The following is a 57,671-nucleotide window of genomic DNA, read 5'->3' on the forward strand; positions in this document are numbered from 1 at the left end:
CCTGAAAGTCGCCGTGATCGCGGGCGAGGATCAGAAATTCCCGGAGCACTGGGGTTTTGACTTTGGTGCGATCCAGAAAGCCCTGGCCCATAACGAGCTCGGTGGTTCGATTCGCGGTGCCAGCACTTTGAGCCAGCAAGTCTCGAAGAATCTGTTTTTGTGGTCCGGCCGCAGTTGGCTGCGTAAAGGCCTGGAGGCGTGGTTCACCGGGTTGATCGAGGTGCTCTGGCCCAAGCAGCGGATTCTTGAGGTGTACCTGAACAGCGTCGAGTGGGATGACGGGGTGTTTGGCGCGGAAGCGGCGGCCCGGCATCACTTTGGTGTGAGCGCTAAAGGTCTTAGTCGCCAACAATCGAGCTTGCTCGCGGCGGTGCTGCCAAACCCGCGGGTGTGGAGTGCAAGCCATCCGACCAACTATGTTGCGCGTCGGGCCGGGTGGATTCGGCAGCAGATGAGCCAGTTGGGTGGCGATAGCTATCTGGTTGGCATCAATGATTCACGCCGGGCACCTTGGTCCCAATAACGAGTCCGAGACGACGCAAATCACCCGTAGGAGCGAGGCTTGCCCGCGAAGGCATACACAAAAACGCCCCGATCATCACTGATCGGGGCGTTTTTTATTGCCGCTTCGCAGGTCAGGCGGCGATCGACAACTTGAGCTTGTTCATCGCGCTCTTTTCAAGCTGACGAATACGCTCGGCCGACACGTTGTACTTCTGCGCCAGGTCATGCAGCGTGGCTTTCTCTTCCGCCAACCAACGTTGGTAGAGGATGTCACGGCTGCGGTCGTCCAGCACTTCGAGCGCTTCGTGCAGGTTGTGATTGGAGTTGTCGCTCCAGTCGGCATCTTCCAGTTGACGCGCCGGGTCGTACCGGTGGTCTTCCAGGTAGTTGGCCGGCGACTGGAAAGCGCTGTCGTCGTCCGCTTCCGCGGCCGGGTCGAAGGCCATGTCATGGCCGGTCAGGCGACTTTCCATCTCGCGCACTTCCCGCGGCTCTACGCCGAGGCTTTCCGCCACACGGTGGACTTCCTCGTTGTTCAGCCACGCCAGACGTTTCTTCTGGCTGCGCAGGTTGAAGAACAGCTTGCGCTGGGCCTTGGTGGTCGCGACTTTCACAATGCGCCAGTTGCGCAGGATGAACTCGTGAATTTCCGCCTTGATCCAGTGCACTGCGAACGAAACCAGACGCACACCCATTTCCGGGTTGAAGCGCTTCACCGCCTTCATCAGACCGACGTTACCTTCCTGGATCAGGTCAGCCTGAGCCAGGCCGTAGCCGGAATAGCTACGGGCGATATGTACAACAAAACGCAGGTGGGCGAGCACCATCTGCCGAGCCGCCCCCAAATCCTGCTCATAATAGAGACTCTCGGCCAGTTCACGCTCCTGCTCCGGAGTCAGCAATGGAATGCTGTTCACGGTGTGCACATAGGCCTCCAGGTTCGCACCCGGGACCAGAGCATATGCAGGTTGCAAAGAATTGGTCATACGAAAAAACCTCCGACTTACATAACTCGTGCAGTTCAGCACTGCGAAAATTGACCGGAAACCGAAAGACAAGTTCCCATAAACGCTGAAAGGTCAATACGAGCAAAATGATACTACTTAGGCGCAAGCTCCCTCAGGTGGCGTGCGACTGCAATCCATGCACCGATATACCCCAACAGCACCGCGCCAAGCAAGAGAGACAGACCGTCGGCAACTGGCACTCCGGCCAGCGCAAAATCACTGCCATACAAACCGGCCAGCCCGACAACTGCGTCGTTCAGCCAATCAAGGCCAAACGCCAATACACCCCAGGAAAGAATCCCCGCACCGAAGCCATAAAGCGCACCCATGTACAGAAAGGGCCTGCGCACATAGCTGTCCGTGCCGCCGACGAGTTTAATCACTTCTATCTCTGTGCGGCGGTTTTCAATATGAAGACGAATGGTATTGCCTATCACCAAAAGTAATGCAGAAACCAGAAGCACGGTCAGACCGAAGACAAAACGGTCACCCAGCTTGAGGATCGCTGCCAGACGCTCGACCCAGACTAGATCAAGTTGAGCCTGTTGTACCTTGGGCAGCTCGGAAAGTTTTTGTCGTAATGCTTCAAGCGCGGGCTTGTCGACTTCGTTCGGGGTCACCAGCACCACGCCTGGCAGCGGGTTTTCCGGCAGTTCCTTAAGCGCCTCGCCCAGTCCGGACTGCTGCTGAAACTCCTCCAGCGCCTGATCTCGGCCGATATATTCAGCATCGGCTACGCCAGGCATGCCTTTGATCTGCTCGCGCAACGACTCGCCTTCAGCCGGGCTGGCCTCGAGTTGCAGGTACAGGGAAATCTGCGCCGCTCGCTGCCAGGAACCGCCGAGACGCTCGACGTTACTCAGCAAAAGTGACAGGCCCATCGGCAAGCTCAGGGCGACCGCCATCACCATGCAGGTGAAAAAGCTGCCGATTGGCTGTTTACCCAACCGACGCAAGCTGTCCAGCAGACTGGCGCGATGGCTTTCAACCCAGGCACGAAACAACGTGGCGAAATCCGGGCCGTCGTCATCGTTGCGCTTTTTCTTCTGCGGTTGCGGATCGGCGGCTTTCGGCGCCACGCGCTCGGAAACCTTGGGGCTGCGTGTCGCACTCATACGCCCGCCTCCCCGTCGCCGATCAATCGGCCGCGTTGCAGGGTCAGCATCCGATGACGCATGCGGGCGATCAAGGCCAGGTCGTGACTGGCGATCAGCACGCTGGTGCCCAGGCGGTTGATGTCTTCGAACACGCCCATGATCTCGGCCGCCAGACGCGGATCGAGGTTACCGGTGGGTTCGTCCGCCAGCAGCAAGGCCGGACGGTGGACGATGGCGCGAGCGATGCCGACGCGCTGTTGCTGCCCGGTGGACAGGTCGCCGGGGTACAGATCGGTTTTATCCGACAGCGCGACACGCTCAAGCGCCGAATCCACACGTTTGACGATCTCGGCTTTGGACAGCCCAAGAATCTGTAACGGCAGAGCGACGTTGTTGAACACCGTGCGATCAAATAGCAGTTGGTGGTTCTGGAACACCACGCCAATCTGCCGGCGCAAGTACGGAATCTGCGCATTGCTGATGGTGGCGAGGTCCTGGCCGGCCAGCAGCAATTTGCCGGTGGTCGGACGCTCCATCGCCAGCAGCAGCCGCAACAAGGTGCTTTTACCGGCGCCGGAATGGCCGGTTACAAACAAGAATTCGCCCCGACGGACTCGAAAGCTCAGCTCATGCAAGCCGACGTGACCGTTCGGGTAGCGTTTACCGACCTGTTCGAAACGAATCATGAACGCTCCCGCTCGGCAAACAGTGCCTGGACAAAGGGTTCTGCTTCAAAAGTACGCAAGTCATCGATGCCTTCACCGACGCCGATGTAGCGAATCGGCAAACCAAATTGCTTGGCCAGGGCGAAAATCACCCCGCCCTTGGCGGTGCCGTCGAGCTTGGTCAGCGCCAGGCCGGTCAGTTCGACGGTCTGGTTGAATTGCTTGGCTTGGCTGATTGCGTTCTGGCCAGTACCGGCGTCGAGCACCAGGAGCACTTCGTGCGGCGCGTCGGCGTCGAGTTTGCTGATAACCCGGCGAACCTTTTTCAGCTCTTCCATCAAATTGTCTTTGGTGTGCAGGCGACCGGCGGTGTCGGCGATCAGCACATCAATGCCACGGGCCTTGGCGGCCTGTACGGCGTCGAAGATAACCGAAGCGGAGTCGGCACCGGTGTGCTGGGCGATGACCGGGATCTTGTTGCGCTCGCCCCAGACCTGCAATTGCTCAACGGCGGCGGCGCGGAAGGTATCACCGGCCGCGAGCATGACTTTCTTGCCTTCGAGTTGCAGCTTCTTCGCCAGTTTGCCAATGGTGGTGGTTTTGCCGGCACCGTTGACGCCGACCACCAGAATCACGAAAGGCTTGTTCTGCGAGGTGATTTTCAGCGGCTGCTCGACAGGCTTGAGCATCGCGGCGAGTTCAGCCTGCAGGGATTTGTACAGCGCGTAGGCATCGGCCAGCTCCTTGCGCGCAACCTTTTGGGTCAGGCGCTGGATGATGACCGAGGTCGCCTCGACCCCGACGTCGGCGGTCAGCAGACGGGTTTCGATGTCTTCGAGCAGTTCGTCATCGATGATTTTCTTGCCCAGGAACAGGCTGGCCATGCCTTCGCCAATGCTGGCGCTGGTCTTGGACAGGCCTTGCTTGAGGCGGGCGAAGAAACCGGCTTTGGTTTCTTCGCTACGCGGCGGCTCGGCCGGGACTTCAGCGGGAACTGCGGGCGCGGCGACTACCGGAGCAATGACAGGAGCAGGCGCAGGTGCTTCAACCACAGGAGCGACGAACGCAGGAATCACAGACTCTGGAACAACCGGCTCCGGCTCAGTCACGATAACCGGCGCGACAACCGGCTCAACCACCGGCACCTGAACGGGCTCGGAGGCAAACGCGGTCGGTGCAGGAATCGTCGGCGTCACATGCGGCGCCAGCTCATCCTCGACCAAGGCCACCGGCTCTTCCGCCACTGGCAACGTCAGCCACGGCTCTGGAGCGGGTGCCAGAGGATGCTCGGCAATGACTTCGGGTTCAGCCTCGGCGACCGGCTGCAGCAGCGGCTCGGCCATCGGCAAGACAACCGGCGCCGGTGCTTCTTCTATTACCGGCGCGGGTGTTGGCTCAGGAATTGGCTGTGGCTGTTCGACGACGGGTTCCTGCGGCTTTTTGCGCAGCCATCCGAACAGGCTTTTCTTCTCGCCAGCCGCAGCTGGGGTCTTCTTGTCGTCGTTGGAACCAAACATGGAGGACGGCTATCTCACGGTAGCGACGCGCCAAAGGGCGCCCCGGCAAATAAATATTCGATGCAGAACAGACTGCGATTGACCCAGCTTGTTCACGCGCAACATTTTGTCGAGGTGCAAACAGCACCTCAAAGGTTGACTAACACGAAGGACTGGTACGGCATCGTCTGCGAAAACGCAGAGTTTAGCTGACAAAACCAAGGTTCCGCAGGTAACCCATGCAACCGTCCGGCCGATCAAAGGCCTGATAGACGTGGCCGCCAGTAAAACGGACCAGTATCCTAGCACCCTCTCGCCCGCCGACGCTAAGCCAAGCGGGCAGCTCAACAGGTTTAAAAACGAATGAATGCTTTAGCCCGCCGCGCTGCAGGCCTGCTGCTCAGCACAGTTTGTCTGCCCCTCTCGGCCCTGGCTGCCGATCCACAACCCACCCACGAATTCACTCTGGATAACGGCCTGAAGGTCGTTGTGCGCGAAGACCATCGTGCGCCAGTGGTGGTTTCCCAAGTCTGGTACAAGGTCGGCTCGAGTTACGAGACGCCGGGCCAGACCGGTTTGTCCCACGCCCTCGAGCACATGATGTTCAAGGGCAGCGAGAAAGTCGGCCCCGGCGAAGCGTCGCTGATCCTGCGCGACCTCGGTGCCGAAGAGAACGCGTTCACCAGCGATGACTTCACCGCGTATTACCAAGTGCTGGCCCGCGACCGCCTGGGCGTGGCCTTCGAGCTGGAAGCCGACCGCATGGCCACCCTGCGCCTGCCGGCCGACGAGTTCGCCCGCGAGATCGAAGTCATCAAGGAAGAACGTCGCCTGCGCACCGACGATAAACCGATGTCCAAGGCCTACGAACGCTTCAAGGCCATGGCTTTCCCGGCCAGCGGTTACCACACGCCGACCATCGGCTGGATGGCTGACCTGGACCGCATGAAAGTCGAAGAGCTGCGCCACTGGTACCAATCCTGGTACGTGCCGAACAACGCCACGCTGGTGGTGGTCGGCGACGTGACCCCGGACGAAGTCAAAACCCTGGCCCAGCGCTATTTCGGCCCGATCGCCAAACGCGATGTGCCAGCGGCGAAAATCCCGCTGGAACTGGCCGAGCCTGGCGAACGCCAGATCACCCTTCACGTACAGACCCAGTTGCCGAGCCTGATGCTGGGCTTCAACGTGCCGAGCATCGCCACCGCCGAAGACAAGCGCTCGGTGAATGCCTTGCGCCTGATCTCGGCCCTGCTCGACGGCGGCTACAGCGGACGCATCCCGACGCAACTGGAGCGCGGCGAAGAACTGGTGTCCGGTGGTTCGTCGAGTTACGACGCTTACACTCGCGGCGACAGTCTGTTTACCCTGTCGGCCACGCCGAACACCCAGAAAAAGAAAACCATGGACCAGGTCGAAGCGGGCCTGTGGAAGCTGCTCGATCAGCTGAAAACCACTGCGCCGTCCGCCGAAGAACTGGAACGCGTCCGCGCCCAGGTCATCGCCGGCCTGGTCTACGAGCGTGATTCGATCACCAGTCAGGCCACCTCCATCGGCCAATTGGAAACCGTCGGCCTGTCCTGGAAACTCATGGACACCGAACTCGCCGACCTGGAAAGCGTGACACCGCAAGACATCCAGAAAGCCGCCAAGCTGTATTTCACCCGCGAACGTCTCAGCGTCGCCCATGTACTGCCACTGGAGACGACTCATGAGTGAGCGTAAAAAATCCCGTCTGGTCCTGATCGGACTGATCGCTGTCGCCCTGATCGGCTCTGCTGCGTTCTATTTGTCGAAAAGCGAAGACTCCACGGCCAGCGAAGCCCTCGACAAGGCCAAGTCCAGCCAGAAGCTGCAATCGCTGAGTGAACTCGACGGCAAGGCGCCGAGCCACCGTTCGCTCGACGTACAGACCTGGAACACCGCCGAGGGCGCCAAGGTGATGTTCGTCGAAGCCCGCGAGCTGCCGATGTTCGACCTGCGCCTGATTTTCGCCGCCGGCAGCAGCCAGGACGGCAACGCGCCCGGTCTGGCACTGCTGACCAACGCGATGCTCAACGAAGGTGTGGCCGGAAAAGATGTCGGCGCCATCGCTCAAGGCTTCGAGGGCCTGGGCGCAGACTTTGGAAACGGCGCCTTTAAAGACATGGCACTGGCTTCCCTGCGCAGCCTCAGTGCCGCAGACAAGCGCGAACCCGCGCTGAAACTGTTCTCCGACGTCGTCGGCAAACCAACCTTCCCTGCCGACTCCTTTGCGCGCATCAAGAACCAGATGCTTGCCGGTTTCGAATACCAGAAGCAGAACCCGGGCAAACTGGCGAGCCTGGAGCTGATGAACCGCTTGTACGGCGATCACCCCTACGCGCATTCCAGCGACGGCACGGCGACAACCGTCCCGGCGATTACCGTGGCGCAAGTCAAGGCGTTCCACGAGAAAGCCTACGCAGCCGGCAACGTGGTGATTGCGCTGGTGGGTGATTTGTCCCGCGCCGAAGCCGAGGCGATTGCCGCGCAAGTCTCCAGCGCGTTGCCGAAAGGCCCGGCACTGGCGAAAATTGCGCAGCCTGAAGAACCGAAAGCCAGCATCGGCCACATCGAGTTCCCGTCCAAGCAGACCAACCTGATGCTTGCGCAACTGGGCATCGACCGTGACGATCCGGACTACGCAGCACTGTCCCTGGGCAACCAGATCCTCGGCGGCGGTGGTTTCGGCACCCGATTGATGAGTGAAGTGCGCGAGAAACGTGGCCTGGCCTACGGCGTCTATTCGGGCTTCACCCCGATGCAGGCACGCGGCCCGTTCATGATCAACTTGCAAACCCGCGCCGAGATGAGTGAAGGCACGTTGAAACTGGTGCAGGACGTGCTCGCCGACTACCTTAAAACCGGCCCGACCCAGAAAGAACTCGACGACGCCAAGCGTGAACTGGCCGGCAGCTTCCCGCTGTCCACGGCCAGCAACGCCGACATCGTCGGCCAGCTCGGCGCCATGGGTTTCTACAACCTGCCGCTGAGTTATCTGAATGACTTCATGCGTGAGTCGCAGAGCCTGACTGTCGAACAGGTCAAAGCCGCACTGAACAAACACTTGAGCACGGACAAAATGGTCATCGTCAGCGCTGGCCCGACCGTGCCGCAAAAGCCGTTACCGGCCCCAACTGATAAACCTGCCGAGCAGCCGCTCGGGGTTCCGGAGCATTGATGGCCACTCGTCCTAAGAAACCTGTTCACAACGTCCACAACGGCGTGAACCAATTGCGCATCATCGGCGGCGAATGGGGCAGCCGGAAGCTGAGCTTCCCCGACGCCCCGGGCCTGCGCCCAACCCCGGACCGGGTGCGTGAAACCCTGTTCAACTGGCTCGCGCCTTACATCGCGGGCGCCAAGGTACTTGATCCATTCGCCGGCAGCGGCGCGTTGTTCCTTGAGGCGCTGTCCCGTGGCGCGGCGATGGGCCAGGCACTGGACGCCAGCAACATCGCGGTCTCAAGCATCAAGGAACATCTGGGCACCCTGCGCTGCACCACCGGCCAGATTCAGACGGCCGATGCCTTGCGCTATCTGGAGACCCAGACCGCGACCGCCTACGACGTGGTGTTCCTCGACCCACCGTTCAATCAGAACCTGTTGCCGGCCGTTTGCACGCTGCTGGAAGAGCGCCAATGGCTGGCGGACGATGCGTGGGTGTACACCGAAAGCGAAACAGCACCCTCGACGCTCGGCCTGCCGGCCAACTGGCGCCTGCACCGTGAGCAGAAATCCGGGCGCGTCTACTATTCGTTGTGGCAGCGAAGCACTGAAATATCTTCTTAAAAGAGTAACCTGGACAGGTGAACCGCCTGTCCAGGGTGCCCTCCCGTTTTTTCAAACAGCAACATAACCAGTTTGCTTAGCTCTTTTCCTTTCGTTCACTGTGAACCTGCGAAACAACTCGCATGGACGCAAAGGACTGTTAACGGAATGAAAGCATCAGCTAACGAGACAACTTCCAGTTCAACTACCGAGTTCACACTCGACAATGGCCTCAAGGTCATCGTGCGCGAGGATCATCGGGCACCGGTGGTAGCTTCCCAGGTCTGGTACAGGGTCGGCGCCAGCTACGAGCCTCCGGGTCAGACCGGCTTGTCCCACGCTCTGGAACACATGATGTTCATGGGCAGCAAAAAAGTCGGCCCAGGCAAAATCTTGCCGCTCCTGCGCGAGCTCGGTATCCAATTCAACGCCTTCACCAGCAGCGACTCCACCGCGTACTACCAGACGCTGGCTCGAGATCGTCTGAGCGTGGCCTTCGAACTGGAAGCGGACCGCATGGCCAATCTGCTCCTGCCGGTCGACGAGTTCGTCCGGGAGATTGAAGTCATTAAAGAAGAACGTCGCCTGACCACTGATGACAAACCAATGGACAATGCCTACGAACGCTTCAAAGCGATGGCCTACCCGTCCAGCGGTTATCACACGCCGACCATCGGCTGGATGGCGGACCTCGACCGGATGAAGATCGAAGAGCTGCGCCACTGGTATCAATCCTGGTATGCGCCGAACAACGCCACGCTGGTGGTTGTCGGCGACGTGACCCCGCACGAAGTCAAAGCCAAGGCCCAGCGCTACTTCGGCGCGATCGCCAGACGCGATGTGCCGGCCGCGAAAAGACCGCTGGAACTGGCCAAGCCCGGCCAACGCCAAATCACTCTGCACGTGAAGACCCCACTGCCCAGCTTGATGCTGGCCTTCAACGTGCCAAGCATCGCCACCGCCGAAGACAAACGCTCAGTGAATGCCTTGCGTATGATTTCGGCCCTGCTCGGCAACGGCCACAGCTCACGCATCCCAATGCAACTGCAACGCGTTGAAGAGCTGGTGTCCGACGGTTCGTCGAGTTATAGCGCTTACACCCGGGGTGACAGCCTGTTCCTCCTGTCGGCAACACCCAACAGCCGTAAAAACAAAACCATCGCCCAGGCCGAAGCCGGTTTGTGGAGGCTGCTCGAACAGCTGAAAATCACTGCGCCGTCCACTGAAGAACTGGGACGCGTGCGCGCGCAGGTCATCGCCGGGCTGGTTTACGAGCGCGACTCAATCACCCGCCAGGCCACCGCTATCGGTCGACTGGAAACCTTCGGCCTGTCGTGGAAACTGATGGACACCGAACTGGCCGAACTGGAAAGCGTAACGCCAGAAGACATCCAGAAAGCCGCCAAGCTGTATTTCACCCGCGAGCGGCTCAGCGTCGCCCATGTACTGCCAATGGAGGTGAATAAAGAGGATGGGGATAAGTCCGGCGCCGGCAAAGTACCAGACAAGGAAAACTCCGACCAAGGGCTGCAATCGCTGGCTGAGCTCGACGGTCAGGCGCCAAGTCCCCGCACGCTTGATATTCAGGCTTGGAATACTGCCGAAGGCGCCAAAGTGTTGTTCGCCGAAGCCCGAGGGTTACCGATGTTCGACATGCGCCTGACCTTCGCAGCCGGCAGCAGCCAGGATGGAGGCACTCCGGGTCTGGCCATGCTGACAAACTTGATGCTCAACGAAGGTGTTGCCGGCAGGGATGCCAACGCTATTGCCCAAGATTTCGAAAGCCTGGGCGCACAGTATTCCCCCAGCACTGGTCTGGATACGGCGCAGGTCTCCCTGCGCTGCCTCAGCGCCAAGGATAAACGCGATCCGGCATTGACACTCTTCGCCGAAGTCGCAGGCAAGCCGACCTTCCCTGGCGATTCGTATGCCCGCCTTCGCAATCAGACCCTCGCCGCTTTCGTAGATAAGCAGCATGACCCGAGCAAACTGGCGAGCCTTGAGTTGATGAACCGTCTGTATGGCGATCATCCTTACGCGCACGCCAGCGATGGCATGGCGCAAGCCATTCAGTCCGTCACCCCGACACAGCTGCGCGCGTTCCACGAAAAAGCCTACGCGGCCGGCAACGTGGTGATCGCGTTGGTGGGCGACTTGTCCCGTGCCGAAGCTGAAGCCATTGCCGCGCAGGTATCCGCTACCCTGCCCCAAGGCCCGGCCCTGGCGAAAATCCCGCAACCGATCGAACCCAACGCCAGCATCAGCCACATCGAATTCCCATCGAAACAGACCATTCTGATGCTCGCGCAACTGGGCATCGACCGTGACAATCCAGACTACGCGGCACTGTCCATGGGCAATCAGATCCTTGGCGGCGGCTTTGGCACTCGACTGATGAGCGAAGTGCGCGAGAAACGTGGCCTGACTTACGGCGTGGTTTCGACCTTCACCCCGATGCAGGCGCGCGGTCCGTTCATGATCAAGTTGCAGACCCGCTCCGAAATGAGCGAAGGCACTCTGAAACTGGTACAGGACGTGCTCGCCGACTACCTTAAAACCGGCCCGACCGAAAAAGAACTTGATGATGCCAAGCGCGAGTTGGCTGGCAGCTTCCCGCAGTCCACTGCCAGCAACGCACAAATCGTCTCGAAACTGGCGTCCATCGGCTTTTATAACCTGCCATTGAATCACCTGGACGACTTCATGCAGCAGTCCCAGCGTCTAACCGTAGAGCACGTCAAAAGCGCATTGAACAAACACCTGAGCATGGACAAATTAGTCATCATCAGCACAGGACCGACCGTCCCGCAAAAGCCATTGCCGGAGCCTACTGGCAAACCTTCCAGGTAATCGCTCAAACTGTCAGGAAACCTGCACCGCATCGGAAAGCAGAAATCCGGGCAGGTGTATTACGCGTTGTGGCAACGTATGGCAGAGATCGCCGGTTAACCGACCGGCCTGAAAAAGGTGCGCACCGGTTGCGCACCGATGCATCGAGAGCAATCGTGTCCTTTCCGTCAGAACGCTTCACCCCCGCCTTCGGCCTCGGCAACCCGCACCTGCAAACCTTGTGGGGACCGCTGTGGCGCAAAACCACGCACATCGAACGCGAGCGCGAACGCTTGTGGCTTGAGGATGGCGACTTTCTCGATATGGACTGGCACGGCCCGCACACTGCCGATGCGCCGCTGGTGCTGGTGCTGCACGGACTGACCGGCTCTTCGAATTCGCCCTACGTGGCCGGTGTGCAAAAGGCGTTCGCTGCCCAGGGCTGGGCCAGCGTCGCGCTGAACTGGCGCGGTTGCTCCGGCGAGCCGAATCTGTTGCCACGCAGCTACCATTCCGGCGCCAGTGAAGACCTGGCCGAAGCCATCAGGCACCTGCGGGCCAAGCGCCCTCTCGCACCGCTGTATGCGGTCGGCTATTCCCTGGGCGGCAATGTCTTGCTCAAGCATTTGGGCGAGACCGGCAGTGACAGCGACGTGTCAGGCGCGGTGGCGGTGTCGGTGCCGTTTCGTCTCGATCAATGCGCTGATCGCATCGGGCAAGGTTTCTCGAAGGTCTATCAGGCGCATTTCATGCGCGAGATGGTGGCCTACATCAAAAACAAGCAGCGCCAGTTTCAACATGACGGGCGCGAGGATGGACTGGCGGCGTTGGCGGCACTGGGCTCGCTGGAGAACATGCGCACCTTCTGGGATTTCGACGGCCGGGTCACGGCGCCGCTGAACGGTTTCGTCGATGCCGAGGATTACTATCGCCGCGCTTCGAGCCGGTATTTCCTTGGAGAAATTCGCACACCGACCCTGATCATTCAGGCGGCCGACGACCCCTTCGTGTTCCCCCATAGTCTGCCGCAGGCGATGGAGCTGTCCGCCTCCACTCAATTCGAGTTGCAAGCCAAGGGCGGGCATGTCGGTTTTGTCGATGGCTCGTTCCGCCAGCCAGGTTACTACCTGGAACGCCGCATTCCGCAGTGGCTGAGCGCCGTGGGTCGCGGGTAAGCCATGGATGCCGACCAAGGCGAGTCGATCCGATTCTGGCAAACGGCGCCATTGGCCGGCGTCGAGTTATTGTCCGCGCGCTACATCGAACATCGCTTCGCGCCCCACGTGCATGACGGTTATGTGATCGGCATGATCATGGCCGGCGCCCAGCGCTACCGCTATCGCGGCGCCGAGCACCTGGCCGGCAGCGGCACGCTGGTGTTGATCAATCCTGATGAACTGCACACCGGCCACAAAGGGACGGAGGATGGCTGGTTGTACCGGGCGTTTTATCCGGACAGCGGGCAGATTCTCTCGCTGCTGGACGAACTGGAGCTGCCGACCAACAACCTGCCGGGGTTTGGCGCGACGTTGTATCGCGACCCGGATCTGGTGAAGGGGTTCTGCCAACTGCATCGCTTGCTGGAAAGTCCGTCCACCGCCTTGCAACAGCAAATGGTCTGGCGCGAGATGATGCTGTTGCTACTACAACGTCACGCCGCCGTGCCGATCGCCGGCAAACCCGGCAAGGAGCACCGGGCGGTGACGCTGGCCAAGGATGTGCTGCATGCACAATTGGCGGCGCCGCCTTCGCTGGAGGAACTGGCGGCACTGGTCAACCTTTCACCGTTCCACTTCGCCCGGGTCTTTCGCCGCGCCACGGGCATGCCGCCGCATACCTGGCTGATGCAGCAACGCATCGCGCAGGCAAGGGCGCTGTTACAGAACGGATGTTTGCCGCTGGAGGTCGCGATGCAATTGGGGTTTGCCGACCAGAGTCATCTGAGTCGGCAGTTCAAGCAGGTTTACGGGGTTGGGCCGGGGGCGTATCGCAGCGCCCGGCAATTATCAGGAAGTTGAGCTCGACACAGGTCCAAAAGTGGGAGCGAGCCTGCTCGCGATGGCGGCGGGCAGTCAGCACTGATGTTGACTGACCCGCCGCTATCGCGAGCAGGCTCGCTCCTACAGGGGATCAGTGTTATTCGCCGATGGCGATGCCGTGCGCAGGATCGTTGATCCACTCGCTCCACGACCCGGCATACAACGAGCCCAACGGATAACCCGCCAGGCACAGCGCGAACAGGTTATGGCACGCCGTCACGCCGGATCCGCAATACGCCACCAGATCGGTCGGCGCACGATCGCCGAGTTTCGCGGCAAAGCGCTGCTTGAGCTGATCGGCCGGCAGGAAACGTCCGTCACTGCCCAGGTTCTCGGTGAAGGCTGCGCATTGCGCACCGGGGATGTGCCCGGCAACCGGGTCGATCGGTTCGACTTCGCCCTTGAAACGCGGCAAGGCGCGAGCATCAAGCAAGGTCAGCGCGGGTTGGCCGAGACGTTTTTGAAGCTGTTCGGCGCTCAAGATCAGCGCGTCGTCCGGCGTCCCGGTAAAGGTGCCGCGCGGGGTGTCGCACGCATCCAGGCTCAGCGGCAACCCGGCGGCGTGCCAGGCCTTGAGCCCGCCATCGAGAATAAACACGCCGTCACGCTTGCCCAGCCAGACCAGCAACCACCAGGCCCGCGCCGCGTAGGCACCGGGGCCGTCATCGTACAAAACCACTTCGCTGTCGGCGTTGATGCCCCAGGCTTGCAGACGCTCGATCAACTCTTCAGGTTCAGGCAACGGATGGCGCCCGGTCACACCCTTGACCACTGTCCCGCTCAAATCACGCTCAAGATCGGCAAAACTCGACCCGGCGATATGCCCTTCGGCATAACTACGCTGGCCGTAATCCGGGTCTTCGAGGGCAAAACGACAATCCAGAATCACCAGCCCAGGTGCATCCTTTTTCAGGTCCAACGCTTGCGGGCTGATCAGTTGCGCAATGGGCATAACGGGCTCCTGTGATTAAGTCGGTCTTGAATCCTACTGCACTTCTTCCAGCGCCTGGGCCAGTGGCACGTAAAACTCTTCGTACAGCGCGTTGACCGCGTCGCGAGACTGTTCCGTGACGAAACCGGCCTCAAGCACCAGCACCTGATACACCCCACGTTTAATCGCCTGCTCACTCAAGTGATTGGAGTTTTCCCGCGTGGTGCACAGAAAACGCACCCAGGACGTCAGGATAATCCAGGCATTGAGCGTCAGGGATTCGATCTGGACTTTATCCATTTTGAGGATGCCGGCGTCGACGAAGGCGGCGTAGATGTGGGTGCCATGGATCAGGCAGCGCTGGGAGAAACGCCGATAACGGGCAGCCAGTTCGGGATCGCTGTCTAGCAAATGCTCAAGATCGCGATGCAAAAACCGATAGCGCCACATCGCCGCCAGCAGTTCCTGAAGGTAGAAGCGTTTGTCTTCCACCGTGGACGCTCGGCCCTGGGGCGGGCGCAGGAAGCTGTCCACCAGGCTTTCGTACTCACTGAACAGCACGGCGATGATCGCCTGCTTGTTGGGGAAGTGGTAGTACAGGTTGCCCGGAGAAATCTCCATGTGGGCAGCAATGTGGTTGGTGCTGATGCTGCGCTCGCCCTGTTGATTAAACAGCTCCAGGCTGTTCTGCACGATGCGCTCGCTGGTTTTGATCCGAGGGGCCATGGCTTGAGCTTTAATTCAGAGTGCGTTGGCAGGCATCTTACGACCTATCGGCGAGTGGATAAAACAATGCTGCGCCAGGATGCCATTTGACTTTATAGAGCTTAGACTCTAAAAAGTGCCTCATTACAACAAAAACCGGAGCCGATCATGACCGCCGACATCGCTTATCTGCAGAACCTGCAACAGCCGCTGGACGAGCTTCAGGCCCTGTTCGATGCGCAGCGTGCGGCGTATGCGGCCAACCCGATGCCACCGGCCGCCCAGCGCCAGCAATGGCTCAAAGCCCTGCGTGATCTGCTGAGCAACGAACGCCAGTCCTTGATCGATGCGATCAGCCAGGATTTCAGCCACCGCAGCGCCGATGAAACCCTGCTCGCCGAACTGATGCCGAGCCTGCACGGCATTCACTACGCCAGTCAGCACCTCAAAGGCTGGATGAAGGCCTCGCGGCGCAAGGTCGGTATCGCGTTTCAGCCGGCTTCGGCGAAAGTGGTTTACCAGCCGCTGGGCGTGGTCGGCGTGATCGTGCCGTGGAACTACCCGCTTTATCTGGCTATCGGGCCGCTGGTGGGTGCGTTGTCGGCGGGCAATCGGGTGATGCTCAAACTCAGTGAGTCGACCCCCGCCACCGGCTTGCTGCTCAAGGAACTGCTGGGCCGGATCTTCCCGCAAGACCTGGTCTGCGTGGTGCTGGGCGAAGCCGATATCGGTGTCGCGTTCTCCCGACTGCGTTTCGATCACCTGCTGTTTACCGGCGCCACCAGCATCGGCAAGCACGTGATGCGCGCGGCAGCCGAGAACCTGACGCCGGTGACCCTTGAGCTGGGTGGCAAGTCCCCGGCCATTGTGTCCCTCGACGTGCCGCTCAAGGACGCCGCCGAACGCATCGCGTTCGGCAAGACGCTCAATGCCGGGCAAACCTGCGTGGCCCCGGACTACGTGCTGGTGCCGGAAGATCGTATCGGCGCTTTCGTCGAAGCCTATCGCCACGCGGTTCGCGGGTTTTATCCGACACTGGCCGACAACCCGGACTACACGGCAATCATCAATGACCGGCAACTGGCGCGACTCAATAACTACGTCAGCGACGCCACCAGCAAGGGCGCGCTGCTGATTCCGCTGTTTGATCAGGGCCAGGGCCGGCGCATGGGTCATAGCGTGCTGCTCAACGTCAGCGACGACATGACCGTGATGCAGGATGAAATCTTCGGCCCGCTGCTGCCGATCGTGCCGTACAAGACGCTTGATCAGGCGTTTGCCTACATCAATCAACGACCTCGTCCGCTGGCGCTGTATTACTTCGGCTACGACAAGCACGAACAAAATCGTGTACTCCACGAAACCCATTCCGGCGGTGTTTGCCTCAACGACACCTTGCTGCACGTGGCGCAGGACGATATGCCGTTCGGTGGTATCGGCGCTTCGGGCATGGGCCATTACCACGGCCACGAAGGTTTCCTGACCTTCAGCAAGGCCAAAGGCGTACTGATCAAGCAGCGCTTCAACGCGGCGAAGCTGATTTACCCGCCTTATGGAAAATCCATTCAGAAACTGATTCAGAAGCTGTTTATCCGCTAACAATCGCACCGTCGGGTAATAACAATAATGAGCCCAAGCCTGTCCGATACACCCGCGCTGTCGCGGCGCGGCCTGCTTAAATTCAGCCTCGGTGCGAGTGCTTTCCTGGCCACGGCCGGATTGGGCGCGAGCCTCAGCGGCTGTTCATCGAGCATTCCGGCCAGCGGTTTCGCGACCCTGCGCAGCGGCGATCTGTTGTTTCTGCGGGCATTGGTCCCGGTAATGCTCGAAGGCGCCGTGGCCGCCGAAAAAATGCCGGCCGCCGTCGATGGCACCCTGAAAACCCTGGATAACGGCCTGAATCACCTGTCGCCGGAAATGCTCAAGCTCACTCGGCAATTGTTCGACGTGCTGGGGATGGCGGTGACCCGCGGGCCGCTGACCGGGATCTGGGGCAGCTGGGAAAACGCCAGTGCCGATGAGATCCGGCACTTTCTCGATCGCTGGGAAAACAGCTCGTTGAACCTGTTGCGCATGGGGCACAGCTCGTTGCTGCAACTGGTGATGATGGCGTGGTACAGCCGCGCGGAATCGTGGGTGCATTGCGGGTACCCGGGGCCGCCTGCCGTTTAAGACTGGGTCGACCCCTTCGCGGGCAAGCCTCGCTCCTACAAGGGCTTACGCGGTTCTGTAGGAGCGAGGCTTGCCCGCGAAGGCATCCTCATGAACACCACTGCATCCAAAACCATAACAACTAGAGAACCCGAAGATGCCCGTACCCGACCCGTTCCGCGAAGGCATGGCCCGTGGCTGGAAAACCTACAACGGCTCGCAACTGACCCAGGACCTGACCCTGGACGCGGACGTGGCGATCATCGGCAGCGGCGCGGGCGGCGGGACCACCGCGGAAATTCTCAGCGCCGCCGGCTACAAGGTGTTGCTGATCGAAGAAGGTCCGCTCAAGACCAGCAGCGACTTCAAGATGCTCGAAGACCAGGCCTACACCAGCCTCTATCAGGAAGGCATCGGTCGCATGAGCAAGGACGGCGCGATCACCATCCTCCAGGGCCGCGCGGTGGGCGGCACTACGCTGATCAACTGGACATCGAGCTTTCGCACGCCCGACCCGACGCTTGAGCATTGGGCCAGGGAACACAACGTCAAAGGCCACAGCCCGGCCGAGATGACGCCTTGGTTCGAGAAAATGGAACAGCGCCTGGGCGTTGCGCCCTGGATGGTGCCGCCCAACGCCAACAACGACGTGATCCGCAAAGGCTGTGAGCAGCTCGGCTACACCTGGCATGTGATCCCGCGCAACGTGCGCGGGTGCTGGAACCTTGGCTATTGCGGCATGGGCTGCCCGACCAACGCCAAGCAGTCGATGATGGTCACGACCATCCCCGCGACCCTGGAAAAAGGCGGCGAGCTGCTGTATCTGGCCCGCGCCGAAACGCTCTCGATCAAGGACGGCAAGGTCACGGGCCTGCAATGTGTGGCGATGGACGACCGTTGCGTCGCACCTACCGGACGCACGATCACGGTCAAGGCGCGGCATTACGTGCTGGCGGGCGGCGGGATCAACAGCCCGGCGCTGCTCCTGCGCTCGGAGGCGCCCGATCCGCACCAGCGGTTGGGCAAACGCACATTCCTGCACCTGGTGAACATGTCCGCCGGGCTGTTCGATGAGGTGATCAACCCGTTCTACGGTGCGCCGCAGTCGATCTATTCCGACCACTTCCAATGGCAGGACGGCACCACCGGCAAGATGTCCTACAAACTGGAGGTGCCGCCACTGCACCCGGCGCTGGCCTCCACCCTGCTCGGCAGTTTTGGCAAGGAAAACGCCGGGCACATGGAAAATCTGCCCCACACCCACGCGATGCTGGCGTTGTTGCGCGACGGTTTCCACCCGGACAGCCCCGGCGGCAGTGTCGAATTGCGCGGCGACAACACGCCGGTGCTCGACTATCAAGTTTCACCCTACGCCTGGGACGGCTTGCGCCGGGCCTTTCACAGCATGGCCGAGATCCAGTTCGCCGGCGGCGCCAACGCGGTCATGCCGATGCACGCCGACGCGCGCTACGTGAAAACCCTGGCCGAAGCGCGCACGTTGATCGACGGTTTGAGCCTTGAGTTGTATCGCACCCGCCTGGGCAGCGCTCATGTGATGGGCGGTTGTGCCATGGGTGAAGACCCGAAAAACGCCGTGACCGACAGCCTTGGCCGGCATCACCAGATCAGCAATCTGTCGATCCACGATGGCTCGCTGTTCCCCACCAGCATTGGCGCAAACCCGCAATTGTCGGTCTACGGATTGACGGCGCAACTGGCGACTTCGCTGGCCGAACGTTTGAAAAACCCATGAAAACGGAGAATATTCCAATCGTCTATAGTGCTTTCTTACCCAACAGGCGACTTGGCCGACCGGGAAGGCTGCGATACCATCCGACTCCCCAACGGACTCCCGCCAGGACGACGCGATGAACCGAGTGTTGTACCCAGGTACCTTCGACCCTATTACCAAGGGCCATGGCGACTTGGTCGAACGCGCCGCGCGCCTGTTCGATCATGTGATCATCGCCGTCGCTGCCAGCCCGAAGAAAAACCCGTTGTTTCCCCTGGAACAACGTGTGGAGCTGGCCCGCGAGGTCACTAAACATCTGCCCAACGTTGAAGTCGTCGGCTTCTCGACGCTGTTGGCGCATTTCGCCAAAGAGAAGAACGCCAATGTGTTCCTGCGTGGTTTGCGCGCGGTGTCGGACTTCGAATACGAATTCCAGCTGGCCAACATGAACCGCCAACTGGCGCCGGATGTGGAAAGTCTGTTTCTCACACCGTCCGAGCGTTATTCGTTCATTTCCTCGACGCTGGTCCGTGAAATCGCAGCGTTGGGCGGCGATATCACCAAGTTCGTCCACCCTGCGGTGGCGGATGCCCTCACCGAACGCTTCAAGAAGTAACGACCGCTCACGCGGCGCCCGCGTGCACTGCGGGCGCCAATGCGGCACAATTGCGCGCATTGGTTTATTGCGCCCGGGCCGTCCGCCCTGGCTGGAGTTAGCATGTCCCTGATCATCACCGACGATTGCATCAACTGCGACGTCTGCGAACCCGAGTGCCCGAACGCCGCTATTTCCCAAGGCGAAGAGATCTACGTGATCGACCCGAACCTGTGCACGCAGTGCGTCGGCCACTACGACGAACCTCAGTGCCAGCAAGTGTGCCCGGTGGATTGCATTCCGCTGGATGAAGCGCATCCGGAGACTGAAGAGCAGTTGATGGCGAAGTATCGGATTATTACCGGGAAGGCTTGAGGCAGGCATTTTTGTAGTGCCTGTGCCGGCCTCATCGCGAGCAGGCTCGCTCCCACAGTGGGTTTGTGGTGCTCACATCATTTGATTCACAACACAAATCAACTGTGGGAGTGAGCCTGCTCGCGATGAAGCCATCAGGTACACCGAACATGTAACTGATTCACTCCCGCTGCTCAAACCCCTCCCCGATACACCCCAGGCACCGCACAAATGCGGCTTTCGCCGGATCAACCACCAGCGCCTGTCCCGCATCGCCGATGCCGCCGCCCAAGGCCGTGAACGGCAAAGACACCACAAACGCCCCGGCACCGATCACCGTCGCCACCACCAGCAACGGTCTGGCGATCAGCAAGTCACCGAGCATGGCGTAGGCCGGGGGATTCTGGATGGTGTAACGCGGATCACCGCTGCCGCTGCTAGCCGCCAGCGCGGGCGCACCGACGCTCAGCAGCAGCGCAACAACAAGGGTTCGAAACGAATTCATGGCGCGGTCCTTCGGCTAGGCAGTGAGAACACTGACTATAGACCGTCGCACGTATCAGCTCTGGCAGCGTGGGCAAAAGACGCTGGCGCGCTGCCCCAGTTTCACTTCGCGCAGTTCAGTGCCACAGACTTTGCAGGGCTCACTGCCCCGGCCGTAGACAAACAATTCCTGCTGGAAATACCCCGGCTGACCGTCGCCGCCGATAAAGTCCCGCAGCGTCGTACCGCCCCGCTCAATGGCCGCGGCCAGAATGCGTTTGATCTCGATCGCCAGCTTCAAATAGCGCGCCCGGGAAATGCTCTTGGCCTCGCGACGCGGGTCGATGCCGGCGGCGAACAGGGCTTCGGTCGCGTAGATGTTGCCGACGCCGACCACCACCGCGTTATCCATGATGAACGGCTTGACCGCCATGGATCGTCCGCGGGACTGCTGAAACAAGCGATCGCCATCAAACAGGTCGGTCAACGGCTCCGGCCCCAGGCGAATCAACAGTTCGTGGTTGAGCGGATCGAGACTCCAGAGCATCGCACCAAACCGACGCGGGTCGGTATAGCGCAGAGCCAGGCCGGACTCGAGTTCGATGTCCACATGCTCATGCTTCGCCGCCGGCATACCGACTTCAACCAATCGCAGGTTGCCCGACATACCCAAGTGACTGATCAGCGTGCCCACTTCAGCATTGATCAGCAGGTACTTGGCGCGGCGTTCCACCAGCACGATGCGCTGGCCGGACAGACGCACATCGAGGTCTTCAGGAATCGGCCAGCGCAATCGGCGGTCACGCACGATCACCCGGCTGACGCGCTGGCCTTCCAGGTGCGGCGCAATCCCGCGGCGGGTGGTTTCGACTTCCGGCAGTTCAGGCATGGTGTTCTCGAATCAGGGCGCTCGAATAAATGCGGCAGCCGATGTTCAGCGGTGGGCGCCGAGGTCACGAATCGTTTGCTTGAGGGTCTCGAAGTCGTAGTCCGAGAGGCCGACATAATCGAGCACCAGATGCCCGATGCTGTTCCATTCGTGGTCTTCGGTCTGATTACCCAACACCCGGTATGACGCACAAATGTGCTCGGCCATTTTCAGGATCGCCAGCAGGTTCTTGAGCTGAGCGTTGCGCGAAGATTCGTCGCTGAAGATCGCCAAGGCGTTGTGGTGATTGGCGATAGCGGCGGTCACATGCTCCGGCAGGCGCCAGGACTTGGCCGTGTAGTAACCGACCACCGCGTGGTTGGTGTTGAACACCCGGTTCTCGGTGTCGACCACCCGGCATTCGGCACTGGCGTTGGCGTAGGCCTCTTCCAGAACAGTCATATAGTTGGGGAACCGTTGCAGCATCAGCGGCACGCCGCAGTCGTGGAACAGCCCCAACGCGTACGCTTCGTCACCGGCCTGGGCGCCGATGCGCTTGGCCAGCGTCAGGCAGGTCATCGCCACGTCCTGAGCCGTATCCCAAAACCGGTTCAGGGTGACGATGGTGTCGTCGTTCATCTCGCCCTTGATCGACTGCGCGTTGATCAGGTTGATGATCGAGCGGCTGCCCAGCAGGTTCACCGCACGCTGGATCGAGGCGATCTTGTTGCTCAAGCCGTAATACGGCGAGTTGACGATCTTCAGCAAGGCACCAGAAAGCCCTGGGTCCTGGGAGATCAGCTTCGCGATCACTTCCAGGTCCGGGTCGGGCATGTACTGCTCCATCTGCAAATCCACCATGATTTGCGGCTGGGCAGGCACACTGATGCCTTGCAGGGACTGTTGAATCTGTTCGGAAGTCAGCTCTTGGGACATAAGTACACACTCTGGGCCAGGGGGCGATTCTAACCTTTATAAAGTTGGATCCGACACACCGGCCGACACATTGGCGAAATGTTTCATTTCTGCATAGCCATCGAAATAGCTTTCGCGGGCAGCCTCGCGCCTGCAGATTCACACGATCCAGCAGGAGCGAGGCTTGCCCGCGAGGAGTCCATCAGCGTTTCATCGCCCGCCCGGCCCGCCGCAAGCCTCAACACGCTATACTCCCGCTCTTTTTCCGGAGCGACGTCATGTCCCTGCCTAGCCTGCGCCTCAAAGCCAACGCCGACCGTCGCCTGCGAAACGGCCACTTGTGGGTCTATAGCAACGAAATCGATGTAGCGGCGACCCCTTTGCACGGTTTTCAAGCCGGCGACCAGGCGATCCTCGAAGCCGCCGGCGGCAAGACGCTGGGCATCGTGGCCATGAGCCCGAACAACCTGATCTGCGCCCGACTGCTGTCGCGCGACATCAAGTTGCCGCTGGACAAGTCGCTACTGGTCCATCGCCTGAACGTTGCCCTGTCCCTGCGTGATCGCCTGTTCGACAAGCCGTTCTATCGCCTGGTCTACGGCGACTCCGATTTGCTGCCAGGCCTGGTGGTCGACCGCTTCGGCGACATCCTGGTGGTGCAGATCGCTTCGGCGACCATGGAAGCCCATAAAGAAGACGTGATCGCGGCGCTGACCCAAGTGCTCAAGCCAAGCGGCATTCTGTTCAAGAATGACTCCGCTGCCCGTGACGCCGAAGGCCTCAACCGTTATGTCGAAACCGTGTTCGGCCTGGTGCCGGAGTGGGTCGCGCTGGAAGAAAACGGCGTGAAGTTCGAAGCACCGGTCATCCAGGGCCAGAAAACCGGCTGGTTCTACGACCACCGCATGAACCGCGCACGCCTGGCGCCTTATGCCAAAGGCAAACGCGTGCTGGACCTGTACAGCTACATCGGCGGCTGGGGTGTGCAAGCGGCCGCGTTCGGCGCCAGTGAAGTGTTCTGCGTCGACGCGTCGGCCTTCGCCCTCGACGGCGTCGAGCGCAACGCCGCGCTGAACGGTTTCGCCGAAAAAATGACCTGCATCGAAGGCGACGTGTTCGAAGCCCTGAAAGAGCTGAAAGCCAGCGAAGAACGCTTCGACGTGATCGTTGCCGATCCACCCGCCTTCATCAAGCGCAAGAAAGACATGAAGAACGGTGAAGGCGCCTACCGCCGCCTGAACGAGCAAGCCATGCGCCTGCTCAGCAAGGACGGCATCCTGGTCAGTGCGTCGTGCTCGATGCACCTGCCGGAAGACGATCTGCAGAACATCCTGCTGACAAGCGCCCGCCACCTGGACCGCAACATCCAGATGCTTGAGCGCGGCGGTCAGGGCCCGGACCACCCGGTCCACCCGGCCATCGCCGAAACCCGCTACATCAAGAGCATCACCTGCCGGTTGCTGCCAAACAGCTGATGACACCGGTTTGACGGGGAGCCAGATGGCTCCCCGTTTTATTATCTGTTATTGAATTCCGTTCAAACTTCCTACACTTGCGATCCTACGGACTTGCAGGACGTTTCCCTGCGCCTTTCACTATTCAGCATTCAACTGACAAAACTTGTTCATGCCCAAGATCGATCCGACGAAATTACTGGAAGTTTCCTACCCAATATCGCCTTGATAAGCGCTCATTACACTCTATGATTGAGAGCGTCACCATGAAGTGACTCTTACTTTCAATTACAAGGAGTTCCAAATGAAAGCAATTACTCTGGAAGCTAACAGCATCGCCAACCTGGCTTTCCTGGTCGCCCCTAAAGCCCGCTAAGTAAATGAGACGCTGGGGAGTGCCGGCTACCCAGCGTTTTCTATGGCATTGCCCAGAGCGAACCGCCCATCATGCAGATCAGCCCTCATTTATTCATACTTCCACGCACGCCTGGTCAAATAGTCTGGGATTACAAGAATCACAAACAGTTTGAACTGAACCTGAAGTATTCAACCCGACTGGCAGAACCTATCGACAACCCCGAAAAGTTCAACGAACGCAATACAATTGACACCCAGCTACTTGACGCTGGAATACTGACAACTGCAATAACAGATACGACAGACTGGGGCTGGGACGAACTGTCGAAGATATTCCATATCGGCACCAAGAACATTCCGTGCGAACACGTTCCGCAAAATATCAATGAATGGTCAAAACAATACCTTGATCATTGCAGCGACGTCCTGAGCACGCCCTCGCCGAAAGCCAGGCGCTCGGAACGCCTGGGATGCGAGCTGATTACCCTGCCAAAACCTTCCTGCCTGCCGGAAGGTTCCCTGGCAAACGCCCTGGTCAATCGGAAAACCTGCCGCACCTTCACGGGTGAAGCCGTTTCCCTCAAAGCCGTCAGTACATTGCTGTACCTGTCCCTCGGCTATCTGCATGAGCGCGAAAACGACGTCGACGAAAGCATCGTCGAAGGTCTCGGCGCCCGGCGCAGCAGCCCGTCCGGAGGCGGACTGAATGCCTGCGAAGGCTTTCTGCTGGTGCAAAACGTCAGCGGCCTGCCACCCGGTGTCTACGCCTATCACCCCACCGGGCACGCGCTGAGTCTGGTTAATCCGCTGCCTCCCCAGCCTTTAGGGCAACTGATGTGCGGACAACACTTCATCAATAACCTGCCCGCAGGCCTGTTCATCACCAGCCGATTCGACAAGCTGTGGTGGAAATATGAACACTCGCGGGCCTACCGAATGGCCTACGTCGAGGCCGGTCATATTTCCCAGACCTTTCAACTGGCGGCCACCGCGCTGGGATTGAACACCTGGCTGACCGGTGCATTGACGGACGACCAGGTCGAAGCGCTGCTGGGACTTGAGAACAGCGCAGAGCAACCGCTGTTCTTTGTCGGCTGCGGCCAGAGCGACGGGCAAGTGATGTGCAAGGAATTGAAAGCACTGCTGAGCAGTCGGGGGGCGGAACAATGACCGAGCCCCTCATCGACCCCGCGTCAGCCTCTGCCTCATGGGCCCATCGCTTCACCCTTGGAGACTGGAACACCCGAGCCTCGGTGCGGATCAGCGAACACACCTACCAATTGCCGCCGGACCTGAAACGGCAACTGGAAACCCGCCACTGGTTTGCGCCGGAATTTCTGCCCTACCTGAATCATCCGGCAATCAAAGCAGCAGGCAGAGCAATCACTCATCGCCTGTCCGCCAACCATCTGGTGTATTTCCTCGACTACACCACCCTGCTGGAACACCGCATCGTCAACCGTTCCGTGGAAACCATCGTCCACAATGAACTGGGGTATCCATCCCCCACGGATGAAAACCGCCGCGCTGCAGCTCTATACGGATGAGGCTTATCACGCACTGTTTTCCAACAGCCTCGCCGAGCAGATTGCCGATATTTACGACATGACAGATCGCCCGGTCGTGCCCCACCGGATAGCCCGGCTGAACGCCCTGCTCGATCGCACACCGGACAAGCACAAGGCACTGGCGTGGTTTCTCGTCGGCTTCGTCTCGGAAACGATTATCGCCAAGGAACTGCTCGACGTTTGCCGTGACACGCTGGTGAGCAGTGTTCAGGAAATGCTCAGGGATCACGTGGCCGACGAAGCGCGTCACAGTCGCTACTTTTGCGAAGTATTCCACCATCTATGGGTGCAATTGAACTGCGGCCAACGCACGTTTACCGCCAGGTCGCTCGCGGAAATCCTGCTGATTTTCTTTGAGATAGATGAACGCTGGCTTGGGGAAAGCCTGCGCAGCGCCGGCCTGAGTGAAGCGTCTGTCGCGCAGATCCTTGGGGATCTGACCGGCTCGCAAGCACAGCGCCTGCGCGTCCGATCGAGTGCTGGTGCAACGCTCAATGCAATGAAAAAAGCCGGGTTCTTCGATCTGCCTGCCAATCGCCAACTTTTCTCCAGGGCAGGGCTGTTCGATGAATGACGGAAAACAGGTAGCCCGGGGCGAACAACGTGCCATGGTCATTCTGTTGATGACCATGACACTGCTCGGCGTCTTTCCCCTGGATGTGGTGCTCCCCTCCTTTCCCGATCTTTCTGACTACTTTCGGACCTCACCGTCCGACATCGCCCTGTCGGTGAGCGTGTTCGCCATTGGCCTGGCGTTGTCCGTGGTGCTGGTCGGACCATTGTCGGATTTGTGGGGACGCAAGAAACTACTGCTGGCCGGTATCGCAATTGCGGTGGTGGGAGCGACAGGGTGTGTGGTGTCCAGCGAATACAGCTGGTTTTTGTTCTTCCGGGTGATCCAGGCCGTTGGTTGCGGGTCATTCGTCCTGTCACAGGCGTTGGTTCAGGATCTGTTCGTCGGCAAGGAACAGGAGCGAATCAGAATCTGGATGGTGACCGGCGGCGGGGTATTCATTTCGATTTCGCCGCTGCTGGGGACGTGGTTGCAATTGCAGCTAGGCTGGCAGGGCAGCTTTTATGTGTTTATCAGCCTGGCCGTCATTGTCTGGCTTAAAGCCTTCTTTCTGCTCAGGGAAAACCCTCACCTTCATACCACGGCACCTGAACGTTTTTTCAGCGCCTATTGGCGGCTGTGTTCGGATTTGCGCTTCATGGGGTATTGGTTGATTTCAGCCTTGGCTTTTGCCTGCCATTTCTCGTTCATCGTCATTTCACCGATCATTTTCATGGAGCGGCTGGCGCTGTCGCCTTACGCATTTGCCTGGGCGTTGCTGCTGTATGGCGTGGCTTATGTGTTTGGCGGGATTGTCGCCAGCGCGCTGCATCGGTACCTGCAGGCCAACACACAAATAGTTATTGGCCTGGGGCTGATCGCTTTGTCAGGGCTGGTGATGCTGTGGTTGGCGGAACAGTTCGGGCTCTCTGCGGCAGCGGTGCTGATACCCATGTTGATTTGTACGGCAGGCACCACCATTGCCCGGCCCATCGCCAACTCCAAAGCCATGAGTCTCTACCCCCGGAATGCCGGAACCTCGACCTCGGTAGGCGGCGTGCTGATTTTCATGTGCGGCGGTGTGATCAGCTTGGTGATCAACCTTGCCTCCGAAGACCTGACCACAGCACTAGCCCTGTGCTTCCTGAGCTTGAGTGCTACGGGCCTTGGCCTGAATGTCTTGATTACACGACGGCATCTGGCGCTGAAGGCGGGCTGAAACCTGCCAGTCGTCATCCCGCACGTTGTGTCAGCGCCGGATCAACGCTTCCCGGCATTCCCTCCTGACGCCAGCCGTGTAGAATCGCGACATTCATCGCCAGTCATCCCCCGGCGGGTTTATGAGCTCAAGCTGAAGCGCGCGGCGATCCCGCAAAGTTATCGGCAACTTCCGGACACACGGCCATTTCTGGGTGTTCCAGACGTCAATAGAAGCTCACTTCCCTTTTGATACCTGATTAGCCGCCCGGAGTGCTTCATGCCTGATTACCGCTCGAAAACATCCACCCACGGCCGCAACATGGCCGGCGCCCGCGCACTGTGGCGCGCCACGGGGATGAAAGATGACGACTTCAAAAAGCCGATCATCGCCATTGCCAACTCGTTCACCCAGTTCGTACCGGGCCACGTCCACCTCAAGGACCTGGGCCAGCTGGTCGCCCGCGAAATCGAACGCGCTGGCGGTGTGGCAAAAGAATTCAACACCATCGCCGTGGATGACGGCATCGCCATGGGCCACGACGGCATGCTCTATTCGCTGCCGAGCCGCGAGATCATCGCCGACTCCGTCGAATACATGGTCAACGCCCACTGCGCCGACGCCATCGTCTGCATCTCCAACTGCGACAAGATCACCCCTGGCATGCTGATGGCCGCCCTGCGCCTGAACATCCCGGTGATCTTCGTTTCCGGCGGCCCGATGGAAGCCGGCAAGACCAAACTCGCCTCCCACGGCCTCGACCTGGTAGACGCCATGGTGATCGCCGCCGACTCCAGCGCTTCTGACGAGAAAGTCGCTGAGTACGAGCGCAGCGCCTGCCCGACCTGCGGCTCGTGCTCCGGCATGTTCACCGCCAACTCGATGAACTGCCTGGTCGAAGCCCTGGGCCTGGCATTGCCGGGCAACGGTTCGACCCTGGCGACCCACAGTGACCGCGAGCAGCTGTTTCTGCAGGCCGGCCGCACCATCGTCGAGCTGTGCAAGCGTTACTACGGCGAGAACGATGAGTCGGTATTGCCTCGCAACATCGCCAACTTCAAGGCGTTCGAAAACGCCATGACCTTGGACATCGCCATGGGCGGCTCCACCAACACCATCCTGCACTTGCTGGCCGCCGCCCAGGAAGCCGAGATGGAGTTCGACCTGCGCGACATCGACCGCCTGTCCCGATTCGTGCCGCAACTGTGCAAAGTCGCTCCGAATATCCAGAAATACCATATGGAAGACGTGCACCGCGCTGGCGGGATCTTCAGCATCCTCGGCTCGCTGGCCCGTGGCGGCCTGTTGCACACCGACCTGCCGACCGTGCACAGCAAGACCCTGGCCGAAGGCATCGCCAAGTGGGACATCACCCAGACCGACGATGAAGCCGTGCATCACTTCTTCAAAGCCGGCCCGGCGGGCATCCCGACGCAAACCGCATTCAGCCAGTCGACCCGTTGGGAAACCCTGGACGACGACCGTGAAAACGGCTGCATCCGCAGTGTTGAGCATGCATATTCGAAAGAAGGCGGCCTGGCCGTTCTCTACGGCAACATCGCACTGGACGGCTGTGTGGTGAAAACCGCTGGCGTCGACGAATCGATCCACGTCTTCGAAGGCAACGCGAAGATCTTCGAAAGCCAGGACAGCGCCGTTCGCGGCATCCTCGCCGACGAAGTGAAGGCCGGCGACATCGTGATCATCCGTTACGAAGGTCCGAAAGGCGGCCCGGGCATGCAGGAAATGCTCTATCCGACGTCGTACCTGAAATCCAAAGGCCTGGGCAAAGCCTGCGCCCTGCTCACCGACGGCCGCTTCTCCGGCGGCACCTCGGGCCTGTCCATCGGCCATGCTTCGCCGGAAGCCGCTGCAGGCGGCGCGATTGGTCTGGTGCAGGACGGTGACAAGGTGCTGATCGACATTCCGAACCGCTCGATCAATCTGTTGATCAGCGACGAAGAAATGGCTGGCCGCCGTGCCGAGCAGGATCAGAAAGGCTGGAAGCCTGTGGAAAAACGTCCACGCAAGGTGACCACTGCCCTGAAGGCCTACGCCCTGCTGGCGACCAGCGCCGACAAGGGTGCCGTGCGTAACAAGGCAATGCTCGACGGGCTGTAAGCGTCAATCGCAGAAACAAAAATGCCCCGCCAAGTGCGGGGCATTTTTTTGACCACGATCCCCCAAACACTGGAGATCAACTGTAGGAGTGAGCCTGCTCGCGATAGCGGTATGTCTGTCACCATTGATGTCGTCTGACACTGCGCTATCGCGAGCAGGCTCACTCCTACATTGGATTTTTCGTGCTTACTGGATTTCCTCCGGTTTCACGATCACCCAGTTCTTGTCCGCCGTCACCGGCAACCCTTCCTTGGCCTGTGCTGCCGCGTGCTTGGCCATCATGCCGTTAATCTGGGTCATGTATTTGTCCTTGCGGTTGATCCACAAGTGAATGCCGCCCTTGGTCACGTCGACGCTGTGGAACAGCATGAAGCCGTCGCTGGTCGGCGTATCGCCGCCGACGAGCACCGGTTTTTTCCATTCATCGATGTAGGTCAGGATCGCCGCTTGCTTACCCGCCATCCAGGTCGCCGGGGTCCACAGGTACGGGGTCAGTTCGAGGCCAAGGTTGGCCTTCTCGTCATACTTGCCCGCAGTGATTTGCTTACGCGCCGTGGTCAATTCACCGGACTTCGGGTCCTTGAGCAGCAGGCTCACACCAATGACGTTTTGCGGTTTGACGTTGTAGCCGTACTTCGGATCGGAAGCGACCATGCGCACCAGTTCTTCCGAGGCGGCGGTCATCACGTAGACCTCGATGCCGTTCTCCATCAGCTTGTTGTAGAGCTCTTTCTGACCGGTGAAGATTTTCGGCGGGTTGACGTCGAGGTTCTTGACCACATCGCCTTCGTAATAGGTCGCCGGCACTGGCTTGTCCAAGGCCATCAGCTCATCGACGTAGCCTTTGAGTTCCTGGAGGGTGAAACCGGAGAACACTTGCGCGACCCATGGATAGCACACCATGTCGTCGAGTTCGCAGAGGCGATAGTAGTAGCTGAACAGGCTTTCCTTATGGTCGGCGGTGTCCTTGAACGGGATCAGTTTCAGGGAGGGGTCGAGTTTCTCGCGGGTGATCAGGCCTTTGCTTTCCATGTACGGCAGCAACGACTCTTCGAGATCGTAGCGGTAACTGGTGTTGTCCATGTCGAACACCGCGTAGTTACCTTTGTTCGCGTTGGCTGCAATCATCGCGTCCAGCGCCTTGGCCTGATCGGCTGGCCAGTGCTTCAAATCCGTGGCGAAGACCTGGCCGGCGAGGCCAAGACAGAGTACTGCTGCGAGAAATTTTGGTGCGAGCTTCATCGGCGGTTTCTCCCTGATCCAAAGATATCGACGCTAACAAATAAGTGTGACAACTCTCGTCCACTAGCGACCGCACACGTCCCTTTCGCGTCAAGTGCATCCCCGACAGCGACACCGGCTTATTCCAAAAACGACAGTTATCAGACTTTTTTGATATTAATTCATTGTAAATCAAGCTGTTAGGCTTCCCGGTTCGCAGCTGCCCCGGAAGGTGGCTGGCACAAGTCACTTTCGGAGTTCTCATGAATCTGCCGCTGATCCTCAATCTGCTGGTGTTCCTCGCGTTACTGTTTGGCCTCGCGCAAACCCGCCACACGACCTGGAGCCTGGCGAAAAAAGTCCTGCTCGCGTTGGTATTGGGCGTGGTCTTCGGTGTCGCGTTGCACACGATTTACGGTGCCGGCAACCCGGTGCTGAAAGCCTCGATCGGCTGGTTCGATCTGGTGGGCAACGGGTACGTGCAGTTGCTGCAAATGATCGTCATCCCGCTGGTGTTCGCCTCGATCCTCAGCGCCGTGGCCCGTCTGCACAACGCCTCGTCGCTGGGTAAGATCAGCTTCCTGACCATCGGCACGCTGCTGTTCACCACGGCCATTGCGGCGCTGATCGGTATCGGCTTGACCAACCTGTTCGGCCTGACCGCCGAAGGCCTGATCGCCGGCACCCAGGAAATGGCTCGCCTGCAAACCATCCAGACCGACTATGCCGGCAAGGTTGCCGACCTGAATGTGCCGCAGCTGCTGCTGTCGTTCATTCCGCAAAACCCGTTCGCCGACCTCGCTCGCGCCAAGCCGACGTCGATCATCAGCGTGGTGATCTTCGCAGCGTTCCTCGGTGTCGCGGCGCTGCAACTGCTCAAGGATGACGTCGAGAAAGGTCAGAAAGTGATCAACGCCATCGACACCCTGCAAGCCTGGGTGATGCGTCTGGTGCGTCTGGTGATGAAGCTGACCCCCTACGGCGTATTGGCGCTGATGACCAAAGTGGTCGCCGGTTCCAACCTGCAAGACATCATCAAGCTCGGCAGTTTCGTGGTGGTTTCCTACATCGGCCTGGGCCTGATGTTTGTGGTCCATGGCCTGTTGGTGTCGGCGGCCGGGATCAACCCGCTGCGGTTCTTCCGCAAGATCTGGCCGGTGCTGACGTTCGCGTTCACTAGCCGCTCCAGCGCCGCGACGATTCCACTGAGCATCGAAGCGCAGACCAGCCGCCTGGGCATCCCGCAATCCATCGCCAGTTTCGCCGCGTCGTTCGGCGCGACCATTGGCCAGAATGGCTGTGCCGGTCTGTACCCGGCGATGTTGGCGGTGATGGTCGCGCCCACGGTCGGCATCAACCCGCTGGACCCGCTGTGGATCGCGACGCTGGTGGCGATTGTGACCTTGAGTTCGGCCGGTGTGGCGGGCGTGGGCGGCGGTGCGACGTTTGCCGCGCTGATCGTGCTGCCGGCGATGGGTTTGCCGGTGTCATTGGTGGCGTTGCTGATTTCGGTTGAGCCGCTGATCGATATGGGCCGCACGGCGTTGAACGTGAGTGGTTCGATCACGGCCGGGGCGATTACCAGCCAGATCATGCAGCAGACGGATAAAGCACTGCTGGATGCCGATGAGCATGCGGAGTTGGCGCACGCTTAAGTTTTTTAGCGTCTGAGCTGGCCTCTTCGCGGGCAAGCCTCGCTCCTACCAGAATTTGTGTCGTACGCAATTTTCGCGATCGACACAAATCCTGTAGGAGCAAGGCTTGCCCGCGAAGCTTTTAGACTTTCTCCCAGACTTCAAAGTTGTACGCTGGTTTGTCGCCTTCAGCCGGATTCTGGGTGTTGGACACCAATGTCCACTGCCCCAAATCAAACTCCGGAAACCACGCATCCCCTTCCGGGCTCAACGCCACTCGGGTCAGATACAACCGATCCGCCTGCGCCATCCCCTGCGCATACAATTGCGCGCCGCCAATCAGCATCACCTCATCGACGCCCTGCTCGTTCGCCCATTCCTGCGCGCGAGCCACGGCCGCCTCCAGCGACGGATAAACCTCCGCGCCTTCCAACACCAGATCCGCCTGACGGCTGACCACGATGTTCAATCGGCCCGGCAGCGGCCGGCCGAGGGAATCCCAGGTCTTGCGACCCATGATGATCGGTTTGCCGAGGGTGGTGGCCTTGAAGTATTTGAAGTCCCCCGGCAAGTGCCAGGGCATGCTGTTGTCGACGCCGATCACACGGTTTTCACCGAGGGCTGCGATCAGGCTGAGGGGGAGTGATTTAGTCATGCCGGCGAGGATACCAGAGCCTCCCGTACCCCGATAAGCGCCACAGCGGTTATGCTCACAGCTCATTTGAGCGACGGGATGCCGCGTGACTGAACTGACTCCACTGCAAAACCTCTGGCTGACCGAGACGGTGCGCCTGCGTGAAGAACACGCCGGCCCCCTGGAGGATCTGGAAGCCAACCGGCTGGCCCGCAGCGCCGGCGGCGACTTGCCGACGCGAATTCAGCGCCGTGCCGTGTGGCTGGCCGAGCGCGACGGTTTGTCCGACGCCCTCAAGCATTGGCTGCAAGGCGCGCGACTGGCGCTGATCGTCATGGCGGTGCTGGCCATCGTCAGCGGTGCTGGCCTGGCGTTTGCCGCACTGGGTGATGGCCAGACCCCGGTAAATGTGTTCTGGGCCCTGGGCAGTCTGCTTGGGCTCAATCTGATTCTGCTGCTGAGCTGGGCGTTGGGCCTGGTGTTTGCCGGTGAGCACGGTGCCAGCCTTGGACGTTTATGGCTGTGGCTCAGCGAAAAACTCGCTCGTGATGCCAAAGCCGCGCAACTGGCACCCGCCCTGCTGCTGTTATTGCAGCGACGCAAACTCAATCGCTGGGCGATCGGCGTGCTGGTCAACGGCTTGTGGTTGCTGGCGTTGCTCAGTGCGCTGGTTATCGTGCTGATGCTGATGGCGACCCGGCGCTACGGCTTTGTCTGGGAAACCACCATTCTGCGCGGCGACACCTTCGTCGCCATGACCCAGGCTCTCGGCACCCTGCCGGCCTTGCTCGGTTTCAGCGTGCCCAGCGTGGAGATGATCCGCGCCAGCGGCGATGCCGCGCTGAACATCGAAAGCGCTCGTCAGGCCTGGGCCGCTTGGCTGGTGGGCGTGTTGCTGGTCTACGGGGTGTTGCCGCGTTTGTTGCTGATGCTGTTCTGCCGCTGGCGCTGGACCTCCGGCCAAGCCGCTTTGCGCCTGGATTTGAACCTGCCCGGTTACGCCCAATTGCGCGAACGGCTGATGCCCACCAGCGAACGCCTCGGCATCAGTGATGCCGCGCCTGCGCAACTGCATCGTGTCGAAAGCGGCGTCAGTGAGCAGCAAAGCGACGGCGCGCTGCTGGTGGCCATCGAGCTGGACGATCAGCGCCCGTGGCCGCCGCAACTGCCGAAAACCGTGAACAACGCCGGCATCCTCGACAGTCGCGAATCGCGCAACAAACTGCTCGAACAGTTGAGTCGTTTCCCTCCGGCACGCCTGGCGATTGCCTGCGATCCGCGACGTTCGCCCGACCGTGGCAGCCTGGCCCTGATCGCCGAACTGGCGCGCAATGCCGCTGCCACCCGTGTCTGGCTGCTGCAAGCGCCGCCCGGCGAAGCACTGGATGCCGAACGTCTCGGCGACTGGCACGTGGCGCTGCAACAGCTGGACCTGCCGTTCGCCGATTGCGCGCCCGTGAACTGGCTGGAGACCGGCCATGACTAATGCCTGGAAAGCGCCCTTGAAGCTGGCCGTGGTCGGCCACACCAATGTCGGCAAAACCTCGTTGCTGCGCACGCTCACCCGGGACGTCGGTTTCGGTGACGTGTCCCATCGCCCCAGCACCACCCGCCATGTCGAAGGCGCGCGGTTGTCGGTGGACGGCGAGCCGTTGCTCGATCTCTACGACACGCCCGGCCTTGAAGACGCCATCGCCCTGCTCGACTACCTCGAGCGCCTGGAACGTCCCGGCGAACGCCTCGACGGCCCGGCACGGTTGGCCCGATTCCTGGAGGGCAGCGAAGCCCGGCAGCGCTTTGAACAGGAAGCCAAAGTACTGCGCCAATTGCTCGCCTCGGACGCCGGCCTCTATGTGATCGACGCCCGGGAGCCGGTCCTGGCCAAGTACCGCGACGAACTGGAAGTGTTGGCCAGTTGCGGCAAACCGCTGCTGCCGGTGCTGAATTTCGTCAGCAGCGCCAACCATCGCGAGCCGGATTGGCGTGAAGCCCTGGCACGCTTGGGCCTGCATGCCCTGGTGCGTTTCGACAGCGTTGCACCGCCCGAAGATGGCGAACGTCGACTCTATGAAAGCCTCGCCTTGCTGCTGGAAAACTCCCGCGAACAATTGGAGCGCCTGATCGCCGATCAACAGGCTCAACGCCTGGCTCGCCAACAGAGTGCGGCGCGATTGATTGCCGAGTTGCTGATCGATTGCGCCGCGTGCCGGCGCAGCGTGGTCAGCGACGCGGAGCAGGAACAACAGGCGATCAGCGAACTGCGCAAAGCCGTTCGCCAACGGGAACAGCGCTGCGTCGAAGGTTTGCTCAAACTCTATGCCTTCCGCCCACAGGACGCGGCGGCCAGTGAACTGCCGCTGCTCGATGGCCGCTGGGGCGATGATTTGTTCAACCCGGAAACCCTCAAGCAATTGGGCGTGCGGGTCGGCGGTGGCATCGCGGCCGGCGCGGCGGCCGGTGCCGGGGTTGATTTACTGGTGGGCGGCCTGACCCTCGGCGCGGCGGCACTGGCCGGCGCCATTGCCGGCGGCGCCCTGCAAACCGCCCGCAGTTATGGCAGCCGGTTAATGGGCAAGATCAGAGGTCAGCGAGAATTGACGGTGGACGACAGCGTGTTGAGGCTGTTGGCCTTGCGTCAGCGCCAATTGCTGCAAGCGCTGAATGCCCGTGGGCATGCGGCGATGGACAGCATCCAGGTGGCCACGCCCCAGGACAAGACCTGGCGCGAAGGCAAACTGCCCGAAGCCCTGAACAAGGCCCGGGCGCATCCGCAGTGGTCGTCGCTGAATCCGCAGGCGAAGTTGAGTCAGGCGGAGCGGCAAGAGCAGGTTGAGGTGTTGGCGCAGCAGTTGTAAACCTTGGTTATTGGGGTGTCCGGGCTGGCCCCTTCGCGAGCAGGCTCGCTCCCACATTGGAATGCGTTCCCCTGTGGGAGCGAGCCTGCTCGCGATGGCAGCGACCCGGTTTCGAGCTATTACGCAGCCAACAGCCGCAACGCCTTATCCTTCAACACCCCCAGATCCATCACCGGCACGCCCATGTCCTTGGCCTGTTCATCCCACTGGCGCATCCGCAAACTGGCCTTGCATAACGGATCCTTCTCGAAGGCTTCAGCCTCTTCCGCGGTCATCACCCCACCCTGGTATTCCAGGGTCCGGCGGCTGGCTTCGCTCAATCGCTCGTAGTACCCGGGCTCTTTAAGCGTCAGATAACGCTTGGCCTGAACGTGGTATTCCACCAGCCGCGCCAGGCGCTCGCTGAAACCGGCCCGACGCAAGTAATCGGCGCCCAGACGTTCGTGGCTGACCACACCAAAACCACCCATGTTCTCGGCGCTCCCGCCACAGATATGCCCGATGTCATGGAAGAACGCGGCCAGCACCACTTCGTCATCAAAGCCCTCGGCCATGGCCAGTTCGGCGGCCTGGGACATGTGTTCGATCTGCGACACCGGCTCGCCGATGTAATCGCTGTCGCCAAAGCGTTCGTACAGCCCAAACACCTCGGCGATCACTTGCTCATTGCTGTCCATCAATGCTCTCCCAATAAGGTGGCGACGTTACGTTCGGCCAGCGCCGGGCCGACGCTCATGCCGACACCGGTGTGCATCAGCGCCACGCTCACACCCGGCATCGGGAGCAGGAACGAGAACGGCCCCGGCCCCGTGAACCATAGACGCCCTGCCAGCGCTCGACCACCTGCACCTTGCACCCCAGGGTTTGTTCAGCGAGTCCGATCATCCAGTCATCGACCTGCTCGGCATTGAACGGCGATGGATCGCGGCCGTAATGGTGGGAGTCGCCGATGATCAACTCACCGTAAGGCGTCGGGCTGATCAGCAGGTGGATGCCGTTTTCATGCAAGTGTGGCTCCTCGCGCAGAATCTGCGCCTGCACCGCTGCCGCTTCCGGCAGATCGGCGAAGGCGCCGTAATGCACGCAACTCAAACCGGTGAGCAATGCGTGTTGCAGGTTGAGGTTGATCTGCGGCTGGGCGCGGAGCATTTGCAGGCGGCAGATTTGCGGGTTGAGCGCGGCGATCGGCTCGGCCAGCAAGGTCTGATAATCGTGCCCGGAGCAGACGATGATCTGATCGGCGCTGAACGTGCCGGCCGTGCTGCGCAGGCGACCCGGCTCGATATCGCGCACCAGGGTAGAGAAGTGAAACGCGACGCCGAGCTCGCGGCGCAAGTAGTCGATCAACGCCGGAATCGCTTCACGGGAATACAGTTGCTGATCGTCCAGGCCGTGCAACGCCGCGCGGTGATGGCGGAACTGACCGCCGTAGAGATCGCGCAAGGCAGCACCGCGCAGCAGGTCGACGCGGTAACCGTATTCCACGGCGCGGCCGGTGCAGAAGGCTTCGAGCAGGTGTTCTTCGGCTTCGCTGCGAGCGAACAAATACGAGCCGTTGCGCTTGAGTTGCAACCCGGTCAGTTGTGCCCATTGGCCCCAGATCTCGCGGCTGGCCCTGGCCAGTTCGAGCATCGGGCCCGGGGGTTGGCCGGTGACGAGGGCCTGGCCGAAGTTGCGGACCGAGGCGCCCAAGGGGGTTTCGCTGCGTTCGAAAACCGTGACCTTCAGACCGCGTCTGGCAGCGGCGTAGGCGTGGGACAGGCCGAGAATGCCGGCGCCGACGATCAGCACGTCGTTGTGGTGTGTCATCAAGTGATGTCCTGAATTTTAAGCCGCCTTCGCGGGCAAGCCTCGCTCCTGCGGGTTGCGCGTTATCACAAACGACACCAACCCTGTAGGAGCGAGGCTTGCCCGCGAAGAGGCTCTTCAGCCGATAGAGATCTTACTTGGCAGCCACTTTCTCGGACTTGCCGTCATACCGCTTGCGCCACTCGCTCAGGATTTCGTCGCGATTCTTCGACGCCCAGGCAAAGTCGTTCTTGATCAAACGCTGCTCATAATCCGCCGGCAATTCGGTCTGCGGCTTGGCAATCCCCGGTTGCGCGAGCACCGCGAAGTTCTCTTTATAAAGCTCCATCGCCACCGGGCTGGCCGAGAAGTCAGCCAGTTTCTTCGCCGCCTCTTCGTGTGGTGTGCCCTTGATCACAGCGGTCGCTTCGATCTCCCAGCCCAGGCCTTCCTTCGGCAGGATGATGTCCAGCGGTGCGCCCTGACGCTTCAGCTGAACCGCCGGGTATTCAAAGGAAATGCCGATCGGGAATTCACCCGAAGCCGCCAGCTTACAAGGCTTGGAACCGGAGTGAACGTACTGGCCGATGTTCTGGTGCAGGTCGTCCATGTACTGCCAGCCCTGCTTCTCGCCGAAGGTTTGCAGCCAGGCGCTGACGTCGAGGAAACCGGTGCCGGACGAGGCCGGGTTGGGCATCACGATCTTGCCTTTGTACTCAGGCTTGGTCAGGTCCTGCCAGCTGACCGGCTTGGTCAAACCCTGCTTTTCGGCTTCGACGGTGTTGAAGCAAATGGTCGCCGCCCAGACGTCCATGCCGACCCACGCGGGTGGATTGGCGGCATCGCGGTAGTTGCCGCCGATCTTGCCCAGGTCCTTCGGCGCGTAGCTTTGCAGCATGCCTTGCTGATCGAGGATCGCCAGGCTCGACGCCGCCAGGCCCCAGACCGCATCAGCCTGTGGGCGGGCTTTTTCGGCCAGCAGTTTGGCAGTGATAATCCCCGTGGAGTCGCGCACCCACTTGATCTCGACGTCCGGGTTAGCCTTTTCGAAGGCTTCTTTGTAAGTCTTCAGTTGCTCGGCTTCGAGGGCGGTGTACACCGTCAACTCGGTTGGCGCCGCGAAGGCGTTCAGGCTGAAAGCGGTGAGGACAGCAGCGGCCAGGGCCATAGGCTTGAACATGATCTTTTCCTGTTTGAGTTGAGGTTTGGTCTTTTATGGGGACAGATTTATTTACCAGGAGCGGTCTGCCGCCAGGCCTGGGAACGGCGCAGCAAGCCGCGCGAGGCCCAGGCCAGCAGCAGGGACACGCCTGCCGAAGTGAACAGAATCAGGGTCGACATCGCCGCTGCGCCGCCGACGTTGCCGGCGTCGTCCATGTTCAGCACCGCCACCGCCGCGAGGATGGTGTCGGGGCTGTAGAGGAAGATCGCGGCTGAAACGGTGGTCATGGCCGAGACGAACAGGTAGCGCACGATGTCCAGCAGCGCCGGCAGGCAGATCGGCACGGTGACCCGCAGGTAGTGCCGATACAGCGGCGCCTTGAGTGACAACGCGGCGGCCTCGAACTCGGCGTCGAGTTGGCGTAGCGCCGTGGTCGCGGTCATCTGTGCGGTGGTCAAATAGTGAGCAATGGTGCAGACCACCAGCAGCGTCATGGTCCCGTAGAGCACATGCAGCGGGTTGCCGCTGAGGTTGAAGAAGAAAACGTAACCCAGGCCCAGCACCAGACCCGGCACCGCCATCGGTACGAAACTGAGCATGCGCAAGGTCAGGTTCAGTCCGCGCTGACCTTTGGTTTTCTCCATCAGGTAGGCGCCGGTGAAGATCAGCACGCTGCCGATCAACGCCGTGCACAAAGCCATTTTTACGCTGTTGCCATAGGCCAGCCAGCCGCCGCCCGCGGTGTCGCTGAACTGGTAATGGTTGAGCGACAGCGACAGGTTGTACGGCCAGAATTTCACCAGCGAGGAGAACACCGCCATGCCGAACACCAGCAGCAACACCGCGCAGATCAGCAGCACGATGGCCAGATAACAACCGTCCCGCCGCTTCGACGGCGCGGGTTTGAAGACTTGGGCGCGGCCGCTCATGGCGTCGCCGTGTCGTCGACGCAACCAGGCATCGACTGCAAAACTGAAGAGTGCCGGCAGCAGCAGGACCATGCCGATCAACGCGCCGCGACCGAATTGCTGCTGACCGACCACGGCCTTGTAGGCTTCCAGTGCCAGCACTTGATAGTCGCCACCGACCACCACGGGCACGCCGAAGTCAGTGATGGTCAAGGTGAACACCAGGCAGAACGCCGCGAACACGGCCTGACGGGTCGCTGGCCAGGTGATGCTGCGAAAGGCTTTGGCCGGACTGGCGCCCATGCTGGAGGCGGCATCGAAGAGTCGCGCATCCGCCAGGGAAAGCGCCGACAGAAGAATCATCAGCGCGTGTGGGAAGGTGTAAATGACCTCGCCCAGAACAATGCCCCAGAAACCGTAGATATTGTCCGAGAGCAAGCCGCGCAACATGCCCTGATTGCCGAACAGATAAACCAGCGCAATCCCCGGCAGCATCGACGGCGCCATCAGCGGCAACAACGAAATTGCGCGCCAGATGCCTTTGCCGGGAATCAACGTGCGTTGCAATGCGTAGGCAAACAGGTAGGCCAGCGGTACGACAATCGCCGCCACGCTGAGGGAAACTTTCAGGCTATTGCCGAGCAACCAGTGGAAGTTCGCACTGGTCACCAATTCACGCGCAGCCACCAGGCCTCCGCCCTGCCCGGCCTCCGAACTGAAACCGCGCCAGAAGATCGCCAGCAACGGCATCAACACCGCGAGGCCGAGCAACACCAATAAAAGGACTTTGCCGCCGACCACGAACACCCGGTCGCCGATCTCGGCACGGGAGGTCTGCCGAACCTGCTTGTGCGGTATCGGCAGCGCGATGTTCGCGCTCATCAGGCAAACACCTGCAGGCTGCGCGGGGGCAAGGCGACCATGATCTGCTGCGCACCGAGGCGCGGCATGGCTTCCGGTGCCAGTTCGGCCAGCAATGCGTGGCCGGGCAGTTGATCGAGTTCGAAGCTCATGCGGCAGCGGTTACCGAGAAAGGTGATCTCGCGAACCTTGGCCGGGAACAGGTTTTCTTCATGCACCGGCGGGTTGACGTTGATCGCTTCCGGACGGCAAAACAGACGGCCCGACGTGGTTTTAGCGCTGCCATCCGCCAGGCGCATGCTCATCCCGCCGACCTGGGCGTGGCTGTCACTGCTGCGGCTGAATGGCAGCCAGTTGCCCTGGCCGACAAACTCCGCCACAAACGGCGTGGCCGGGCGGTCGTAGATGTCCTGCGGCGTGGCGTACTGCTCGACCTTGCCGTTGTTCATCACGGCGATGCGGTCGGCCATCAGCATGGCCTCGTCCTGATTGTGCGTGACCATCAGGGTGGTGACGCCGAGGTTGCGCTGCAGTTGGCGCAGTTCGGTGCACAAATGCTCGCGAACCCGGGCGTCGAGGGCCGACATCGGTTCGTCCAGCAGCAACAACGATGGCGCCGGCGCCAATGCCCGAGCCAGCGCGACACGTTGCTGTTGGCCGCCGGACAACTGGCCGGGGTACTTTTTCTCGCTGCCGGTCAGGCCGACCAGTTCCAGCATCTGACCGACACGTTTGCGCACTTCATCACGGCCACTGCCGGCGAGGCCGTAGGCAATGTTCGCTTCGACGGTGAGGTTGGGAAACAGCGCGTAGGACTGAAAAAGAATGCCGTAGTCCCGGGCCTGGGGTGCCAGGTGGGAAACGTCGCGATCGCCGAGGTACAACTCGCCGCTGTCCTGTTTCTCCAGGCCGGCGATGCAACGCAGCAACGTGGTTTTGCCACAGCCGGACGGGCCCAGCAGGCACACCAGTTCACCGGCCGCCACGTCGAGGGAAACATTGTCCAGCGCGGTGAAGGCGCCAAAGCGTTTCTGCACACCGCGCACTTTCATCGGGGCGCCGGGGTTGGTCAGGGCAGTTGCGATCGAGTGGTTCATGGACAGGCCTCATCAAGCAGATGAAGCCCATCCTAGGTTTGTAATGCGTCCGTCATGTGGCAGTGAGGCAAAAACGGCTGATAGTGGTATTCAAGAATTTGGGTTGGATACGTTGGCGCACTGACGGACGCCTTCGCGGGCAAGCCTCGCTCCTTCAGGGGAATGCGATCACCTGTAGGAGCGAGGCTGGCCCGCGAATGGGCCCTCACATTCAACACAAATCTCACGCAGGGGCCATTTCCTGCGCCAAACCCAGGAACGCCGCCGGCAACCGCGCGCCTTTGCGCTCCTTGAGGCAGTACAGATACTCCGGAATCTGCGGCGCATTCTCAATCGTCAGCACGCGCAATTGCGGGTCATGCGGCACTTCCTGTCGGGCAATGATGCTGATGCCGATGTTGCGCAGCACCGCCTCGCGAATCGATTCACGGCTGCCAATTTCCAGCAACGGCCCGAAACTCACCCCCGCACTGGCCAGTAATTCTTCGGTCAGGCGTCGAGTGGTCGAGCCCGATTCGCGCATCAACAAGGTATGCCCGGCCAACGCGCTGAGCGGCACATGATCGTGCGCCGCCAGCGGATGGTTGCGATGCACTGCCAACACCAGCGGATCGCTGCCGAGCACCCGCCGAATCAGCCGCGCGTCATCGAGCAATTGTGACGACGCCGCGACATCCACCCGGTAATCCTCCAGCGCTTCCAGCACCTGCTGGGAGTTGCCGATTTCCACCGACACTTCCACTTGCGGCAAGCGCTCGCGGAAAGTCTTCACCAGGTCGAGGATGTAATACGGCGCAGTAGCAGCAATGCGCAATGTGCCCTGGACCTGGCCACTGTTGCGCAGGAAAAACTCGATGTCGGCTTCCTGCTGCAACAGCGCCTTGACCATCGGCAACAGCCGCGCGCCTTCATCGCTGACGCTGAGGCGGCGGCCGCCACGGTAGAACAGCTCAACCGAATACTGGCTTTCCAGATGGCGGATCTGCGTGGTCACCGTGGGTTGGCTCAGGCCGAGCTTTTTCGCCGCCAGGGTAATGCTGCCCAGGCGGGCAACCATGTAAAACGCCTTCAGCTCGGCACTCAGCACACCCGTCCCTCATCGCTTACTTGCGCAGCAGGCGCAAACCGTTGAACACCACCAACAGGCTGACACCCATGTCGGCGAACACCGCCATCCACATGGTGGCGATCCCGGCGAAGGTTACCCCAAGAAAGATCACCTTGATGACCAAAGCGAGGGCGATGTTCTGTTTGAGAATGGTCGAGGTTCGACGCGACAGGCGGATGAACGCAGGGATCTTGCGCAGATCGTCGTCCATCAGGGCGACATCGGCGGTCTCGATGGCGGTATCGGTGCCGGCGGCGGCCATTGCGAAACCAATCTGGGCGCGGGCCAGCGCCGGCGCATCGTTGATGCCGTCGCCGACCATGCCAACACGATGGCCCTGTGCATAAAGTGCCTCGATGGCTTGCAGCTTGTCGTTGGGCAGCAGATCGCCCTTGGCCTCGTCGATGCCGACTTGCACGGCAATCGCCTGGGCGGTGTGGACATTGTCGCCGGTCAGCATCAGGGTTTTGATGCCCAGATCGTGCAGTTGCTGGATCGCTTCGCGGCTGGACTCTTTCACCGTGTCGGCCACGGCAAACAGCGCCAACGGGCCGGACTTGTCGAGCAACAGCACCACCGATTTGCCCTGCTTTTCCAGGGCAAACAGCTTCTCTTCCAGCGCAGGTGAACACAGGCCCAAATCTTCCACCAGGCGATGGTTACCCAAGTGGTAGACCTGACCGTTGATTTCCCCGCGTACACCGCGACCGCCCAGGGCTTCGAAGTTATCCACAACGAGCGGCGCGAATTGTTTATCCACCGCCGCATTGGCGATGGCCAACGACACCGGGTGGTCCGAACGACCGGCCAGCGCTGCGGCAATCGCCGGGGCAGTGGCGTCTGCGGTGGGATCAAGCGACACATAATCGGTCTGCACCGGTTTGCCGTGGGTCAGGGTGCCGGTCTTGTCCAGGGCCAGGTAATCGAGTTTGTGGCCACCCTCCAGATAAACGCCGCCCTTCACCAGGATGCCTTTGCGTGCCGCCGCGGCGAGGCCACTGACGATGGTCACCGGGGTGGAAATCACCAACGCGCATGGGCAAGCGACCACCAGCAAGACCAACGCGCGGTAGATCCAGTCGAACCAGACGGCGCCCATGAACAGCGGCGGAATCACCGCCACGGCCAAGGCCAGCAGGAATACCGCCGGGGTATAGATTTTCGAGAACTGATCGACGAAGCGCTGGGTCGGCGCCCGTGCGCCCTGGGCCTGTTCCACGGCGTGGATGATCCGCGCCAGTGTGGAATTGTTCGCCGCTGCAGTGACGGAATACTCCAGCGAGCCTGCCTGGTTGATGGTGCCGGCGAAGACCTTATCGCCCACCGTCTTCTCGATCGGCAGACTTTCGCCGGTGATCGGCGCCTGATCGATGGTCGAACTGCCCGACACGACTTCGCCGTCCAGGCCAATCCGCTCGCCAGGACGCACCCGCACTCGCGCACCGAGCTCGATGGTTTTGACCTCTTGCGTGACCCAGCTGCCGTCGGCTTGCTGCACCGTCGCCTGTTCCGGGGTCATCTGCATCAAGCCGCCAATGGCGTTACGCGCCCGGTCCAGCGACTTGGCTTCGATCAACTCGGCCACGGTGAACAGGAACATCACCATCGCCGCTTCCGGCCATTGCCCGATCAGGATCGCGCCGGTGACTGCGATGCTCATCAACGCGTTGATGTTCAGGTTGAGGTTCTTGAGCGCGATCCAGCCCTTCTTGTAAGTGGTGAGGCCGCCACTGAGGATCGAAATCAGCGCGATGATCGCCACCACCCAGTCCGGCGCGGCGCTAGTGAAGTGGATCACTTCTGCCGCCAGCGCACCCACGCCGGACAGTGCCAGAGGCCACCAGTGCTTTTTCTCGGGGGTCGGCGCTGGCGCATCAGTGCCCTGTTCCATCGGTTCAGCCACCATGCCCAGCGACTTGATCGCCTCGATGATCGGCGCAGTGCTCGGCAGGTCATGGGTCACGCCCAGGACCCGATTGATCAGGTTGAATTCCAGTTGCTGGACCCCCGCAAGCTTGCCCAGTTTGTTCTGGATCAGCGTCTGCTCGGTCGGGCAGTCCATGGCGTCGATGCGGAAGCTGCTCAGCCGCGCGCCGTCGGTCGGCGTGTCGCTCAACTTGATCAGCGAAGGCGCTGCCGCCTTGGAGGAACAGCAGGAGTCGCCGTGCCCGCCATGGTCATGCTTCTGCACAGGCTGCAGCTTGTGGCTGTGATCGTGATCGTGATCGTGATCGTGATCAGCCTCGGGTTTGTGGGTGTGAAGGGAATCGCTCATTGGTTGCGTCCATGAAGGTGCCTGTTGCCAAGTAAAGACCCTGTAGCCACTATAGGGTCAAGCACCCTTTTGGAGATTGCTGTCATGAAGATTGGAGAACTGGCGAAACTCACCGACTGCGCCGTCGAAACCATCCGCTACTACGAGCGCGAAAACCTGCTGCCGGAGCCCGCCCGCAGCGACGGCAACTACCGCGTCTACACTCAGGCCCACGCCGAACGCCTGACCTTCATCCGCAACTGCCGCACGCTCGACATGACCCTGGAAGAGATCCGCAGCCTGCTGGCCCTGCGCGACAGTCCGCAGGATCAGTGCGAAAGCGTGAACGCGTTGATCGACGAGCACATTCATCACGTGAAAGCGCGGATCGACGGATTGATGGCGTTACAGACGCAACTGCTCGACCTGCGCCAACGCTGTGGCGAGGGCCCGGACATTGATCAGTGCGGGATTTTGCAGCGGCTGGAAGTGAGTGGCGGGGTGGTGGCGACGGAAGTTGAGCATTCCCATGTCGGCAGGAGTCATGGGCATTAGTCCCATCGCCACATCAGCGACTAGATCAACTTGAATTCCAATATGCCTCGATGCCCCATGCCGTAACCGATGCCCGGGACCATGCCCGAGCCCGGAAAAAGACTGCAGCGCAGGTGAACGGTCTCACCCCGATGCTTTTGATAGACAGAGGGCTCAATCCGAAACTTGAGGGGGGAGTCGGGATTGACCGTCAACTTGCGCTGATAGTCTCTCCAGGCTCCGCCCTGACCGCCCTTCGCGCTACTTATCCAGAGCATTTCAATAGCGTTGTTTGTTCGCAGGTTTTCAATCCGCGGAATGGTCAGAACGACGCCATCGGGATGTGGGTCAATCTCCAGAACGCCTTCAGATACACCCTCAATAGAGACCGGGCCGGTTTGCATCAGTGCCGGGGCGAAGGTCATCAGCAACGATGCAGAAGGTATAGCGCCCCCGCCTCTTTCGATGACAAAAATGACCTCGACCCGGTCTCCTTCAAACTGCCTTGCCGTGTCGTCGGGCACAACAAAATGCAACGGCATAAAACTCTGTACGGACTGCGGCTGCGACTGATAATTACCCCCCGAACCGCCAAACGCCGCCCATTGCACTCGAACCTGATCGCCGATCTGAAATTCTCTATCGTTTACCGCCACGACCACTCGAAGTGAATCGACGAAGATCGGTGCGCCGGTGAAAACCTCCATGGGCACCACGCATCCCCATGGATCGAGGCCCGGAATGAAATGAAAGAGCCCCGACTGGCTTTCACAGCCAACGAACGGTGCTCCTGTCAATCCGCTCCTTAGAGGGTTTGTACCGAAATGTCGCTCCGAAAAGCCGTCCGTTCCACCGGCCGCAGTGTTATTCATGACAAGGCTCCTGAAATAAAAAGAGGGTGTTGCTGACCACGGCCTGATGGCCTCGTGATCAGTCAAACACCCTCTCATTTATTCGCCTACTGGCAGAAATGACAGTCAGGTAGAACCTTTTCTAATAAAACAGCCCTGCCCGTCAAACAATCAGACGGCCATCGGTGCCGTCATCGGCGCGTGATGCTGATACCCCTCAAGCGAGAAATCGCTCGGCTCGATCAACTCCAGCCACTCCGGCTGATACAAGCCGGTCTTGGCAAACTCCGGCACACGGTCACTGATCACCAGTTTCGGCATCGGGAACGGCTCGCGCTTGAGCTGTTCGTTGAGCATGTCCAAATGGTTTTCGTAAACGTGGGCATCACCGATGAAATAGGTGAACCAGCGCGGTGTGTAGCCGGTCAGTCGGCCGATCAGGCTCAGCAACGCGGCGCCTTCGGTGAGGTTGAACGGCGTGCCCAGGCCCAGGTCGTTGGAGCGGATGTAGAGCGTCAGGGAGATTTCCCTGGTCTCGACATTCGGGTGGAACTGGTACAGCAGGTGGCACGGCGGCAAAGCCATTTCATCGAGCTGGGCGACGTTCCAGCCGTGGAACAGAATGCGGCGGCTGCCCGGGTCCTTGATGATGGTGTCGACGCACTGGCGGATCTGGTCGATCGCCTTGTACAGAACGACATAGGCCTGACCGTCTTCCTCGCCTTCGGCGATCTGACGATAACCCTGGCTCAGGGTCTGTTCGATAGCGGCCTGATTGCTGACCGGAATCTGCTTGTACGCCGGCCATTTGCGCCATTGCACGCCGTAGATTTCGCCAAGGTCGTCTTCACCCTGACGGAACGGATTGGCCAGCCACTGCGCGTTTTCGTTGGCGTTCTGATCCCAGACCTTGCAGCCCAGCGCGCGGAATTCGGCGGCGTTGTTCACGCCACGCAGGAAACCACACATCTCGCCGATGGCCGATTTGAAGGCCATCTTGCGCGTGGTGATCGCCGGGAAACCTTCTTTCAGGTCATAACGCAGCATCGCGCCCGGAAAGCTGATGGTGTTCACGCCGGTGCGGTTGGCTTGCTTGGTGCCGTTCTTGATGACGTGGGCGACCAGTTCGAGATATTGCTTCATGAATTACCTGTGTCCTTGAACCCGGGGCCGTCACCCCGGGATTCGAATTTATACGGCAGCCGCTGGAGTCGCCGGGGCGCGGTGATACGCCAGCCAGATCAGGAACAGCCCGCCAACGATCATCGGCACGCAGAGCACTTGGCCCATAGTCAGCCAGTTCCAGGCCAGATAGCCCAGTTGCGCGTCCGGTACGCGGACAAACTCCACGATGAAACGGAAGATGCCGTAGAACAGGGCAAACATCCCGGACACCGCCATGGTCGGCCGCGGCTTGCGCGAGAACAGCCAGAGAATGGCAAACAGGGCCACGCCTTCGAGCGCGAACTGGTACAGCTGCGACGGGTGACGCGCCAGTTGCGCCGGATCGGTCGGGAAGATCATCGCCCACGGCACGTCGGTCGCCTTACCCCACAACTCGGCGTTGATGAAGTTACCGATGCGCCCGGCACCCAGGCCGATCGGCACCATCGGCGCGACGAAATCCATCAGCTGGAAGAACGACTTGTTGTTCTTCTTGCCGAACCACAACGCCGCCAGCATCACGCCGATGAAGCCGCCATGGAACGACATGCCGCCCTTCCACACTTCGAAAATCAGTGTCGGGTTGGCCAGATAAGCGTTCAGATCGTAGAACAGCACATAGCCCAGGCGGCCGCCGACGATAACGCCCATCGACATCCAGAAGACCATGTCGGAAAGCTTTTCCTTGGTCCAGGTCGGGTCGAAACGGTTGAGCCGGCGCGATGCCAGCAGCCAGGCGCCGCCGATGCCGATCAGGTACATCAGACCGTACCAGTGGATTTTCAGCGGACCGATGGCCAGGGCCACCGGGTCGATCTGCGGGTAAGGCAGCATTGCGACTCCTTGTTGAAAGTTGAAACCAGAATTCCCGGGCGACGCTGCCACCTCAGGATTAAGCCAGCATTGCGAGCTAGAGCAGGAAGCTCAGGCCTACGCAGAACAGCAAAGCCGCGAACAGCCTTTTCAGCAACTTTGGCGACAGCCTGTGGGCCAGTCGCGCACCGAGACGGGCGAACACCATGCTGGTCAGGGCAATCCCCAGCAGCGCCGGCAAATAGATAAAACCGAGACTATGGGCCGGCAGCAAGGGATCGTGCCAGCCCAGAATCATGAAACTTGATGCACTGGCCAAGGCGATGGGCAGGCCGCAAGCCGACGAAGTCGCCACGGCTTGCTGCATCGGCACGCTGCGCCAGGTCAGGAACGGCACGGTCAACGAGCCGCCGCCAATGCCGAAAATCGCCGAGGCCCAGCCAATCACACTGCCGGCCACGGTGAGACCGAGTTTGCCGGGCACCGTTCGACTGGCCTTGGGTTTGACGTCCAGCGCCAGTTGCGCGGCGATGATCAGCGCAAACACACCGATGATTTTCTGCAGATTCGGGCCGGAGATCGCTTCGGCCGTCAGCGCCCCGAAACCGGCACCCATCAGAATTCCGACAGTCATCCACACGAATATCGGCCAACGCACGGCGCCACGACGATGATGTTCGCGGACGGCATTGACCGACGTAAAGATGATCGTTGCCAGGGACGTGCCGACCGCCAGGTGGGTCAGGATCGACGCGTCGAAGCCCTGCAAGGTGAAACTGAACACCAGCACCGGGACGATGATGATCCCGCCACCTACCCCGAACAGCCCGGCCAGCACGCCTGCGCAGGCGCCCAGCGCCAGATAGAGCAGAAATTCCATGGACGATCTCAATGCTTAGGCAAAACCGGAGCGGCATGGTAACGGATGCGTGGCCTCGGGCTCCACTGCGGATGGCAATGGAACGACAGGCGACGACTGCGTAGAGTGAGCAAAAAACACACAAGGACCACCTTATGTGCCTGATTGTTTTTGCCTGGCGACCGGGTCACGCCCAGCCGCTGATCGTGGCGGCCAACCGCGACGAGTTCTATGCCCGGCCCAGCCAGCCCCTGGCGCAATGGCCGCACGCACCGCACGTCTACGCCGGTCTCGACCTCGAAGCCGGCGGCACCTGGCTCGGTATTGGTGCCAATGGGCGTTTTGCTGCGCTGACCAATATCCGTGATCCGAATCAGTCTCCATCGCGAAAATCCCGAGGTGAGCTGGTGGCGGGTTTTCTCTTGGGCAATATGCCAATTGATGATTACTTAAGCGACGTTGTCGGACGTTCGCTGGAATATGCCGGATTTAATCTGCTGATCGGCAATGCCAACGAGCTGTGGCACTTCAATGCGCGGGAGTCCGAGGCGGTGATGCTGGCGCATGGGATTTATGGGCTGTCGAATGCCGGGCTGGATACGCCGTGGCCGAAATTGCTCAAGGCACGGGCGGCGCTGGAGGAAGTGCTGGAGGATCCGCAGCCAGAGGCGTTACTGGCGTTGCTGAAAGATCCGCAAACCGCACCCTTCGCCGAGTTGCCGGATACCGGGGTGGGGTTGGCGACCGAGACGTTGCTGTCGAGTGTGTTTATTGCCAGTCCGACTTATGGGACGCGTGCGAGTACGGCGTTGATTGTTCAGGCGGATGGGACGCGGCGGATGGTCGAACGGAGTTTCGGGCCGTATGGGGGCATTTGGGGGAAGTGGAGATCAAGATTTGAAGGCTAGCGATCACCTGTGGCGAGGGAGCTTGCTCCCGTTCGGTTGCGCAGCAGCCGCAAAACGATTGGGAGCGCTTCGCACTCCAGCGGGAGCAAGCTCCCTCGCCACAGGGCCATCAGCCTTTCAGAGGGTTTTGACCACAGCCGGATTGACCATTCGCGCCAACCCAAGGTTTTTCAGCGCCAATTGCAGCGAGCTGTGGATCACTTGCGGGTTGTCGATGGTCATCAGTTCGGCCAGCAATTCCTGGGCCTTGCTCAGGTTGATCTGACGCAGCATCCACTTCACTTTCGGCAGGTTGGTGGCGTTCATCGACAGGCTGTCGAAGCCCATCGCCATCAACAGCACCGCCGCCGCCGGGTCACCGGCCATCTCGCCGCAAATGCTCACAGGCTTGCCTTCGGCGTGGGCATCACGCACCACGTTCTGCAACGCTTGCAGCACCGCCGGGTGCAGATAATCGTAAAGGTCGGCTACACGCGGGTTGTTCCGGTCCACCGCGAGCAGGTATTGAGTCAGGTCGTTGGAGCCGACCGACAGGAAGTCCACCTGCCGCGCCAGTTCCTTGGTCTGATACACCGCCGCCGGAATCTCGATCATCACGCCAATCGGCGGCATTGGCACGTCGGTGCCTTCGTCGCGGACTTCGCCCCATGCCCGGTGAATCAGGTGAAGGGCTTCTTCGAGTTCATGGGTGCCGGAGATCATCGGCAGCAGAATCCGCAGGTTGTTCAAGCCTTCGCTGGCCTTGAGCATGGCGCGGGTCTGCACCAGGAAGATTTCCGGGTGGTCGAGGGTAACGCGAATGCCGCGCCAGCCGAGGAACGGGTTGTCTTCCTTGATCGGGAAGTACGACAGCGACTTGTCGCCGCCGATGTCCAGGCTACGCATGGTGACCGGTTGCGGATGGAACGCGGCGAGTTGCTCGCGGTAGATCGCCAGCTGCTCCTTTTCGCTCGGGAACCTCTGGTTGATCATGAACGGCACTTCGGTGCGGTACAGACCGACCCCTTCGGCACCACGCTTCTGCGCTCGCGCCACGTCCGCCAGCAGACCGGTGTTGACCCACAGCGGCATGCGGTGGCCATCGAGGGTCACGCACGGCAAGTCGCGCAAAGAGTCCAGACCCAGCGCCAGTTGTTTCTCTTCTTCCACCACTTCGGCGAACTGCTTGCGCAGCACGTCGCTGGGGTTGGTGTAGACCTCGCCGCGATTACCATCGACGATCAATTCGATGCCGTCGACCTTGGCATAGGGCAGGTCGACCAGGCCCATCACCGTCGGGATGCCCATCGCCCGGGCGAGGATCGCGACGTGGGAGTTACCCGAACCGAGGACCGAGACCAGACCGACCAGCGTGCCTTCCGGCACCTCGCCGAGCATGGCCGGCGTCAGTTCTTCACTGACCAGAATGGTTTTTTCCGGATAGACCAGATTCTGCTGACGCTCTTCCTGCAAGTAGGCGAGCAAACGGCGGCCAAGGTCCTTGACGTCCGAGGCGCGCTCACGCAGGTAGGCGTCGTCCATCAATTCGAAACGGTTGACGTGCTCGGTGACCACCTGACGCAACGCACCCTGGGCCCACTGACCGGTCTTGATCACCGTGGTCACTTCGTTGCCCAGCGCTTCGTCGGCGAGCATCATCAGGTAGACGTCGAACAAGGCCCGCTCTTCGGGGCGCAGCTGCGAGGCCAATTTGGCGGACAAGGCACGCATGTCGGCGCGAACGCCTTCGATGGCGGTCTTGAACAGCCCGAGTTCGGCGGCGATATCGGAGATGGTCTTGTCGGGCACCACGTCCAGGTCGGCCGGCGGCAGCATGACCACCGCGGTCCCGACCGCCGCACCCGGCGAACCCGGTACACCGACGAACTTGGCTTCCTGGATGCCTTTGCCCTGACGACCCAGGCCACGGATCGAACCGGTGGCTTCGGCGTGGGCGATAACGCCGGCGAGTTGCGCGCTCATGGTCACGAGGAAGGCTTCTTCACCTTCATCGAACTGGCGGCGTTCTTTTTGCTGAATGACCAACACGCCGACGACGCGGCGGTGGTGAATGATCGGCGCCCCGAGGAAGGAGGCGTAGCGCTCCTCGCCCGTCTCGGCGAAGTAGCGGTAGCGCGGGTGATCCGCGGCGTTTTCGAGGTTCAGGGGTTCTTCACGCGTGCCGACCAGGCCAACCAGACCTTCGTTGGGTGCCATGCTGACTTTGCCGATCGAGCGCTTGTTCAAGCCCTCGGTCGCCATCAGCACGAAGCGGTTGGTCTCGGGGTCAAGCAGGTAGACCGAGCAGACCTGGCTGCCCATGGCCTCTTTGACGCGCAACACAATAATCCCCAACGCCGCCTTGAGATCCTTGGCGGAGTTAACTTCCTGGACGATCTTGCGCAGCGTATTGAGCATGGCTCGGGGTCGAACTCCGTCGTCAGTCGCGCGTTAAAAGGCGCGGGGCAAGCTCTTTGAGAGCGCGTCGATACACCTCGCGCTTGAATGTCACCACCTGGCCCAACGGATACCAATAACTGACCCAGCGCCAGCCATCGAACTCCGGTTTACCGGTCAAATCCATCCGCACCCGCTGCTCGTTGGAGATCAGGCGCAGGAGAAACCATTTCTGTTTCTGGCCGATGCACAGCGGTTGGCTGTGTGTTCTGACCAGACGTTGCGGCAAACGATAGCGCAACCAGCCCCGGGTGCAGGCGAGAATTTCAACATCTTCGCGCTCAAGACCCACTTCTTCGTTCAACTCGCGGTACAAGGCGTCTTCCGGCGTCTCCTGGGGGTTGATCCCGCCCTGTGGAAACTGCCAGGCATCTTGATTGATACGGCGAGCCCATAGCACCTGTCCGGCATCATTCGTGAGAATGATCCCGACATTGGGGCGGAAACCATCGGGGTCGATCACGGCAACAACCTCGCAAACGCATGTCGCCGCATTGTTCCACAAAGGTTGTGAAGGCAGCAACGAGCCGACCTACCTTATGTGCACTCTTGTGAAAAGTCCGTATTCTGGACGCCTTTCTACAGACTTTTCAGCGAGTAACTGCAATGCGGCTGGCTTTATTCGACTTGGACAACACGCTTTTGGGCGGCGACAGTGACCACGCCTGGGGCGATTACCTGTGCGAGCGCGGCTTCCTCGATGCCGTCGCCTACAAGGCACGCAACGACGAGTTCTATCAGGATTACCTGGCCGGCAAGCTGGATAACGATGCTTATCTGAACTTTTGCCTGGAAGTCCTCGGCCGCACCGAGATGGCCACACTGGATCAATGGCACCTGGATTACATGCGCGATTGCATTGAGCCGATTGTGCTGCCCAAGGCTATCGATTTGCTGGCCAAGCACCGCGAGGCTGGCGACAAATTGGTGATCATCACCGCGACCAACCGTTTCGTCACCGGCCCGATTGCCCAGCGTCTGGGGGTTGAAACCCTGATCGCCACGGAATGCGAGATGGTTGATGGCCGTTATACCGGGCGCAGCACCGATGTTCCGTGCTTCCGCGAAGGCAAGGTCACGCGGTTAAATCGTTGGCTGGAAGAGACCGGGCATTCGCTGGAAGACAGCTATTTCTACAGCGACTCGATGAATGATTTTGCGTTGCTGGAGCAAGTGGCGAATCCGGTGGCGGTCGATCCTGATCCGAATTTGCGCGCCGAGGCCGAGCAGCGTGGCTGGCCGGTAATTTCGTTGCGCGACTGAAATTGCTTTCGCGGGCAAGCCTCGCTCCTACAGGATTTGTGGTAGTAGCCGACTACAGACTCGACACATCACCTGTAGGAGCGAGGCTTGCCCGCGAAGGGATCGCCTCGGCTTCAAGCCTTAAACCGGCTTGGCGCCCATCAACCCCGCAATGGCGATAAAGCAGACAAAGCTGAACAGCGCGAGAGCAAAGGTGAACTTGCCGCTGCCGCCCGGCGCAGTACGCAGCTTGTTCAGCCGCACCAACAACCAGAACCACCCCAACGCTGCCAGGGTGTAAAGCACACTCGACGCGAGCAACCACGTCTGCCCCAACGGCCAGCCCACCAGATGCACCATCCACCAGCCGGTGAATGGCATGCTCAGCAGCGCCAGGCCCATCAACAGCCAAACGAACACCCGAGGCCGTTGCAACGTGCGCGCTGCAGCAGTCGCATCACCACGACGCCGCGTTTGCCAAAACCATATCCCCAAGCCCAGCGCACAGCCCAACAATATTGCCGTCGCCGCGGTGTGCGCCATTTTCAGGGCGGTTAACGTTTCCATTGTTCGACTTCCTTAGAGACTGCCCATCAGCGTAGCCGCTCAGCCGAGAAACAGCTGATAGGCCGGATTGTCGCTTTCATCCCAGTACGGGTAACCGATTTCCTCAAGCGCCGCAGGAACCAGATGACGTTCGTCGTGAGGCACTTGCAAGCCCGCGACCACACGGCCATCCGCCGCGCCGTGGTTGCGGTAGTGGAACATCGAGATGTTCCAGCGCCCGCCGAGCTTGTTGAGGAAGTTGAACAGCGCACCCGGACGTTCCGGGAATTCAAAGCGCAGCACCACTTCATCGACGACCTGGGCCGCGCGGCCACCGACCATGTGACGTATGTGCAACTTGGCCAGTTCGTTATCGGTCAGGTCCAGCACCGGGAAACCCTGCTCGCTGAGGCTGGCGATCAGCGCACTGCACGGGTCGGTTTCCGGATGCGTCTGCACGCCGACGAAGATATGCGCTTCGCTGCCAGTGTTGTAGCGGTAGTTGAATTCGGTGATCTGGCGCTTGCCGATGGCTTCGCAGAACGCCTTGAAGCTGCCCGGTTTCTCGGGAATGGTCACGGCGATGATGGCTTCGCGGCCCTCGCCCAGCTCGGCGCGCTCGGCAACGTGGCGCAAGCGGTCGAAGTTGACGTTGGCGCCGGAATCGATGGCGACAAAGGTGTGCCCGGTGACACCGCGTTGCTCGACGTACTTCTTGATCCCGGCCACGCCCAGGGCGCCGGCAGGTTCGGTGATCGAGCGGGTATCGTCGTAGATGTCCTTGATCGCCGCGCAGATTTCGTCGGTGCTGACGGTGATCACTTCATCGACGTAGTCTTTGCAGATATCGAAGGTGTGCTGACCGATCTGCGCCACCGCGACACCATCGGCGAACAGGCCCACGGTCGGCAGTACCACGCGCTCGCCGGCCGCCATGGCCGCTTGCAGGCAGTTGGAATCGTCCGGTTCGACGCCGATGATTTTGATTTCAGGGCGCAGGTATTTCACATATGCCGCGATCCCGGCGATCAACCCGCCGCCGCCCACCGGAACGAAGATCGCATCCAGGCGCCCGGGGTGCTGGCGCAGAATCTCCATCGCCACGGTGCCCTGCCCGGCAATAGTGTGGGGATCGTCGTAAGGGTGAATGTAGACGTAGCCTTTTTCGTCGACCAGTTTGAGCGAGTAGGCCAGGGCTTCCGGGAACGAATCGCCGTGCAGCACGACTTTGCCGCCACGGGAACGCACGCCTTCGACCTTGATTTCCGGGGTGGTCTTGGGCATGACGATGGTGGCTTTCACGCCCAGCACTTTTGCCGCCAGGGCCAGACCCTGCGCGTGGTTGCCCGCCGAGGCGGTGACCACACCGCGAGCGCGCTCTTCATCGCTCAACTGCGTCAACTTGTTGTAGGCGCCGCGAATCTTGAACGAGAACACCGGCTGCAAGTCTTCACGCTTGAGCCAAATGGAATTGCCCAGGCGCTCGGAGAGCTGGCGAGCAGTCTGCAACGGGGTTTCTACGGCAACGTCATAAACGCGCGAGGTGAGGATCTTTTTGACGTACTGTTCGAGCATCGGAAAGCATCACTGAGCGGGTTGGGCAGGGCCAAGGAGTCTAACCCGGCTTTCGGGCGGACGACCACACTAAACAGGTGGTTTTAAGGCCAGGCACATACCTTGTGGCGAGGGAGCTTGCTCCCGCTCGGCTGCGCAGCAGTCGCAAACCCTGCTGGCGCGGTATGCCGGAAGGAATGCGAGAGGACCGCTTCGCGCTCCAGCGGGAGCAAGCTCCCTCGCCACAAGACTCTGCTCGCTCAGACATACCGTCGCACCCGCCAATCGGGCAATGACCTTCCCTGCCCCGAAGCCTATAATGCTGGCCTTTCGTTCCCTCCTTCGGCACCTCGGAGCCCGCATGACCCAGGATCAACTCAAACAGGCAGTGGCTCAGGCCGCCGTCGACTTCATCCTCCCGAAACTCGACGACAAGAGCATTGTCGGGGTCGGCACCGGCTCCACCGCCAACTGCTTCATCGACGCCCTGGCCAAGCACAAAGGCGCGTTTGACGGCGCGGTCGCCAGCTCCGAAGCCACCGCCGCTCGCCTCAAGGGCCACGGCATTCCGGTGTATGAGCTGAACACCGTCAGCGACCTGGAGTTTTATGTCGACGGCGCCGATGAAAGCGACGAGCACCTGAACTTGATCAAGGGCGGCGGCGCGGCCCTGACCCGCGAGAAAATTGTCGCGGCCGTGGCCAAGACCTTCATCTGCATCGCCGACGCCAGCAAACTGGTGCCGGTGCTCGGCGCGTTCCCGCTGCCGGTCGAAGTGATCCCGATGGCCCGCAGCCATGTGGCCCGCGAGCTGGTGAAGCTCGGCGGCGACCCGGTCTACCGTGAAGGCGTGTTGACCGACAACGGCAACATCATCCTCGACGTGTTCAACATGCAGATCACCAACCCGGTGGAGCTCGAGGCGCAGATCAACGCCATTGTGGGCGTGGTCACCAATGGTTTGTTCGCGGCGCGTCCGGCGGATTTGCTGCTGCTGGGCACTAGCGAAGGCGTGAAAACCCTCAAGGCCTGACCCCGCACTCCCAGTAGGAGCGAAGCTTGCTCGCGAAGAGGCCGTCACATTCAACATCTCTGTCGATTGTTACGGCCTCTTCGCGAGCAAGCTTCGCTCCTACAATAGGTTTTGCGGTGTTTGTTAGTTCTGCGCTGGTTTTTTGAAGACGTAGAACAGGTTCGGCTCGCTCACCAGGTACATCGTGCCATCGTCATCCATGGCGATGCCTTCCGCTTGCGGCACGGTCTTCTGCAACCCCTGTCGCCCCTTGCTCAGCGACATGGTGCTCAGCGGTCGCCCGTCCACATCCAGTTCCAGAATCAGCCGCGACTCGTCGGACAGCGCCAGCAAATGGCCGCTGCGCTCGTCGTATTGCAGGCTCGACAGGTCTCGCACGAACATCCCGGCATCGCGCTTGGGGTTGTTGACCACGTGCACCGCGTAGGATTTCTCCGGGTTGTAATGCGGGAAGCCCTGCACTTCGTAGATCAACATCGGGTCGCGCTCTTTGGCGACGAACAGGCGCTTGCCCACCGAATCGTAAGCCAGGCCTTCGAAACCCTTGTTGCCGCTCATGTGCACGCCGAGGGTCATCTGCTCGGCGTCCGCCGCGTCGAGGAACGTCGTGTCCTTATCCAGATGAATCTTGATCAGCCGCTGCTGGCGTTCATCGGTGATCACGTATGTGTCGGCGCTGATGAACTCCACCGCCTCCGGATCACCGAAGCCGACCAGCGAAATGCGTCGGACGATCCGCCCGTCCAGCGACAGCTCGATCAGCTCGGCGTTTTTGTTGGTGACGGTAAACAGGCT

47 protein-coding genes and 5 pseudogenes (2 of these 52 only partly in view) are annotated in these 57,671 nt (G+C 60.6%); 25 read left to right on the forward strand and 27 right to left on the reverse strand.

Translation table 11 applies throughout. From position 1 onward, the window contains the following. A protein-coding gene (mtgA, locus tag HP062_RS19055; RefSeq protein ID WP_042932499.1) for a monofunctional biosynthetic peptidoglycan transglycosylase crosses the window boundary here: on the forward strand, window positions 1–523 show its 3' portion. The gene continues 200 nt to the left of window position 1, outside the view; the window shows 523 of its 723 coding nt (coding positions 201–723); its start codon lies off the left edge, out of view; its stop codon occupies window positions 521–523. 112 nt (window positions 524–635) lie between these two features. On the opposite strand, the gene rpoH is transcribed toward mtgA, so the two are convergent. From rpoH to ftsY, 4 genes are all read right to left on the reverse strand, one after another. After that, window positions 636–1,490 carry an RNA polymerase sigma factor RpoH gene (gene rpoH / locus HP062_RS19060; RefSeq protein WP_007897890.1) on the reverse strand — a complete coding sequence of 285 codons (855 nt, stop codon included), beginning with the start codon at window positions 1,488–1,490 and terminating at the stop codon, window positions 636–638. A 113-nt stretch (window positions 1,491–1,603) separates the two neighbouring features. Beyond that, on the reverse strand, window positions 1,604–2,626 hold the full coding sequence (gene ftsX / locus HP062_RS19065; RefSeq protein WP_010466810.1) for a permease-like cell division protein FtsX: 1,023 nt from the start codon (window positions 2,624–2,626) through the stop codon (window positions 1,604–1,606). After that, window positions 2,623–3,294 (reverse strand): cell division ATP-binding protein FtsE, encoded by a 672-nt coding sequence (gene ftsE / locus HP062_RS19070; protein WP_010466809.1) that lies wholly within the window; start codon window positions 3,292–3,294, stop codon window positions 2,623–2,625. Before ftsE ends, ftsX begins: the two co-directional genes overlap by 4 nt. Then, complete coding sequence (ftsY, locus tag HP062_RS19075; protein WP_172791876.1) at window positions 3,291–4,790, reverse strand: signal recognition particle-docking protein FtsY; 1,500 nt, start codon at window positions 4,788–4,790, stop codon at window positions 3,291–3,293. The genes ftsE and ftsY overlap by 4 nt, the downstream gene beginning before the upstream one ends. A gap of 342 nt (window positions 4,791–5,132) precedes the next feature. On the opposite strand from ftsY, the gene HP062_RS19080 reads away from it, so the two are divergent. From HP062_RS19080 to HP062_RS19115, 7 genes and pseudogenes are all read left to right on the forward strand, one after another. Further along, a complete protein-coding gene (locus HP062_RS19080) occupies window positions 5,133–6,488 on the forward strand; it encodes a pitrilysin family protein (protein ID WP_154502074.1) in 1,356 nt (451 codons plus the stop codon). Then, window positions 6,481–7,971: a pitrilysin family protein gene (locus HP062_RS19085; RefSeq protein ID WP_010466806.1), complete on the forward strand. Its 1,491-nt coding sequence runs from the start codon at window positions 6,481–6,483 to the stop codon at window positions 7,969–7,971. Before HP062_RS19080 ends, HP062_RS19085 begins: the two co-directional genes overlap by 8 nt. Further along, window positions 7,971–8,582, forward strand: coding sequence for a 16S rRNA (guanine(966)-N(2))-methyltransferase RsmD (gene rsmD / locus HP062_RS19090; protein WP_010466805.1), 612 nt, complete (start codon window positions 7,971–7,973; stop codon window positions 8,580–8,582). The genes HP062_RS19085 and rsmD overlap by 1 nt, the downstream gene beginning before the upstream one ends. A 147-nt stretch (window positions 8,583–8,729) precedes the next feature. Next, window positions 8,730–10,031: pseudogene (locus tag HP062_RS19095) on the forward strand (M16 family metallopeptidase); the annotation flags it as partial. Between the two features lie 33 nt (window positions 10,032–10,064). Next, a pseudogene (locus HP062_RS19100) lies at window positions 10,065–11,411 on the forward strand (M16 family metallopeptidase); the annotation flags it as partial. A gap of 155 nt (window positions 11,412–11,566) precedes the next feature. Beyond that, the gene (locus HP062_RS19110) at window positions 11,567–12,565 is read left to right on the forward strand and encodes a hydrolase (protein ID WP_172791877.1); all 999 of its coding nucleotides are present in this window, start codon (window positions 11,567–11,569) and stop codon (window positions 12,563–12,565) included. 3 nt (window positions 12,566–12,568) lie between these two features. Continuing rightward, entirely contained in the window at window positions 12,569–13,408 is an 840-nt protein-coding gene (locus HP062_RS19115; RefSeq protein ID WP_077747217.1) for an AraC family transcriptional regulator, read from the forward strand. Window positions 13,409–13,526: 118 nt separating this feature from the next. Here HP062_RS19115 and HP062_RS19120 read toward each other — a convergent pair whose 3' ends face one another. Further along, window positions 13,527–14,381 carry a sulfurtransferase gene (locus tag HP062_RS19120; RefSeq protein WP_083375536.1) on the reverse strand — a complete coding sequence of 285 codons (855 nt, stop codon included), beginning with the start codon at window positions 14,379–14,381 and terminating at the stop codon, window positions 13,527–13,529. Window positions 14,382–14,414: 33 nt separating this feature from the next. Further along, window positions 14,415–15,086, reverse strand: a complete 672-nt coding sequence (locus tag HP062_RS19125) for a TetR/AcrR family transcriptional regulator (RefSeq protein WP_010466800.1) — start codon at window positions 15,084–15,086, stop codon at window positions 14,415–14,417. Between the two features lie 147 nt (window positions 15,087–15,233). Here HP062_RS19125 and HP062_RS19130 point away from each other — a divergent pair, with 147 nt between their 5' ends. The 5 genes from HP062_RS19130 to HP062_RS19150 all read left to right on the forward strand — a co-directional run bounded on the left by HP062_RS19130 (window position 15,234) and on the right by HP062_RS19150 (window position 19,918). Then, window positions 15,234–16,664 (forward strand): coniferyl aldehyde dehydrogenase, encoded by a 1,431-nt coding sequence (locus tag HP062_RS19130; protein ID WP_083375535.1) that lies wholly within the window; start codon window positions 15,234–15,236, stop codon window positions 16,662–16,664. 27 nt (window positions 16,665–16,691) lie between these two features. Then, a complete protein-coding gene (locus HP062_RS19135; RefSeq protein ID WP_145306707.1) occupies window positions 16,692–17,237 on the forward strand; it encodes a twin-arginine translocation pathway signal protein in 546 nt (181 codons plus the stop codon). Between the two features lie 136 nt (window positions 17,238–17,373). Continuing rightward, window positions 17,374–18,969: a GMC family oxidoreductase gene (locus HP062_RS19140; protein ID WP_172791878.1), complete on the forward strand. Its 1,596-nt coding sequence runs from the start codon at window positions 17,374–17,376 to the stop codon at window positions 18,967–18,969. Window positions 18,970–19,084: 115 nt separating this feature from the next. Beyond that, entirely contained in the window at window positions 19,085–19,564 is a 480-nt protein-coding gene (gene coaD, locus HP062_RS19145; protein WP_007945531.1) for a pantetheine-phosphate adenylyltransferase, read from the forward strand. A 102-nt stretch (window positions 19,565–19,666) separates the two neighbouring features. Further along, window positions 19,667–19,918: a YfhL family 4Fe-4S dicluster ferredoxin gene (locus HP062_RS19150; RefSeq protein WP_010466792.1), complete on the forward strand. Its 252-nt coding sequence runs from the start codon at window positions 19,667–19,669 to the stop codon at window positions 19,916–19,918. Between the two features lie 160 nt (window positions 19,919–20,078). On the opposite strand, the gene HP062_RS19155 is transcribed toward HP062_RS19150, so the two are convergent. From HP062_RS19155 to HP062_RS19165, 3 genes are read right to left on the reverse strand one after another with little or no spacing between them, the layout of a single operon-like run. Beyond that, window positions 20,079–20,402: a multidrug transporter gene (locus HP062_RS19155; protein ID WP_010466790.1), complete on the reverse strand. Its 324-nt coding sequence runs from the start codon at window positions 20,400–20,402 to the stop codon at window positions 20,079–20,081. Between the two features lie 54 nt (window positions 20,403–20,456). Further along, a complete protein-coding gene (gene mutM, locus HP062_RS19160) occupies window positions 20,457–21,269 on the reverse strand; it encodes a bifunctional DNA-formamidopyrimidine glycosylase/DNA-(apurinic or apyrimidinic site) lyase (protein ID WP_010466788.1) in 813 nt (270 codons plus the stop codon). Window positions 21,270–21,314: 45 nt separating this feature from the next. Beyond that, window positions 21,315–22,130 carry an HDOD domain-containing protein gene (locus HP062_RS19165; protein ID WP_169857237.1) on the reverse strand — a complete coding sequence of 272 codons (816 nt, stop codon included), beginning with the start codon at window positions 22,128–22,130 and terminating at the stop codon, window positions 21,315–21,317. Window positions 22,131–22,441: 311 nt separating this feature from the next. Here HP062_RS19165 and HP062_RS19170 point away from each other — a divergent pair, with 311 nt between their 5' ends. The 5 genes and pseudogenes from HP062_RS19170 to ilvD all read left to right on the forward strand — a co-directional run bounded on the left by HP062_RS19170 (window position 22,442) and on the right by ilvD (window position 29,414). Further along, the gene (locus HP062_RS19170) at window positions 22,442–23,638 is read left to right on the forward strand and encodes a class I SAM-dependent rRNA methyltransferase (RefSeq protein ID WP_003195152.1); all 1,197 of its coding nucleotides are present in this window, start codon (window positions 22,442–22,444) and stop codon (window positions 23,636–23,638) included. A 426-nt stretch (window positions 23,639–24,064) separates the two neighbouring features. Further along, on the forward strand, window positions 24,065–25,144 hold the full coding sequence (locus HP062_RS19175; RefSeq protein WP_172791879.1) for a SagB family peptide dehydrogenase: 1,080 nt from the start codon (window positions 24,065–24,067) through the stop codon (window positions 25,142–25,144). Continuing rightward, a pseudogene (locus HP062_RS19180) lies at window positions 25,141–26,116 on the forward strand (diiron oxygenase). Before HP062_RS19175 ends, HP062_RS19180 begins: the two are co-directional and overlap by 4 nt. Continuing rightward, a complete protein-coding gene (locus HP062_RS19185; RefSeq protein ID WP_172791880.1) occupies window positions 26,109–27,314 on the forward strand; it encodes an MFS transporter in 1,206 nt (401 codons plus the stop codon). The pseudogene HP062_RS19180 and the gene HP062_RS19185 overlap by 8 nt, the downstream one beginning before the upstream one ends. 258 nt (window positions 27,315–27,572) lie before the next feature. Then, window positions 27,573–29,414, forward strand: coding sequence for a dihydroxy-acid dehydratase (gene ilvD, locus HP062_RS19190; protein WP_010466773.1), 1,842 nt, complete (start codon window positions 27,573–27,575; stop codon window positions 29,412–29,414). A gap of 186 nt (window positions 29,415–29,600) precedes the next feature. Here ilvD and HP062_RS19195 read toward each other — a convergent pair whose 3' ends face one another. Continuing rightward, entirely contained in the window at window positions 29,601–30,656 is a 1,056-nt protein-coding gene (locus tag HP062_RS19195) for a haloacid dehalogenase-like hydrolase (protein WP_172791881.1), read from the reverse strand. A 242-nt stretch (window positions 30,657–30,898) separates the two neighbouring features. On the opposite strand from HP062_RS19195, the gene HP062_RS19200 reads away from it, so the two are divergent. Next, window positions 30,899–32,290, forward strand: a complete 1,392-nt coding sequence (locus tag HP062_RS19200) for an L-cystine transporter (protein ID WP_010466769.1) — start codon at window positions 30,899–30,901, stop codon at window positions 32,288–32,290. Between the two features lie 121 nt (window positions 32,291–32,411). Here HP062_RS19200 and HP062_RS19205 read toward each other — a convergent pair whose 3' ends face one another. Beyond that, window positions 32,412–32,924, reverse strand: a complete 513-nt coding sequence (locus tag HP062_RS19205) for a dihydrofolate reductase (RefSeq protein ID WP_172791882.1) — start codon at window positions 32,922–32,924, stop codon at window positions 32,412–32,414. 85 nt (window positions 32,925–33,009) lie between these two features. On the opposite strand from HP062_RS19205, the gene HP062_RS19210 reads away from it, so the two are divergent. Together HP062_RS19210 and HP062_RS19215 are read left to right on the forward strand one after the other, a co-directional pair. Beyond that, window positions 33,010–34,389 (forward strand): DUF2868 domain-containing protein, encoded by a 1,380-nt coding sequence (locus HP062_RS19210; protein ID WP_172791883.1) that lies wholly within the window; start codon window positions 33,010–33,012, stop codon window positions 34,387–34,389. Next, window positions 34,382–35,758, forward strand: a complete 1,377-nt coding sequence (locus HP062_RS19215) for a GTPase/DUF3482 domain-containing protein (RefSeq protein WP_145306683.1) — start codon at window positions 34,382–34,384, stop codon at window positions 35,756–35,758. The genes HP062_RS19210 and HP062_RS19215 overlap by 8 nt, the downstream gene beginning before the upstream one ends. Before the next feature lie 119 nt (window positions 35,759–35,877). On the opposite strand, the gene HP062_RS19220 is transcribed toward HP062_RS19215, so the two are convergent. The 7 genes and pseudogenes from HP062_RS19220 to HP062_RS19250 form a co-directional block, all read right to left on the reverse strand. Then, on the reverse strand, window positions 35,878–36,435 hold the full coding sequence (locus tag HP062_RS19220) for a phosphonate degradation HD-domain oxygenase (protein ID WP_010466760.1): 558 nt from the start codon (window positions 36,433–36,435) through the stop codon (window positions 35,878–35,880). Continuing rightward, window positions 36,435–37,567, reverse strand: a pseudogene (locus tag HP062_RS19225) (TIGR03364 family FAD-dependent oxidoreductase). Before HP062_RS19225 ends, HP062_RS19220 begins: the two are co-directional and overlap by 1 nt. Before the next feature lie 133 nt (window positions 37,568–37,700). Beyond that, complete coding sequence (locus HP062_RS19230; RefSeq protein WP_172791884.1) at window positions 37,701–38,726, reverse strand: putative 2-aminoethylphosphonate ABC transporter substrate-binding protein; 1,026 nt, start codon at window positions 38,724–38,726, stop codon at window positions 37,701–37,703. Between the two features lie 47 nt (window positions 38,727–38,773). Continuing rightward, window positions 38,774–40,498 (reverse strand): putative 2-aminoethylphosphonate ABC transporter permease subunit, encoded by a 1,725-nt coding sequence (locus tag HP062_RS19235; RefSeq protein ID WP_077747201.1) that lies wholly within the window; start codon window positions 40,496–40,498, stop codon window positions 38,774–38,776. Beyond that, the gene (locus tag HP062_RS19240) at window positions 40,498–41,574 is read right to left on the reverse strand and encodes a putative 2-aminoethylphosphonate ABC transporter ATP-binding protein (protein WP_010466754.1); all 1,077 of its coding nucleotides are present in this window, start codon (window positions 41,572–41,574) and stop codon (window positions 40,498–40,500) included. The genes HP062_RS19235 and HP062_RS19240 overlap by 1 nt, the downstream gene beginning before the upstream one ends. A 223-nt stretch (window positions 41,575–41,797) precedes the next feature. Further along, entirely contained in the window at window positions 41,798–42,661 is an 864-nt protein-coding gene (locus HP062_RS19245) for a LysR family transcriptional regulator (protein WP_010466752.1), read from the reverse strand. Between the two features lie 16 nt (window positions 42,662–42,677). Next, entirely contained in the window at window positions 42,678–44,957 is a 2,280-nt protein-coding gene (locus HP062_RS19250; protein WP_172791885.1) for a heavy metal translocating P-type ATPase, read from the reverse strand. An 84-nt stretch (window positions 44,958–45,041) separates the two neighbouring features. On the opposite strand from HP062_RS19250, the gene cadR reads away from it, so the two are divergent. Then, a complete protein-coding gene (cadR, locus tag HP062_RS19255; RefSeq protein WP_010466748.1) occupies window positions 45,042–45,491 on the forward strand; it encodes a Cd(II)/Pb(II)-responsive transcriptional regulator in 450 nt (149 codons plus the stop codon). Window positions 45,492–45,511: 20 nt separating this feature from the next. Here cadR and HP062_RS19260 read toward each other — a convergent pair whose 3' ends face one another. From HP062_RS19260 to HP062_RS19275, 4 genes are all read right to left on the reverse strand, one after another. Continuing rightward, complete coding sequence (locus HP062_RS19260; RefSeq protein WP_172791886.1) at window positions 45,512–46,342, reverse strand: hypothetical protein; 831 nt, start codon at window positions 46,340–46,342, stop codon at window positions 45,512–45,514. A gap of 150 nt (window positions 46,343–46,492) precedes the next feature. After that, window positions 46,493–47,464 (reverse strand): thymidylate synthase, encoded by a 972-nt coding sequence (locus HP062_RS19265; RefSeq protein ID WP_077747198.1) that lies wholly within the window; start codon window positions 47,462–47,464, stop codon window positions 46,493–46,495. A gap of 48 nt (window positions 47,465–47,512) precedes the next feature. Continuing rightward, window positions 47,513–48,319, reverse strand: coding sequence for a prolipoprotein diacylglyceryl transferase (gene lgt / locus HP062_RS19270; RefSeq protein ID WP_010466741.1), 807 nt, complete (start codon window positions 48,317–48,319; stop codon window positions 47,513–47,515). Window positions 48,320–48,395: 76 nt separating this feature from the next. Then, window positions 48,396–49,178, reverse strand: coding sequence for a sulfite exporter TauE/SafE family protein (locus tag HP062_RS19275; RefSeq protein ID WP_077747197.1), 783 nt, complete (start codon window positions 49,176–49,178; stop codon window positions 48,396–48,398). 134 nt (window positions 49,179–49,312) lie between these two features. On the opposite strand from HP062_RS19275, the pseudogene HP062_RS19280 reads away from it, so the two are divergent. After that, window positions 49,313–50,058 (forward strand): annotated as a pseudogene (locus HP062_RS19280) (NRDE family protein). A 124-nt stretch (window positions 50,059–50,182) separates the two neighbouring features. Here HP062_RS19280 and ptsP read toward each other — a convergent pair. Continuing rightward, complete coding sequence (gene ptsP / locus HP062_RS19285) at window positions 50,183–52,462, reverse strand: phosphoenolpyruvate--protein phosphotransferase (RefSeq protein ID WP_172791888.1); 2,280 nt, start codon at window positions 52,460–52,462, stop codon at window positions 50,183–50,185. 22 nt (window positions 52,463–52,484) lie between these two features. Then, window positions 52,485–52,964, reverse strand: coding sequence for an RNA pyrophosphohydrolase (locus tag HP062_RS19290; RefSeq protein WP_007945562.1), 480 nt, complete (start codon window positions 52,962–52,964; stop codon window positions 52,485–52,487). 143 nt (window positions 52,965–53,107) lie between these two features. Here HP062_RS19290 and HP062_RS19295 point away from each other — a divergent pair, with 143 nt between their 5' ends. Next, on the forward strand, window positions 53,108–53,764 hold the full coding sequence (locus HP062_RS19295) for an HAD family phosphatase (protein ID WP_010466731.1): 657 nt from the start codon (window positions 53,108–53,110) through the stop codon (window positions 53,762–53,764). A 120-nt stretch (window positions 53,765–53,884) separates the two neighbouring features. On the opposite strand, the gene HP062_RS19300 is transcribed toward HP062_RS19295, so the two are convergent. Both HP062_RS19300 and ilvA read right to left on the reverse strand, forming a co-directional pair. Then, entirely contained in the window at window positions 53,885–54,310 is a 426-nt protein-coding gene (locus HP062_RS19300) for a DUF2269 domain-containing protein (protein WP_077747195.1), read from the reverse strand. A 39-nt stretch (window positions 54,311–54,349) separates the two neighbouring features. Further along, window positions 54,350–55,864, reverse strand: coding sequence for a threonine ammonia-lyase, biosynthetic (ilvA, locus tag HP062_RS19305; RefSeq protein WP_172791889.1), 1,515 nt, complete (start codon window positions 55,862–55,864; stop codon window positions 54,350–54,352). A 340-nt stretch (window positions 55,865–56,204) separates the two neighbouring features. Between ilvA and rpiA the strand changes: the two genes are divergently transcribed. Then, a complete protein-coding gene (rpiA, locus tag HP062_RS19310) occupies window positions 56,205–56,876 on the forward strand; it encodes a ribose-5-phosphate isomerase RpiA (protein ID WP_010466726.1) in 672 nt (223 codons plus the stop codon). Window positions 56,877–56,999: 123 nt separating this feature from the next. Here rpiA and HP062_RS19315 read toward each other — a convergent pair whose 3' ends face one another. Further along, window positions 57,000–57,671, reverse strand: the 3' portion of a protein-coding gene (locus tag HP062_RS19315) for an SdiA-regulated domain-containing protein (RefSeq protein ID WP_010466724.1). It continues 246 nt past the right edge of the window; only the last 672 of its 918 coding nucleotides appear in the window; its start codon lies off the right edge, out of view; it ends in the stop codon at window positions 57,000–57,002.

The sequence above is a fragment of the Pseudomonas sp. B14-6 genome (assembly GCF_013260315.1).
Taxonomy (GTDB): domain Bacteria; phylum Pseudomonadota; class Gammaproteobacteria; order Pseudomonadales; family Pseudomonadaceae; genus Aquipseudomonas; species Aquipseudomonas mandelii.

Excerpts from the sequence above, each read along its gene's own strand:
- HP062_RS19200 (WP_010466769.1), top strand. The coding sequence starts at position 30,899 with ATGAATCTGCCGCTGATCCTCAATCTGCTGGTGTTCCTCGCGTTACTG.
- HP062_RS19300 (WP_077747195.1), bottom strand. The coding sequence starts at position 54,310 with ATGGAAACGTTAACCGCCCTGAAAATGGCGCACACCGCGGCGACGGCA.
- ftsY (WP_172791876.1), bottom strand. The coding sequence starts at position 4,790 with ATGTTTGGTTCCAACGACGACAAGAAGACCCCAGCTGCGGCTGGCGAG.
- ftsE (WP_010466809.1), bottom strand. The coding sequence starts at position 3,294 with ATGATTCGTTTCGAACAGGTCGGTAAACGCTACCCGAACGGTCACGTC.
- HP062_RS19185 (WP_172791880.1), top strand. The coding sequence starts at position 26,109 with ATGAATGACGGAAAACAGGTAGCCCGGGGCGAACAACGTGCCATGGTC.
- HP062_RS19135 (WP_145306707.1), top strand. The coding sequence starts at position 16,692 with ATGAGCCCAAGCCTGTCCGATACACCCGCGCTGTCGCGGCGCGGCCTG.
- HP062_RS19130 (WP_083375535.1), top strand. The coding sequence starts at position 15,234 with ATGACCGCCGACATCGCTTATCTGCAGAACCTGCAACAGCCGCTGGAC.
- HP062_RS19140 (WP_172791878.1), top strand. The coding sequence starts at position 17,374 with ATGCCCGTACCCGACCCGTTCCGCGAAGGCATGGCCCGTGGCTGGAAA.
- ftsX (WP_010466810.1), bottom strand. The coding sequence starts at position 2,626 with ATGAGTGCGACACGCAGCCCCAAGGTTTCCGAGCGCGTGGCGCCGAAA.
- HP062_RS19195 (WP_172791881.1), bottom strand. The coding sequence starts at position 30,656 with ATGAAGCTCGCACCAAAATTTCTCGCAGCAGTACTCTGTCTTGGCCTC.
- ptsP (WP_172791888.1), bottom strand. The coding sequence starts at position 52,462 with ATGCTCAATACGCTGCGCAAGATCGTCCAGGAAGTTAACTCCGCCAAG.
- HP062_RS19275 (WP_077747197.1), bottom strand. The coding sequence starts at position 49,178 with ATGGAATTTCTGCTCTATCTGGCGCTGGGCGCCTGCGCAGGCGTGCTG.
- HP062_RS19150 (WP_010466792.1), top strand. The coding sequence starts at position 19,667 with ATGTCCCTGATCATCACCGACGATTGCATCAACTGCGACGTCTGCGAA.
- ilvD (WP_010466773.1), top strand. The coding sequence starts at position 27,573 with ATGCCTGATTACCGCTCGAAAACATCCACCCACGGCCGCAACATGGCC.
- coaD (WP_007945531.1), top strand. The coding sequence starts at position 19,085 with ATGAACCGAGTGTTGTACCCAGGTACCTTCGACCCTATTACCAAGGGC.
- HP062_RS19170 (WP_003195152.1), top strand. The coding sequence starts at position 22,442 with ATGTCCCTGCCTAGCCTGCGCCTCAAAGCCAACGCCGACCGTCGCCTG.
- HP062_RS19250 (WP_172791885.1), bottom strand. The coding sequence starts at position 44,957 with ATGAGCGATTCCCTTCACACCCACAAACCCGAGGCTGATCACGATCAC.
- HP062_RS19215 (WP_145306683.1), top strand. The coding sequence starts at position 34,382 with ATGACTAATGCCTGGAAAGCGCCCTTGAAGCTGGCCGTGGTCGGCCAC.
- HP062_RS19125 (WP_010466800.1), bottom strand. The coding sequence starts at position 15,086 with ATGGCCCCTCGGATCAAAACCAGCGAGCGCATCGTGCAGAACAGCCTG.
- rpiA (WP_010466726.1), top strand. The coding sequence starts at position 56,205 with ATGACCCAGGATCAACTCAAACAGGCAGTGGCTCAGGCCGCCGTCGAC.
- HP062_RS19080 (WP_154502074.1), top strand. The coding sequence starts at position 5,133 with ATGAATGCTTTAGCCCGCCGCGCTGCAGGCCTGCTGCTCAGCACAGTT.
- lgt (WP_010466741.1), bottom strand. The coding sequence starts at position 48,319 with ATGCTGCCTTACCCGCAGATCGACCCGGTGGCCCTGGCCATCGGTCCG.
- HP062_RS19115 (WP_077747217.1), top strand. The coding sequence starts at position 12,569 with ATGGATGCCGACCAAGGCGAGTCGATCCGATTCTGGCAAACGGCGCCA.
- HP062_RS19175 (WP_172791879.1), top strand. The coding sequence starts at position 24,065 with ATGCAGATCAGCCCTCATTTATTCATACTTCCACGCACGCCTGGTCAA.
- HP062_RS19120 (WP_083375536.1), bottom strand. The coding sequence starts at position 14,381 with ATGCCCATTGCGCAACTGATCAGCCCGCAAGCGTTGGACCTGAAAAAG.
- HP062_RS19235 (WP_077747201.1), bottom strand. The coding sequence starts at position 40,498 with ATGAGCGCGAACATCGCGCTGCCGATACCGCACAAGCAGGTTCGGCAG.
- cadR (WP_010466748.1), top strand. The coding sequence starts at position 45,042 with ATGAAGATTGGAGAACTGGCGAAACTCACCGACTGCGCCGTCGAAACC.
- HP062_RS19230 (WP_172791884.1), bottom strand. The coding sequence starts at position 38,726 with ATGTTCAAGCCTATGGCCCTGGCCGCTGCTGTCCTCACCGCTTTCAGC.
- HP062_RS19085 (WP_010466806.1), top strand. The coding sequence starts at position 6,481 with ATGAGTGAGCGTAAAAAATCCCGTCTGGTCCTGATCGGACTGATCGCT.
- HP062_RS19220 (WP_010466760.1), bottom strand. The coding sequence starts at position 36,435 with ATGGACAGCAATGAGCAAGTGATCGCCGAGGTGTTTGGGCTGTACGAA.
- HP062_RS19240 (WP_010466754.1), bottom strand. The coding sequence starts at position 41,574 with ATGAACCACTCGATCGCAACTGCCCTGACCAACCCCGGCGCCCCGATG.
- ilvA (WP_172791889.1), bottom strand. The coding sequence starts at position 55,864 with ATGCTCGAACAGTACGTCAAAAAGATCCTCACCTCGCGCGTTTATGAC.
- HP062_RS19260 (WP_172791886.1), bottom strand. The coding sequence starts at position 46,342 with ATGAATAACACTGCGGCCGGTGGAACGGACGGCTTTTCGGAGCGACAT.
- mutM (WP_010466788.1), bottom strand. The coding sequence starts at position 21,269 with ATGCCTGAACTGCCGGAAGTCGAAACCACCCGCCGCGGGATTGCGCCG.
- HP062_RS19155 (WP_010466790.1), bottom strand. The coding sequence starts at position 20,402 with ATGAATTCGTTTCGAACCCTTGTTGTTGCGCTGCTGCTGAGCGTCGGT.
- HP062_RS19265 (WP_077747198.1), bottom strand. The coding sequence starts at position 47,464 with ATGAAGCAATATCTCGAACTGGTCGCCCACGTCATCAAGAACGGCACC.
- HP062_RS19205 (WP_172791882.1), bottom strand. The coding sequence starts at position 32,924 with ATGACTAAATCACTCCCCCTCAGCCTGATCGCAGCCCTCGGTGAAAAC.
- rsmD (WP_010466805.1), top strand. The coding sequence starts at position 7,971 with ATGGCCACTCGTCCTAAGAAACCTGTTCACAACGTCCACAACGGCGTG.
- HP062_RS19295 (WP_010466731.1), top strand. The coding sequence starts at position 53,108 with ATGCGGCTGGCTTTATTCGACTTGGACAACACGCTTTTGGGCGGCGAC.
- rpoH (WP_007897890.1), bottom strand. The coding sequence starts at position 1,490 with ATGACCAATTCTTTGCAACCTGCATATGCTCTGGTCCCGGGTGCGAAC.